49 protein-coding genes, 2 tRNA genes, 1 pseudogene and 1 other annotated feature (2 of these 53 only partly in view) are annotated in these 56,977 nt (G+C 67.5%); of the genes and pseudogenes, 26 read left to right on the top strand and 26 right to left on the bottom strand.

Annotation, left to right across the window (positions count from 1 at the left end; genetic code table 11):
- A pseudogene (locus PGN16_RS06265) lies at positions 1-333 on the bottom strand (winged helix-turn-helix domain-containing protein); it reaches 355 nt to the left of the window's first position.
- On the bottom strand, positions 302-754 hold the full coding sequence (locus PGN16_RS06260; protein WP_335308554.1) for a PDZ domain-containing protein: 453 nt from the start codon (positions 752-754) through the stop codon (positions 302-304). The pseudogene PGN16_RS06265 and the gene PGN16_RS06260 overlap by 32 nt, the downstream one beginning before the upstream one ends.
- A gap of 225 nt (positions 755-979) precedes the next feature.
- On the opposite strand from PGN16_RS06260, the gene PGN16_RS06255 reads away from it, so the two are divergent.
- The 5 genes from PGN16_RS06255 (at position 980) to PGN16_RS06235 (ending at position 7,033) form a co-directional block, all read left to right on the top strand.
- On the top strand, positions 980-4,285 hold the full coding sequence (locus tag PGN16_RS06255; RefSeq protein WP_335308553.1) for a glycosyltransferase: 3,306 nt from the start codon (positions 980-982) through the stop codon (positions 4,283-4,285).
- Between the two features lie 88 nt (positions 4,286-4,373).
- Positions 4,374-5,738, top strand: coding sequence for a serine hydrolase domain-containing protein (locus PGN16_RS06250; RefSeq protein WP_335308552.1), 1,365 nt, complete (start codon positions 4,374-4,376; stop codon positions 5,736-5,738).
- A complete protein-coding gene (locus tag PGN16_RS06245; RefSeq protein WP_335308551.1) occupies positions 5,735-6,082 on the top strand; it encodes an MmcQ/YjbR family DNA-binding protein in 348 nt (115 codons plus the stop codon). The genes PGN16_RS06250 and PGN16_RS06245 overlap by 4 nt, the downstream gene beginning before the upstream one ends.
- Positions 6,066-6,932 (top strand): hypothetical protein, encoded by an 867-nt coding sequence (locus tag PGN16_RS06240; RefSeq protein WP_335308550.1) that lies wholly within the window; start codon positions 6,066-6,068, stop codon positions 6,930-6,932. Before PGN16_RS06245 ends, PGN16_RS06240 begins: the two co-directional genes overlap by 17 nt.
- A 25-nt stretch (positions 6,933-6,957) precedes the next feature.
- A tRNA-Thr gene (locus PGN16_RS06235) sits at positions 6,958-7,033 on the top strand.
- Positions 7,034-7,036: 3 nt separating this feature from the next.
- Here PGN16_RS06235 and PGN16_RS06230 read toward each other — a convergent pair.
- Positions 7,037-7,531: an acyltransferase gene (locus tag PGN16_RS06230; RefSeq protein WP_335308549.1), complete on the bottom strand. Its 495-nt coding sequence runs from the start codon at positions 7,529-7,531 to the stop codon at positions 7,037-7,039.
- A gap of 183 nt (positions 7,532-7,714) precedes the next feature.
- On the opposite strand from PGN16_RS06230, the gene PGN16_RS06225 reads away from it, so the two are divergent.
- Together PGN16_RS06225 and PGN16_RS06220 are read left to right on the top strand one after the other, a co-directional pair.
- The gene (locus PGN16_RS06225; protein ID WP_335308548.1) at positions 7,715-8,413 is read left to right on the top strand and encodes an endonuclease/exonuclease/phosphatase family protein; all 699 of its coding nucleotides are present in this window, start codon (positions 7,715-7,717) and stop codon (positions 8,411-8,413) included.
- Between the two features lie 175 nt (positions 8,414-8,588).
- The gene (locus tag PGN16_RS06220) at positions 8,589-8,930 is read left to right on the top strand and encodes an SWIB/MDM2 domain-containing protein (RefSeq protein ID WP_028965720.1); all 342 of its coding nucleotides are present in this window, start codon (positions 8,589-8,591) and stop codon (positions 8,928-8,930) included.
- A gap of 29 nt (positions 8,931-8,959) precedes the next feature.
- Here PGN16_RS06220 and mprF read toward each other — a convergent pair whose 3' ends face one another.
- The 8 genes from mprF to PGN16_RS06180 all read right to left on the bottom strand — a co-directional run bounded on the left by mprF (position 8,960) and on the right by PGN16_RS06180 (position 19,308).
- Positions 8,960-11,530, bottom strand: a complete 2,571-nt coding sequence (mprF, locus tag PGN16_RS06215) for a bifunctional lysylphosphatidylglycerol flippase/synthetase MprF (protein WP_335308547.1) — start codon at positions 11,528-11,530, stop codon at positions 8,960-8,962.
- Entirely contained in the window at positions 11,523-11,924 is a 402-nt protein-coding gene (locus PGN16_RS06210) for a DUF2147 domain-containing protein (protein WP_335308546.1), read from the bottom strand. Before PGN16_RS06210 ends, mprF begins: the two co-directional genes overlap by 8 nt.
- A 132-nt stretch (positions 11,925-12,056) precedes the next feature.
- On the bottom strand, positions 12,057-12,779 hold the full coding sequence (locus tag PGN16_RS06205) for an AcvB/VirJ family lysyl-phosphatidylglycerol hydrolase (protein WP_335308545.1): 723 nt from the start codon (positions 12,777-12,779) through the stop codon (positions 12,057-12,059).
- A gap of 2 nt (positions 12,780-12,781) precedes the next feature.
- Positions 12,782-13,165, bottom strand: coding sequence for a hypothetical protein (locus PGN16_RS06200; protein WP_335308544.1), 384 nt, complete (start codon positions 13,163-13,165; stop codon positions 12,782-12,784).
- 629 nt (positions 13,166-13,794) lie between these two features.
- A complete protein-coding gene (locus tag PGN16_RS06195; RefSeq protein WP_335308543.1) occupies positions 13,795-15,282 on the bottom strand; it encodes a Ppx/GppA family phosphatase in 1,488 nt (495 codons plus the stop codon).
- A complete protein-coding gene (locus PGN16_RS06190) occupies positions 15,279-17,465 on the bottom strand; it encodes an RNA degradosome polyphosphate kinase (RefSeq protein WP_335308542.1) in 2,187 nt (728 codons plus the stop codon). The genes PGN16_RS06195 and PGN16_RS06190 overlap by 4 nt, the downstream gene beginning before the upstream one ends.
- Positions 17,462-18,082 (bottom strand): HdaA/DnaA family protein, encoded by a 621-nt coding sequence (locus tag PGN16_RS06185; RefSeq protein ID WP_335308541.1) that lies wholly within the window; start codon positions 18,080-18,082, stop codon positions 17,462-17,464. Before PGN16_RS06185 ends, PGN16_RS06190 begins: the two co-directional genes overlap by 4 nt.
- On the bottom strand, positions 18,079-19,308 hold the full coding sequence (locus PGN16_RS06180) for a heavy-metal-associated domain-containing protein (protein ID WP_335308540.1): 1,230 nt from the start codon (positions 19,306-19,308) through the stop codon (positions 18,079-18,081). The genes PGN16_RS06185 and PGN16_RS06180 overlap by 4 nt, the downstream gene beginning before the upstream one ends.
- A gap of 61 nt (positions 19,309-19,369) precedes the next feature.
- On the opposite strand from PGN16_RS06180, the gene purM reads away from it, so the two are divergent.
- From purM to PGN16_RS06165, 3 genes are read left to right on the top strand one after another with little or no spacing between them, the layout of a single operon-like run.
- On the top strand, positions 19,370-20,461 hold the full coding sequence (gene purM, locus PGN16_RS06175) for a phosphoribosylformylglycinamidine cyclo-ligase (protein ID WP_335308539.1): 1,092 nt from the start codon (positions 19,370-19,372) through the stop codon (positions 20,459-20,461).
- A gap of 50 nt (positions 20,462-20,511) precedes the next feature.
- Positions 20,512-21,024: a phosphoribosylglycinamide formyltransferase gene (purN, locus tag PGN16_RS06170; protein WP_443019590.1), complete on the top strand. Its 513-nt coding sequence runs from the start codon at positions 20,512-20,514 to the stop codon at positions 21,022-21,024.
- A complete protein-coding gene (locus PGN16_RS06165; RefSeq protein WP_335308537.1) occupies positions 21,021-21,293 on the top strand; it encodes an MmcQ/YjbR family DNA-binding protein in 273 nt (90 codons plus the stop codon). The genes purN and PGN16_RS06165 overlap by 4 nt, the downstream gene beginning before the upstream one ends.
- Positions 21,294-21,653: 360 nt before the next feature.
- Here PGN16_RS06165 and PGN16_RS06160 read toward each other — a convergent pair whose 3' ends face one another.
- From PGN16_RS06160 to PGN16_RS06150, 3 genes are all read right to left on the bottom strand, one after another.
- Positions 21,654-21,986, bottom strand: a complete 333-nt coding sequence (locus tag PGN16_RS06160; protein WP_335308536.1) for a PilZ domain-containing protein — start codon at positions 21,984-21,986, stop codon at positions 21,654-21,656.
- Positions 21,987-22,053: 67 nt separating this feature from the next.
- On the bottom strand, positions 22,054-22,521 hold the full coding sequence (dksA, locus tag PGN16_RS06155) for an RNA polymerase-binding protein DksA (RefSeq protein WP_335308535.1): 468 nt from the start codon (positions 22,519-22,521) through the stop codon (positions 22,054-22,056).
- A 178-nt stretch (positions 22,522-22,699) separates the two neighbouring features.
- Positions 22,700-23,209: a host attachment family protein gene (locus PGN16_RS06150; RefSeq protein WP_028965708.1), complete on the bottom strand. Its 510-nt coding sequence runs from the start codon at positions 23,207-23,209 to the stop codon at positions 22,700-22,702.
- Positions 23,210-23,304: 95 nt separating this feature from the next.
- Here PGN16_RS06150 and serS point away from each other — a divergent pair, with 95 nt between their 5' ends.
- The 5 genes from serS (at position 23,305) to PGN16_RS06125 (ending at position 28,102) form a co-directional block, all read left to right on the top strand.
- Positions 23,305-24,582, top strand: a complete 1,278-nt coding sequence (serS, locus tag PGN16_RS06145; RefSeq protein WP_335308534.1) for a serine--tRNA ligase — start codon at positions 23,305-23,307, stop codon at positions 24,580-24,582.
- Entirely contained in the window at positions 24,582-25,352 is a 771-nt protein-coding gene (gene surE / locus PGN16_RS06140) for a 5'/3'-nucleotidase SurE (RefSeq protein ID WP_335308533.1), read from the top strand. Before serS ends, surE begins: the two co-directional genes overlap by 1 nt.
- 6 nt (positions 25,353-25,358) lie before the next feature.
- Entirely contained in the window at positions 25,359-26,474 is a 1,116-nt protein-coding gene (locus PGN16_RS06135) for a M23 family metallopeptidase (protein ID WP_335308532.1), read from the top strand.
- 24 nt (positions 26,475-26,498) lie between these two features.
- Positions 26,499-27,725 (top strand): tyrosine--tRNA ligase, encoded by a 1,227-nt coding sequence (gene tyrS / locus PGN16_RS06130; RefSeq protein WP_335308531.1) that lies wholly within the window; start codon positions 26,499-26,501, stop codon positions 27,723-27,725.
- A gap of 65 nt (positions 27,726-27,790) precedes the next feature.
- A complete protein-coding gene (locus PGN16_RS06125; protein WP_335308530.1) occupies positions 27,791-28,102 on the top strand; it encodes a PilZ domain-containing protein in 312 nt (103 codons plus the stop codon).
- Between the two features lie 49 nt (positions 28,103-28,151).
- On the opposite strand, the gene PGN16_RS06120 is transcribed toward PGN16_RS06125, so the two are convergent.
- Positions 28,152-28,589, bottom strand: coding sequence for a DMT family transporter (locus PGN16_RS06120; RefSeq protein ID WP_335308529.1), 438 nt, complete (start codon positions 28,587-28,589; stop codon positions 28,152-28,154).
- A gap of 229 nt (positions 28,590-28,818) precedes the next feature.
- Entirely contained in the window at positions 28,819-30,873 is a 2,055-nt protein-coding gene (recG, locus tag PGN16_RS06115) for an ATP-dependent DNA helicase RecG (RefSeq protein ID WP_335308528.1), read from the bottom strand.
- A gap of 71 nt (positions 30,874-30,944) precedes the next feature.
- Between recG and PGN16_RS06110 the strand changes: the two genes are divergently transcribed.
- Together PGN16_RS06110 and mfd are read left to right on the top strand one after the other, a co-directional pair.
- Positions 30,945-31,220, top strand: coding sequence for an FAD assembly factor SdhE (locus PGN16_RS06110; protein ID WP_335308527.1), 276 nt, complete (start codon positions 30,945-30,947; stop codon positions 31,218-31,220).
- A 137-nt stretch (positions 31,221-31,357) separates the two neighbouring features.
- Complete coding sequence (mfd, locus tag PGN16_RS06105; protein ID WP_335308526.1) at positions 31,358-34,813, top strand: transcription-repair coupling factor; 3,456 nt, start codon at positions 31,358-31,360, stop codon at positions 34,811-34,813.
- A gap of 78 nt (positions 34,814-34,891) precedes the next feature.
- Here mfd and PGN16_RS06100 read toward each other — a convergent pair whose 3' ends face one another.
- Complete coding sequence (locus PGN16_RS06100) at positions 34,892-35,302, bottom strand: YybH family protein (protein WP_335308525.1); 411 nt, start codon at positions 35,300-35,302, stop codon at positions 34,892-34,894.
- A gap of 1 nt (position 35,303) precedes the next feature.
- Positions 35,304-36,587: a bifunctional diguanylate cyclase/phosphodiesterase gene (locus PGN16_RS06095; RefSeq protein ID WP_335308524.1), complete on the bottom strand. Its 1,284-nt coding sequence runs from the start codon at positions 36,585-36,587 to the stop codon at positions 35,304-35,306.
- A gap of 89 nt (positions 36,588-36,676) precedes the next feature.
- Here PGN16_RS06095 and moaA point away from each other — a divergent pair, with 89 nt between their 5' ends.
- The 3 genes from moaA to PGN16_RS06080 all read left to right on the top strand — a co-directional run bounded on the left by moaA (position 36,677) and on the right by PGN16_RS06080 (position 38,614).
- A complete protein-coding gene (gene moaA, locus PGN16_RS06090; protein ID WP_335308757.1) occupies positions 36,677-37,687 on the top strand; it encodes a GTP 3',8-cyclase MoaA in 1,011 nt (336 codons plus the stop codon).
- A complete protein-coding gene (locus tag PGN16_RS06085) occupies positions 37,684-38,463 on the top strand; it encodes an NAD kinase (protein WP_335308523.1) in 780 nt (259 codons plus the stop codon). The genes moaA and PGN16_RS06085 overlap by 4 nt, the downstream gene beginning before the upstream one ends.
- A 76-nt stretch (positions 38,464-38,539) precedes the next feature.
- Positions 38,540-38,614: transfer RNA gene (locus PGN16_RS06080), tRNA-Asn, on the top strand.
- A 231-nt stretch (positions 38,615-38,845) separates the two neighbouring features.
- Here PGN16_RS06080 and PGN16_RS06075 read toward each other — a convergent pair.
- A complete protein-coding gene (locus tag PGN16_RS06075) occupies positions 38,846-39,226 on the bottom strand; it encodes a hypothetical protein (protein ID WP_335308522.1) in 381 nt (126 codons plus the stop codon).
- A gap of 71 nt (positions 39,227-39,297) precedes the next feature.
- Here PGN16_RS06075 and PGN16_RS06070 point away from each other — a divergent pair, with 71 nt between their 5' ends.
- Positions 39,298-39,903: a CC0125/CC1285 family lipoprotein gene (locus tag PGN16_RS06070; RefSeq protein ID WP_335308521.1), complete on the top strand. Its 606-nt coding sequence runs from the start codon at positions 39,298-39,300 to the stop codon at positions 39,901-39,903.
- A 67-nt stretch (positions 39,904-39,970) separates the two neighbouring features.
- Here PGN16_RS06070 and PGN16_RS06065 read toward each other — a convergent pair whose 3' ends face one another.
- Positions 39,971-41,455, bottom strand: coding sequence for a SulP family inorganic anion transporter (locus PGN16_RS06065; RefSeq protein WP_335308520.1), 1,485 nt, complete (start codon positions 41,453-41,455; stop codon positions 39,971-39,973).
- Positions 41,456-41,524: 69 nt separating this feature from the next.
- Positions 41,525-41,580 (bottom strand) — a sequence feature (sul1 is cis-regulatory element that is thought to sense ions involved in sulfur or methionine metabolism; They are found in Alphaproteobacteria).
- Between the two features lie 191 nt (positions 41,581-41,771).
- Positions 41,772-42,575: a tRNA glutamyl-Q(34) synthetase GluQRS gene (gene gluQRS / locus PGN16_RS06060; protein WP_335308519.1), complete on the bottom strand. Its 804-nt coding sequence runs from the start codon at positions 42,573-42,575 to the stop codon at positions 41,772-41,774.
- A 76-nt stretch (positions 42,576-42,651) separates the two neighbouring features.
- On the opposite strand from gluQRS, the gene PGN16_RS06055 reads away from it, so the two are divergent.
- The 3 genes from PGN16_RS06055 to PGN16_RS06045 are packed head-to-tail and all read left to right on the top strand — an operon-like array spanning position 42,652 to position 45,669.
- Positions 42,652-44,712 (top strand): S9 family peptidase, encoded by a 2,061-nt coding sequence (locus tag PGN16_RS06055; protein WP_335308518.1) that lies wholly within the window; start codon positions 42,652-42,654, stop codon positions 44,710-44,712.
- A gap of 7 nt (positions 44,713-44,719) precedes the next feature.
- Positions 44,720-45,283, top strand: a complete 564-nt coding sequence (locus PGN16_RS06050; protein WP_335308517.1) for a DedA family protein — start codon at positions 44,720-44,722, stop codon at positions 45,281-45,283.
- Positions 45,280-45,669: an acyl-CoA thioesterase gene (locus PGN16_RS06045; RefSeq protein WP_335308516.1), complete on the top strand. Its 390-nt coding sequence runs from the start codon at positions 45,280-45,282 to the stop codon at positions 45,667-45,669. Before PGN16_RS06050 ends, PGN16_RS06045 begins: the two co-directional genes overlap by 4 nt.
- A 217-nt stretch (positions 45,670-45,886) precedes the next feature.
- On the opposite strand, the gene tal is transcribed toward PGN16_RS06045, so the two are convergent.
- From tal to PGN16_RS06025, 4 genes are all read right to left on the bottom strand, one after another.
- Positions 45,887-46,996: a transaldolase gene (gene tal, locus PGN16_RS06040; RefSeq protein ID WP_335308515.1), complete on the bottom strand. Its 1,110-nt coding sequence runs from the start codon at positions 46,994-46,996 to the stop codon at positions 45,887-45,889.
- A gap of 110 nt (positions 46,997-47,106) precedes the next feature.
- Positions 47,107-49,176: a transketolase gene (gene tkt, locus PGN16_RS06035; protein ID WP_335308514.1), complete on the bottom strand. Its 2,070-nt coding sequence runs from the start codon at positions 49,174-49,176 to the stop codon at positions 47,107-47,109.
- A gap of 69 nt (positions 49,177-49,245) precedes the next feature.
- Positions 49,246-49,920: a ribose-5-phosphate isomerase RpiA gene (gene rpiA, locus PGN16_RS06030; protein WP_335308513.1), complete on the bottom strand. Its 675-nt coding sequence runs from the start codon at positions 49,918-49,920 to the stop codon at positions 49,246-49,248.
- A 161-nt stretch (positions 49,921-50,081) separates the two neighbouring features.
- Positions 50,082-50,384: a hypothetical protein gene (locus PGN16_RS06025; RefSeq protein WP_335308512.1), complete on the bottom strand. Its 303-nt coding sequence runs from the start codon at positions 50,382-50,384 to the stop codon at positions 50,082-50,084.
- Between the two features lie 159 nt (positions 50,385-50,543).
- Here PGN16_RS06025 and uvrA point away from each other — a divergent pair, with 159 nt between their 5' ends.
- Complete coding sequence (gene uvrA / locus PGN16_RS06020) at positions 50,544-53,429, top strand: excinuclease ABC subunit UvrA (protein ID WP_335308511.1); 2,886 nt, start codon at positions 50,544-50,546, stop codon at positions 53,427-53,429.
- Positions 53,430-53,510: 81 nt separating this feature from the next.
- Here uvrA and PGN16_RS06015 read toward each other — a convergent pair whose 3' ends face one another.
- The gene (locus PGN16_RS06015) at positions 53,511-55,301 is read right to left on the bottom strand and encodes a DUF262 domain-containing protein (RefSeq protein WP_335308510.1); all 1,791 of its coding nucleotides are present in this window, start codon (positions 55,299-55,301) and stop codon (positions 53,511-53,513) included.
- Between the two features lie 157 nt (positions 55,302-55,458).
- Between PGN16_RS06015 and PGN16_RS20190 the strand changes: the two genes are divergently transcribed.
- A protein-coding gene (locus PGN16_RS20190) for a DUF3597 family protein (protein WP_443019588.1) crosses the window boundary here: on the top strand, positions 55,459-56,977 show its 5' portion. The gene runs 50 nt beyond the window's last position; 1,519 of the gene's 1,569 nt are visible here — the first part of the coding sequence; its start codon is at positions 55,459-55,461; its stop codon lies off the right edge, out of view.

Below are 56,977 nucleotides of genomic sequence, written 5' to 3'. Positions count from 1 at the left end.
CAGCAACTCCACGAACGCGAACGGCTTGGTCAGGTAATCGTCCGCACCGTTGGTCAAGCCATGAATGCGATCGTCCGCCGCGCCCAGTGCCGACAGCACGATTACGGGTGTCTCGATCCCGGCGGCGCGCACCGCACCCAGCACACCCATGCCGTCGATCCCGGGCAACATCCGGTCGAGCACGATGCAATCGTAGCTGCCGTCGGTGGCGTGGAACAATCCGTCGCGGCCATTGGCGGCGCGATCGACGACGAAGCCTTCTTCGGTCAGTCCGCGGGCAACGAAATCGGCGGTGGCATCGTCATCCTCGATCAACAGGACCTTGTTCGCCACGCCCGTCTCCCCCGCCTGCATCCAGATGCACGTCGAGTTCTCTCTTGCCGCGGCGGACACGAATGTCGAGGGTGCGGGCGAGGAAAGCGTGATCCGCTGCCTCGACACTGGGGATCGGCCGGCCGTCGACGGCCTCGATCACGTCGCCGACCAGCAGGCCGCCGCGCCGTGCCGCGCCGCTGGCTCGGATGCTGTCGACCACCACCGCCTGCCCGCCCAGCGGTGCGAGCGTCGCGCCGATCCGCTCGCTGCCGCGCGCGTTCCCGCGCCCCAGGCTCAGCGTGCGCGACCACGCCAGCCCGCCGATCAGCGCCGCCAGAATCACGACCAGCGCGAGCAACCCGATCGCGCGCACGTCGGGATCGGCACCGATCGGGAAAGCGTCGCGCGCGTGTTGTGGCCGTGGCGGCATGGTCGACATGGCATGAACCTCCGAGTTCACTGCCTAACGCGCCGCTACTCGACGCAAGATGAGCCATTTATGACCGATCGGTCATGATCGCGGATGACCGAAACGTAATCTCGTCATCACGCTATCTCCATCGATTGCCGCCTATAGCCGCGATGTTCGGGCGTCCTGCCCGTCGGGAGTTGATTCGTGATCGTGATGACCGTCGTCGCGGCGAGCCGGGTAGGTCGCTGAGCCATGGCACAACCCATCTTCTTCGATCCGACCGGTCGACGCAGCCGCCTGTCGAAGCGCGTGCTCGCGGCATTGCTGGTGGTGATCGTGATCAGCTCCGCGATTTTCGCGCTCACCCTGATCCGCGTGCCGCGTGGTCGCGATCTGGCGCTCCCGCTGCCGCAGCCGCGTGCCGCCGCGCTGCGGATCGAAAAGTCGCTGGGCGGCGGCATCGCAAGCTGGCTGCCGCACCGTCCCGCCGCCGCCGACCCGCATTCGCCGCTGTCGATCGGCTTCTACGTTCCCGGCGACGACGCCAGCATCGCGTCGCTGCGTCGGCATAGCGCCAGCCTCGACTGGGTGGTGCCGGCCACGATCAGCGTGTTCGGGCCTTCGCATAAGGTGCAGCTCGAGCCCGATCCCGCGTTCGATCGCATGATCGCCGCGATGAAGCATGCGCCCAAGGTGCTGCCGATGGTGCAGAATTTCGGCGACAGCGACTGGGACGGCGCCGGCGCCGCCGCATTGCTGCATGACCCGCGCGCCTCTGCCGATTTCGCGCGCAAGCTTGGCCGCTATGTCACGATGACGCACCGCGCCGGGCTGGTCATGGATTTCGAAACGCTGCCCGCGCAGTCGATGGGCGATTATCAGCGCTTCTTGCGCACGGTGCGCGCCGCGATGCCGAAAGGCGCGCAACTGGCGGTCACGGTGCCGGCCGAGGACGATGCCTGGCCGCTCGCCGCGCTGGCGCGCGTATCGGACCGGCTGATCTTCATGGCCTATGACCAGCATTGGGAGGGGGGCACCCCCGGCCCGATCGCCGGCCAGTCGTGGTTCGTGGATCAGGTCGCGCAGGCGATCCGCACCGTCGGCCGCGACAAGCTGGTCGTCGCGCTCGGCAGCTACGGCTATGACTGGCACGGCGACGACACCGATGCGCTGTCGATCGAGGATGCGTGGTTGGCCGCGCACGACAGCCAGGCGCCGGTCACCTTCGATCGCACCTCGGGCAACGCCGGCTTTGCCTACGACGAGGACGGACAACGCCACACGATCTGGATGCTCGACGCCGCCACCAGCTGGAACGAGCTGGTCGCGCTCAAGCATCTCGGCATCGACGACGTCGCGCTGTGGCGGCTGGGCAGCGAGGACCCGGGGTTCTGGGCGGACCTCACCGCATGGCGCACCGGCGGCACCCCGGACCTGTCGGCGCCGCGCGCGCTTCTCAATGCCGATGTCGAGGGCAGCGGCGAGATCCTGCGCATCACCGCCACGCCGACCCCCGGCGTGCGGCAGGTGACCCATGCCCGCAATGGCATCATCACCGACGAACACTATGCGGCGCTGCCGACGCCGTTCGTCGTCCGTCGCACCGGCGCGCAGAACCCCAAGCTGCTCGCGCTCACCTTCGACGACGGCCCCGACCCGACCTGGACACCGAAGATCCTGAAGGAGCTGGAGCAGGCGGGCGTCCCCGGCACCTTCTTCGTCATCGGCCAGAACGCGCTGGAGGAGCCCGGCCTCCTCAACCGCATCATCGCGGACGGTGGCGAGATCGGCAACCATACCTACAGCCACCCCAACCTCGCCGCCGTCTCCGACCGGCAGGCACGGCTGGAGATCAACACCACGCAGCGGCTGGTGGAGGCCTATACCGGCCGGCGCATGACGCTGTTCCGCGCGCCCTATTTCGGCGACGCCGAGCCGACCACGACCGACGAACTCGGCCCGGCGCTGATCGCGCAGAACCTCGGCTATACCGTCACCGGCCTGCACGTCGATCCCGACGATTGGGCGCGCCCCGGCACCGACGCGGTCGTCGAGCAGGTGCTCGATCAGGTCCATAACGCCACCCCCACCAATTCGGGGAACATCGTCCTGCTCCACGATGGCGGCGGCGACCGCTCGGAGACGGTGGCCGCGCTGCCCCGCATCATCGCCACGCTGAAGGGCGAAGGCTATCGCTTCGTCACCGTCTCGCAGCTCGCCGGACTCGATCAGGGGCAGGCGATGCCAAAGGTCGTCGGGCGCGATCTGCTCGCGGTGCGGACCGACGTCGCGATGTTCGTGGTGCTGGCGGCGATCGTCGCCGCGATCGGCTGGCTGTCGTATCTCGCGATCGGGCTCGGTATGGCGCGTGCGGTGCTGATGGCGGTGCTCGCATGGATACAGAGCCGTCGTCGTCGCGCCGAGCCGCCCGTCTATTACCCGACCGTCTCGGTCATCATCCCGGCCTATAACGAGGAGCGGGTGATCGCCAGTTCGGTCGCGCGCGTCCTGTCCAGCGACTATCCCGACCTTCAGGTGATCGTCGCCGACGACGGCTCGCGCGACGGCACCAGCGCGGCGGTGGCGGCCGCCTTCGCGGACGATCCGCGCGTGACGCTGCTCACGCTGCAGAACGGCGGCAAGGCGGCGGCGCTCAACCGCGCGCTGCTCCAGGCGACCGGCGAGGTCGTGATCGCGCTGGACGCCGACACGCAGTTCGAGGCGGAGACGATCACCCGCCTCGTCCGCTGGTTCGCCGATCCCCGGATCGGCGCGGTGGCGGGCGACGCGCGCGTCGGCAACCGCGTGAACCTCGTCACCCGCTGGCAGGCGATCGAATATATCACCGCGCAGAACCTCGAACGCCGCGCGCTCGCCGCGTTCGATGCGATGACGGTCGTCCCCGGCGCGGTCGGGGCATGGCGGCGCGCCGCGCTCGACGCGGTCGGCGGCTACCCGGAGGATACGCTGGCCGAGGATCAGGATCTGACGATCGCGATCCAGCGCGCCGGCTGGCGGGTCACCTACGATCCGCGCGCGGTTGCGTGGACCGAGGCGCCCGAGACGTTCCGCGCGCTCGCCAAGCAGCGCTATCGCTGGGCGTTCGGCACGCTGCAATGCCTGTGGAAGCACCGCTCGATCCTGCGCCGCCGCAAGCCATCGGGGCTGGCGCTGGTCGGACTGCCGCAGGCGTGGCTGTTCCAGATCCTGTTCGCCGCGATCTCGCCGCTGATCGACCTCACGCTGATCCTGTCGATCGTCGGCACCGCCTTGCGCGTCCATCAGCACGGCTGGGCGCAGACCAGCGGCGACATCAGCAAGATGGGGCTGTACTGGCTGGTCTTTACCACCGTTGAGGTGCTGTGCGGCTGGGTCGCCTATCGCCTCGATGGTCGCAAGGAGCGTTATCCGGCGTTCCTGCTGATCGCGCAGCGGCTGGTATATCGTCAGATCATGTACGGCGTCGTGATCCGCGCGATCTCCTCGGCGGTGCGCGGAATGGTGGTCGGCTGGGGCAAGCTGGAGCGGACCGGCCGCGTCGCCGCCCCGGCGCAATGATGCGCCCGTCACCCCGGCGGCGGCGTGGGGTGACGAACCACCAACTCGTGCATTGCCGCGGGTCGACGGGGATGGGATGAACGCCGCCATGCGTCGCGTCCTTCTGCTCCCCGCCCTGATTCTCCTGTCCGCCCCGTCGCTTGCGCAATCGCCGCAGTCGGTGCGCGCCGATGACCGCGCCAATTGGGTCCGTGCGGTCGCGGCCGGCTACAAGGCGGCCTTCCTGTGCGGCGGTATCTTCAACGCCGGGCGCAGCGAGCGGCAGATCGAGGCGGTCGAGCTGAAGGGCATCTATCCCGAATATGAAGAGATCGTGCCGACGCTCGCTGCGCGCGTCGATCGCCGGCGCGGCATCGTCTCTGTGACGTTCGACCGGCAACTTCCGCCCCGCTACGCGAGCTGGCAAGCCGGCCGCGGCTGCACGCTCGCGCCGATCGGCGCGGCGCCGCTGCCCGCCACGCGCACCGCCCCGCCCCCGCCGCTCGGCGCCGATCCTCGCGCATGGCCGCAGGGCGACGCGGGAATCGGCCCCCGCCCCTCCCCCGCGCTCGAACGCGTGGTGGAGCGCGCCTTTGCCGGCACCTACGGCCACGGCACCGACACACTCGGGGTCGTCGTGCTCCGCGACGGCCGCGTCGTGGCGGAGCGATATCGTGACGGCTTCGGCCCGTTCGTCGCCAACCGCACCTGGTCGGTCGCCAAGAGCATCACCGGCACGCTCGTCGGCATGAGCGGCGTCGATCCGCGCCGACCCGCCAACATCCGCGAATGGCAAAGCGCCTACGGCGTCGATCCGCGCGCCCGGATCACGCTCGATCAATTGCTGCGGATGTCGTCCGGGCTGCATAGCGACACCGCCGGCAACCGCACCGACGCGATCTATTTCGGCGGGACGACCGTCGGCGAACAGGCGACCGCCTGGCCGCTCTCGTCGCGCCCCGGCGAACGCTTCCGCTACGCCAACAACGACATCATGCTGGCCGCGCGTTCGCTCCGCGCGTCCTTGGGCGACGCCCGCTATCGCGCGCTGCCGCAACGGCTCTTCACCGCGCTCGGGATGCGCCACACCGTCGCGCAAAGCGAATGGCAGGACAATTACATCGCCTCCAGCGACATGTGGACCACCGCGCGCGATCTCGCCCGGCTCGGTCAGTTCTGGTTGCAGGACGGCGTGTGGCAGGGCCGCCGGCTGCTCCCCGCCGGCTGGATGCGCTACATGACGACGCCGAAGGGGCCGCAACCCGATCGCAGCGAAGGCTATGGCGCATCGATCTGGCTGTTCGGTCCCGGACAGGGGCTTCCCGCCGGCAGTTATTCCGCGCAGGGCAATCGCGGGCAATATGTCATGGTCGTTCCCTCGCACCGCCTCGTGATTGTCCGTCGCGGCGAAGACCCCGGCAGCGCGCGCTTCGACGTCGCACGCTTTGCCGCCGACGTGATCGCCGCCCCATGACCTTCCACGACTGGGACGATGTCGCCGCGTTCGCCATGACGCTGCCCGACGTCGCGCCATCGACGTCCTGGGGGCAGCCCGCCATGAAGGTGCGCGGCAAGCTGATCTGCTCGACCGGGCACGAACCCGGCAGCTTCCACGTCACCGCGACGCACGACGAAAAGGCGGTCCTGATCGACAGCGACCCCGATACCTTCTGGCAAACCCCGCATTATGCGAACTGGCCGGGCTTGCTGGTTCGCTACGGCAGCCGCGATCCCGAGCGCGTCCGGGCGGTGATCGCCCGCGCGTGGTGGGACCGCGCGACGCGCAAGGCGCAGGCGGCCTATGGCCCCCGTCCCTGACCGCTTCACGCACTTTGCGGCGATCGACTGGTCCGGCGCAAAAGGCGTTCGTCACAAGGGAATTGCCGTCGCCTGTTGCGACGCCGGCCGCGACGCCCCCGTCCTCATCGCACCGCCCGACGGGGCCAGCGCATGGTCGCGCGCCGCGGTGCTGCAATGGCTGCTCGCACGCCGCGACGAGCCGTTGCTGGTGGGCTTCGACTTCAGCTTCTCGGCCCCGTTCGTGGCGCGCGGCGCGCATCTGCCCGGCGAAACCGAAACGCCCGATGCCCGGGCATTATGGGCCTATGTCGATGCGCACGCCGCCGATGCGGATCTGGGCGCCGCCTCGTTCCTGGAGGCGCGGCGCGGCCGGCACTTCTATCTCGGTGCTGCCGACGGGACGAAGCGGGACTTCCTGCACTGGCGCGTCTGCGAGCAACGCGGCAACGGCACCACCAAGCCATCGACCGTCTACGACGCGATCGGTGCCGCGCAGGTGGCGAAGGCCAGCTTCGCCGGGATGCGCCTGCTGCATCATCTGGAGGGACGGATAGCCATCTGGCCCTTCGATCCCGTTCCCGCCCGAGGCGCATTGGTCGTCGAAATCTATACCGCGATCGCCGCCCGCGCGACCGGTTTGCGCCGCGGGCTCAGCAAGATCCGCGACGCCGGCGCGCTCGATGCCGCGCTCTCGGCGCTGGGCAGCGCCCCGCACGCGCCCCTTTCCACCTACACCGACCACGCCACCGACGCGATCATGACCGCCGCCTGGCTCCGCGACAATGTCGGCCGCGACGACCTGTGGCGTCCCGCCGCCATGTCCGCCGCCGTTGCGGCGACGGAGGGCTGGACCTTCGGCGTCACCTGACGCATGGAGGGCGCCGTCACGGCTGGCCGGTTTAGCTCAGATGGTAGAGCAGCGGTTTTGTAAACCGAAGGTCGCGGGTTCGATCCCTGCAACCGGCACCACCTTCAATTCGACGTCGCGGCCTCATCCAGGTCGAGGGTCTTCACCCGCGCCGGCACACCCGCGACCATTGCGTTCGGTGGCACATTCTCCCGCACCAGCGCGCCCGCAGCGACGATGCTGCCGCGTCCGATCGTCACGCCGGGCATGATGACGCACTGGCATCCAATCCACGCGCCGTCCTCCACGACGATCGGGGCCGCTTTGACCGCCCCTGCACGCCGCGCCGGCTCCCCGACTTCATGGTCGGCGGTGACGAACAGCGTGTGGTGCCCGACGACCACATTGTCGCCCAGCACCACCGGCGCACTCAGGTCGAAATAGCAGCTACGGTTGATGAACACCCGGCTTCCGATCCGCAGGCGATAGCCGTTGATCCGGCACCCGCCCTTGATGGTCGGTCCATTCCCGCAACGCATGGAGATCAGCCGGTAAAGGTAAGCCCGCAACCGCGAGCTGAACGGGTCGTCCGGCAGAGTCGAAGCGACGGCATTGACCATCGCCACCCACCATGCGCGCACCGTCGCTCCCAGCATTATGTTTCCCTGTCGTTGGCGGACGTTTCGTCCGGCATGGAATCGGCACCAGGCATTTGCTGGATTCCATGGCCGGGGTCCACCGCTATCGTCGGCGCGCTCGACCGCGCTGCAACCCGCGCGCGGCTCGCTCGTTGCGGCAGGGCAATGATCCTGAAAGTCGCCAGCTACAACATCCGCAAGGCGATCGGCACCGACCGCCGCCGCAGCCCGGAGCGCGTCCTGCAAGTGCTGCGCGAGGTCGACGCCGACATCGTCGCGCTTCAGGAGGCGGACCGTCGCTTCGGTCAGCGCGCGGCGGTCCTCACCCCGCATCTGCTGGAGGAGCATAGCGACTGGCAATCGGTCGGGCTCGGGATGCGGGCGACCAGCATGGGTTGGCACGGCAATGCGATCCTGGTGCGCAAGGCCGCCCGCATCCTCGATTGCGAACAATTGCACCTGCCCGCGCTGGAGCCGCGCGGTGCCGTGCTGGCGGAGATCGCGATCGGCGGCGCCACCGTCCGCGTCATCGGGATGCACCTCGATCTGTCGGGGCTGTGGCGGCGGCGGCAGGCCGCGGCGATCCTCGCGCATGTCGGCTCCAGCGCGCACACGATGCCGACGGTGATGATGGGCGACCTGAACGAATGGACGAGGGCGTCCGGCTGCCTGCGCGACTTCGGCACCACCTTCCGCTTCGCCGATACCGGTCCCAGCTTCCACGCCCGCCGTCCGATCGCGCGACTCGACCGGATCATGGTCTCGCCCGAACTGCGGATCGCGGCGTGCGGCGTCCATCAGTCCGCCGCCGCGCGCGTCGCGTCCGATCATCTGCCGATCTGGGCGGAACTCACGCCGCCATGAGCGTCGTCGCCGACGATCCGGGCCGCCCCGCGCCCGCCGGAGCCGGGCCTGCGACCTTCCGCCGCGTCCTTCCTTGTGTACGGGCGCAAAAGCCCTGATAAGACGGCGTCAGGATGAACTTGCGCTGCACCCGGGTGTTGCGCCATCCAACAGCAGTTCAGGAAGGGAGCTTAGCATGGCAAAGTCTGCGGAGAAGCGCGGCAAGGACGAGACCAAGGCTGCGGAAAAGAAGGTCAAGGCGACCGGCAAGCCCGCGGGCGGCGCACGCGGCGGCATCACCGCTCCCGTCACCCCGTCGGCCGATCTCGCCGAAATCGTCGGCAAGAACGACCTGCCGCGCAGCGAGGTCGTCAGCAAGGTGTGGGAATATATCAAGAAGCACGATCTGCAGGACGCCAAGGACCGTCGCCAGATCAACGCCGACGACAAGCTGGAGAAGATCTTCGGCAAGAAGTCGGCCAGCATGTTCGAGATGAACAAGTTCCTCAGCGCGCATCTGACCGCGCCGAAGGGCTGACCCGTCCGACGCGCGCTCGCCGCGGTCGCTTACGACCCGGCGGGCGTGTGTCCGATCAGGCGCGACAGGTCGCGAAGCGTGCGGATCATCGCGATCCCCTTCGGCCCGGCGATGTAGCGCGGCTCCCAGCGCGGAGCGAACTTCTCCTTGTAGCTGCGCAGGCCGCGAAAGCCGTAGAAGCGTTCGCCGTGGTGAAACACCAGCGATGCCGCGCGCGCCCAGGCCGGTGCCAGTCGCCGCCCCGTAATCCCCGAGAGCGGCGCGATCCCCAGCGAAAATCGCTGATAGCCACGATCCTTCGCCCATTGCAGGATGTTGACGAACAGGAAGTCCATCGTGCCGTGCGGCGCATCGTCGCGGTGCCGCATCAGATCGACTGACGCCTCGGCATGGTTCTCGGTCAGCCACAGATTGGCGAAGGCCGCGATCCGCTCACCCTCCATCACCAGCGCGACGTCGAAACGCTGCAGATAGTCGCGGCTGAAATGGCCGAGGCTGAAACTCTTCTCGGCATGGCCCTTGCTCGCCATCCATTCCGTCGAGATCGCCTCCAGTTCATCGAGCACGACCGGCACCGCCGCGGCGGGCACGATCCGAAACGTCAGCCCGCGTCGCGCCGCCGCACGCTCGGCCTTGCGCACCGAGCGCAGCCGCGGCGTATCGAGCGTGAATCCGGGCAGGTCGATGATCGCCTCCTCGCCATATTTGATGACGTGGAGCCCCATGCCGATCGCCAGCTCCAGCACCGGCCCGGTCACCTGGTACAGCATCAGCCGCCCCTGCGCCTGATCGGCCTTGTCGCGGATCCGCCACAGCAATTCGGGCCAGTCGTCGCGTAGCCCCACCGGATCGCCCATCACGATCCAGCTCGCGCCGCGCACCTGATACATCAGCATCGCGTCGCCGGACTCGGAGAACAGCAGCCGTTTGTCGTCGATCATCGCGAGCATCGCGTCGGTGCGGTCGGCAAGCGCGACCACATGGGCGAGCGCTTCCGGCGCAAAGGCGCGCGGCTCGGGCGCTGCCGGCGGCGACATCCATCGCCACACCAGCGCGACCAGCAGCGCGACCGTCGCCGCCAGCGTCGCGCGCAGGAAGCGCGGCGCGTCGCCCTTGAGCGCGAAATGCCACCAGAGATCGTCGTCGTAGGGCACGCGGCGATAGGCGAACAGCCCGATCCACACCGCCGCCGCCAGCACCACCAGCACCGCCGACAGCCACCCCGCCGACCAGCGGATCTGCGTCAGCGCGGTCCGGCGATAGAAGGCGCCACGCGTCCATTGCAGCATCGCCGCCAGCGTCAGGCAGGCGATCGCCTCTTCATAATCGATGCCCTTCGCCAGCGAAAACGCCGCGCCGGCAAGCAACAGCGCGCGCGTCGCGACGAACGCCCCGTCGAGCCGACGATACAGACCCGGCGCCAGCAGCAGCAGCCCGGTGCCGACCAGACTGGCTGCGATATGGCTCGCCTCGATGAACGGCAGCGGCACGATCGACGCCAGCGCGCCCATCCGCGCATGGAGCGACGGCAGCGACCCCGAGAGCAGCAGCATCGCCCCGCCCATGAAGGTCGCGGCGGTCAGCGCGAGTGGCGCGATTCCGTTGGCCACCGCGCGGCCGTCGCGCAGCAGCCGCGACGACAGCGGATGGTCGAGCAGATGCCGCCGCCGCAGCCCCTCGCGCCATGCCAGGATCGCGACCGCCACGGCGAGCGGCAGCAGATAATAGATGACGCGATAGGCGATCAGCGCCGCGAACGCGACCGAGCGGTCGCCCGGCAGCACCGCCAGCACCACTGCCTCGAACACACCGATCCCGCCCGGCACGTGTGCCAGCACCGCCGCGACGATCCCCAAGGCATAAGCGAGGATGAAGGCGGGCAGCAGCGACGGATCGGCGCCGTGCACCAGCACGAACAGCGCCGCCGCCGCGGTGCTGGTGTCGAGCACCGCCAGCCCGATCTGCGCCAGCGCCTGTCCGAAGCTGGGCAGCGGCACGCTCAGTCGCCACAGTCGCAGCGGTCCGCGCGCATTGCCGCACAGCATGATGACGGCTGCGATCAGCACCAGCACCGTCGCGGCGATGCCGTGCGACACCGCGGCGGGAATTGTGAACCCGGCCAGTTCGATGGGGCCGCTCCGCGCGAGCAACGCCATCGACGCGACCGTCACGACGCCGCTCCAGAAAGTCGCGCTGGCGATCCCGATCACGCGCGCGACATCGGGGCCGTCGAGGCCGGCGGCGGTATAGATGCGGTACCGCGCCGAGCCGCCGGTCAGCAACGAAAGCCCGAGATTGTGGCTCAACGTGTAGCTGGTGAACGAAGCCAGCGCCGCGACGCGCCATGGCAGCGGCCGCCCGATGATCCGCAACGCCAGCACGTCGTAGCCGGTCAGCGTCAGATAGCTCAGCGCCGTAAAGATCAGCGATGCCGCGATCTGCCACGGCGACAGCGCATGGAGCGCGGCGCGGACATGCGAGAAATGCAGTTCACGCGTCAGTTGCTGCATCGCGGCGAAGCCGAGCCCGATCAGCACCAGCACCATCACGAGCGACAACGCGGTCCGATGCCGCGCCAGCCACCCTTTCGCCTCAAGCATGGGGGACGTCCGCGATCCGATGCCATAGCTGCGACTTGCACAGCAGGCCGCCGAGGATGCAGCCCTTCACCTTCATCTCGTCCGGCCCGACCTGCTGGATGATCGAATAGAAACGCCGGTTCATGTCGGGAACGAAGACCGTGCCCGACCAGCTTCCCGGCTTTTCGGCGCGGTAATTCTCCAGCAGCGCGGTACCGATCAGCTTCGGCGTCCCCCCCTCGCGCGCGTCATTCTGCGCCTCCTGGTTCGCCCATACGATCCAGCCGCACAGCCGCTCGCCGCACGGCCCCGTGCGCACCGCGACGCTCTTATAGGGGTTCATCCACGTGCCATAGATCGTGGCGCTCGGCACAGGGGCTTGCGGTTGCGCCGCGGCGGGGATGGCCACGGCCATCGTCAAGGCGGCAAGAGCCGCGGCGAAGCGAGAAGCGAACATATCTGATCCCCTGTGATACGCCGACCCTAGGCCGCGGTGGATTGCCGGCACGTCGACGACGGCTGAATTATCCGTAATGAAGATGACGGCTCAGCGACCGTTGGCGATGGCGGCGCGCAGCGTCCGCGCGATCAGCGGCACGTCGTAATTCAGGAAATGCCCACCTGGCAGCGCGACCCGCCGCACGTTGGCGCCGGTGAGCAACGGGCACAGGCTGGCGGTCTCCCCCGCTCCCTGGATGCAGGTGACTGGCGTCCAGTCGAGCCGCTGCGCACTCGGGCCGGCCGGTGCGTCGGGCTTCCCGTCCAGCACCCCGCCGGGACTTGCCTTGAACAACAAGGTGTTGCCGGGCACCAGCAGGATCACCTGCCGGACCTGCGGCCGCAGGGAACGCGGCAACCGCGCCCCGCCGAATTGCAGCATGTCGGCGCCGAACGACTGCCCGACCAGCACGACGCGGGAGGTTCCGGGCATCCGCTCCGCCCGCGCCACCGCCGCTGCGACGATCGCCGCAGCCTCGTCGGGCGTCCGCCGGGTGCCGAACGCGGTCAGCGAATTGAACGCCAGAACGGGTAGCCCGTCCCGGTTCAACGCCGCGATCAGCCGCGGCCCCATGCCGGCGTTGGTCCCCATGTCGCCCGACAGGAACAGGATCCGCGTGCCGCGCATCGTCGCCGGTGCCGTGGCGGGCTGGTCGCGAAGGATCGGCCCGTCGAAATAGCCGAGATAGCCGACGAACCCCGCCACCAGCAGCGCCAAGCCGGTCGCCACACCCGCCATGATCGCCGGCCAGTTGCGTCGGTTCGTCGGCATGGTCAGGCACTCACGGCATAAGTGATCACGAAACACGCCGCGGTGAGCAGCAGCATCGCGATGATGAAGGTCGCATCGGCAACCTGCTCCAGCCGGTGGAGCCACGCGCGCCGCCGCGCCGCCGGCGTCCGCACCGCCAGATAGGAAGCCAGCATCGCGATCAGGAAGATGAGCGCATCGACGGCCAGCAGATCGTCCGCGAAACTCGCCCGCCGCCCCGACGCGATCCCGACGTGCAACAGCCCGATCCCGGTCAGGCAGACCCCGACCATCGCCGCAGCGATCGGGCAGATCAGCCGGCACACCCGTTCGTCCAGCGCCGATCGCGATCGTTCGCGATCGATGGCGGCGCGGTCGAAGCCGTCGGAGAAGGGCTGATCGCTCATATCGCGCTTCTGCCCGGCGCGCGTTCGCGATTGCCTGTCCGAAACATGAGCGATCGGTCATGTTCGCTGCGGATTTAGCACCTTAGCCGCGAAGCCGGAGCGCTATTACGACGCCGTGAAGCGCGATGCCCTCGATCCAGTCCGTCATTGCGAGCGGAGCGAAGCAATCCAGGGGCGGACCAGGGCAGATCGACATTCATGACGGTGTCCTCTTGCCCTCGCCCCTGGACAGGGGAGAGGGATGGCGGAGCTTGCTGGCTAGCGCAGCTTGGGTGAGGGGTTGAGCGAGCCAAAGGCTCGCGCGCTCGCTTGCGCGAGCGCCACCCCTCACCCAGCCCCGACTAAGACTTTGCTGCGCAAAGCCTAAGTCTGCGCAACCCTCTCCCCTCTGCGAGGGGCGAGGGCAGGCAACCATGAATGTCGATCGCCCCTGGGAAACCATGGATTGCTTCGCTCCCCTCGCAATCACGAAGCACACCCGGGCGACGTGGGAGCTCTGGTGGCGAACGCCAGCGCCCAAGTGAGAGACATCAATGATGCAGATGGCACGCAGTCGCGGCGGCCGCCTCACCTGGCTCCGATCACCCGGAGAACGGCAGATCAAATGCCAGCGCCTCTCTCCGCATGCGTCACGCCAATTCGGCCTGCATCCCCATCATCGTCGCCAGCGCGCGGTGCCGCTTCTGCACCGTCTCGCCATATAGCGCCGGGTCGCCCGGTTCGAGGCGCAAGACCCCGCCTGCCGCGCTGACCGCCGCCCGCGTCAGCGGCGCGGCCAGGCCGCCGCTCAGCCGCTGGCCCAGCCGGATCGCCAGTCCCCATTGCACCGCGCGGCGCAGCCCTGCCTCACCCGCGAGCGCCACCAGCGGCTCGGGGTTGTTGGTCGCGCCGCCCAATGCGGTCCACAGCGCCTGCGCCACCATCGCCCGCCCGCGCGCGTCGATCGCGACCCAATTGCCGTGCAGCGCGATGTCCATCCCGCGCTCGGCACGGAAATCCGGGTTGGCGCGCCAACCGACATCGGCAAGGTGACATGCCGCGATCCGAAGCCGCGCATCTGCGGGGGCATCGTCGCCGAACAACGGCGCGATCCAGCGGTCGAGCAGATCGCCGTGTTCGGGGAACCGCCCGCTCCGCCGGCCCTCGTCGCGCGTCGCCACGATCAACGGGTCGGCCGCCCGCTCCGCCTCGGACAGCCGCTCATAGAGCAGGCCCTCGCGCAGCCCGTAGGCGGAGACGATCGTGCCGCTGCTCCGCAGGTGTTTCAGCATCGCCGCCAGCAGCGCCGCGGCGTCCGATAGGGTCGGGATGCGACCCGACGACAATCCGGGAACGTCCTTCAGCCGGGCCTTGCCGACATGCGCCAGCGTCCGGCGAAGCCGCGCCACCGTCTCGCCCGACATCGCATATTGGTGGATCACCGGCAGCGGATAGCGGGTCGCCTCCATGTCGAGCCGGGCCAGCGCCCGCCACGAACCACCGACCAGGTAAAAAGGCAGTCCCTTTCCGCTCCCGAGCCACTCGCTTTCGTCCAGAAGGGCGCGAACCTGACGATCGAGCCGCCCGTTCTCGCGCAAAGCGGCGATCCGCAGTACCCCCAGCGGGAACGATGCGCGCCGCAGCAATTCACCGCGGCGCACCCGCACCAGCTCCAGACTGCCCCCGCCCAGGTCACCGACGATCCCATCGGCGTTGGGAATGCCCGAAAGCACGCCGTAACCCGCCGCCTCGGCTTCCTTTTCCCCGGGCAGGATCTCGACATCGAGCCCCGCGGCCTTCGCCACCGCGATCAGATCGGCCCCGTTTCGCGCATCGCGCACCGCCGCCGTCGCCACCGTGCGCAGCACCGCCACGTCCATTTCGCGCGCCAGCGCGGCGAAACGATGCAACGCGGTGTGCGCCAATGCCATCGCCTGTTCGTCGATCGCCCCGCTCTCGGCAAGGCTACGCCCCAGTCCCGCCAGCACTTTTTCGTTGAACAGGATCGCCGGAAGCCGCGGCGGTCCTTGATAGACGACCAGCCGGATCGAGTTGGAACCGATGTCGATAATCGCGGTCCGCGGCTCTTCGACCGGAACAACATTCGGCGCGTCGACCACGCGCTTCGGCCACCTCAACGCTTGCGCCTCAGCGACAACACCGGCACCTCGTCTCCATCCAGAGCGGCGCCGCGCCCGGACAAGGACGGATTGACCATGAAATAACGATGGAGATTGAACGGCTTCTCGCCCGGCGTGTCGCGGACGTAACTGCCATCGGCCTCCAGCTCCCAGCTCTGCTCATTGTCGATCAGATTGGCGACCATCACCTGATCCAGCACCTGATCGTGCACCGTCTCGTTCTCCAGCGGCAGCAGATACTCGACGCGACGATCGAAGTTGCGGGGCATCCAGTCCGCGGACGAGATGTACACCACCGCGCCATCGTTCGGCAGCGGCGCGCCATTGCCGAACGCTGCGATCCGGCTGTGTTCGAGGAAGCGACCGACCACCGACTTTACCCGGATATTTTCCGACATGCCCGGCACCTTCGGCCGCAGGCAGCAGATCCCACGCACGACCAGATCGATCTCGACCCCCGCGCAACTCGCCTCGTAGAGCTTTTCGATGATGATCGGATCGACCAGCGAGTTCATCTTCGCCCAGATCGACCCCGACCGGCCCGCCCGCACATGCTCGATCTCGGCATCGATGCACGACAGCAGGCGGTCGCGCAGCGAGCGCGGGCTGAGCACCACCGTCTCCAGGTCCGACGGCTCGACATAGCCGGTGATGTAGTTGAACATCCGCGCGGCATCGCGCCCGATCCGAGGATCGGCCGTGAAGAAGCTGAGATCCGTATAGATCTTCGCGGTGATCGGATGGTAATTCCCGGTGCCGAAGTGGCAGTAGGTGCGAAATTTGCCGTTCTCGCGACGCACGACCATCGCGACCTTGGCGTGGGTCTTCCAGTCGATGAAACCATAGACGACCTGAACGCCGGCACGCTCCAGCGCACTGGCCCACTGCAGGTTCTGCTCCTCATCGAAGCGCGCCTTCAATTCCACGACCGCCGTCACCGACTTTCCCGCCTCGGCCGCGGCGATCAGCGCGCTGATGACGGCCGATTGTTTGCCCGCGCGATAGAGCGTCTGCTTGATCGCGACGACGTCCGGATCGTTCGCCGCCTGCTTGAGGAAGGCCAGCACGACGTCGAACGTCTCGTACGGGTGATGGACAATGATGTCCTTGCTTCGGATGGCTGCGAAGCAATCGCCGCCAAACTCGCGAATTCGTTCAGGAAAACGCGGCGTGAACGGCACGAACTTCAGGTCTGGTCGATCCTCGTCCGCCAACAGCGACAGGTCGCCGATCCCCAAGAAGGAGCCCGTTTCGGTCACGATCGTATCGCCCGCGCCCAGTTCCTCGCGCAGCACCTGTGCAAGGCCCTCGGGCATCCCGGTTTCCAGCTCGAGCCGGATCACACGTCCGCGGCGGCGGCGCTTGATCGCGTTGGCGAAGTAGCGGACCAGATCCTCCGCCTCTTCCTCGATCTCGATATCGCTGTCGCGCAGGACGCGAAACTCGGCCGCTCCCAGCACGTCGTAGCCGGGAAAAAGCAGATGTGAGAAACGCTTGAGGATCGACTCTACCGCCACGTAAGAAGCGCGATCGCTCCCCGGCAAGCGGACGAAGCGCGGCATGGCAGCCGGCAACATCACCAGTTCGCGGATCGGCTCCGCATCCGAGCGCCGCACCAGATCGAACATCACCGCCATGCCCTTGTTCGGCATGAACGGAAACGGATGCGCGGGATCGAGCGCCTGCGGCGTGATGACCGGGAACAATTGCTCCTGAAAATAGGTGTCGAGCCAGGTTCGCTGCTCGGCATCGAGCGTATCGAGCGAGCGACTGCCGAGCACCGAGATGCCCGCCGCATCCATGTCACGGCGAATGTCCCGCCACACCGCCTGCTGGCTGGCCATCAGCGCGTCCGCCTGCTCGACGATCGCGGCAAGCTGTTGCCCCGGCGTCAGCCCGTCGGCCGAGCGCGCCTCGACATCCTGAAGCTGTTGCCCCTTGAGGCCCGCCACGCGAACCATGAAGAACTCGTCGAGGTTTCCACCGGAAATCGCGAGAAAGCGAAGCCTTTCCAGCAACGGGTGCGCGGAATTGCACGCTTCTTCCAGCACGCGTCGGTTGAATGCGAGCCACGATTGCTCGCGATTGAAATAGCGATCGCCATCGCGCTCGACGAACGGATCATCCAGATCGAGCGCCGCTTCGGCATCCTTACGCGCGATACTCACGGGCCGTGTCATGATGGGCAGTCGCTCCGGTTCCTTGCCGCTTTGTCCAGGTCGAGGGTTTCGCGCGCCAACGGAATCGTCAGCCGGCGGCGCCCCGCCAGCGCGGCACGATCGAGCCTATCGATCGTGTCCATGACGGCGGTGTGACTACGCTCGGTCCGCGCGGTCAGCCATGTGATCAGATCGGCGCGCGCGTCGAGGTGGCGTCGGGCAAAGCCGCGCTCGAACAGCGCCGCCATCAACGTGTCCTCCGGCGCGCCGATCGCGGCTGCCGGGCTCGCCGCCAGTCGCGAGCGGAGGTCGGGCAAGGCGATCTGCCACTCTGGCGGCAGCCCCGCGGCGATCAGCAGCAGCGGCCGCCGCTCTTCCTGCGCGCGGTTCCACGCATGGAACAGCGCCTCTTCGGAAACGCCGTCGGCATCGTCGATCACTGATCCACCGGAGCGTGCGGCGAAAATCCGCCCCAGCAACGATCGTCCCGATTTCGGTGGTCCCGCGAGCACGGCCGCGCGAACCGGCCACGTCGCCCAATGTTCGAGCATCCGCACCGCGCGCGCGTTCGACTCGACAACCAGAAACTCGCCCTGCTCCTCCGCCGGCCAGCCGAGCGGCAGCGCGATCTGGTTCATGTCGCCGCCCCCGTTCGCGGGCTGGGGCTCGGCGTCGGCGTCGCGCGCCGGATCCGCAAGGTGGTGCCATTGCCAATGACTTGCCAGCCACGAGCCTCCAACGCCGCGCGCAAGGCCTCGGTGGTGCCGGCGTAGCTGACGTTCATCGACGAAACGCCGCCCAGCGCAAGGCTGGTGGTCGCGGCACTGGTCACGCCGGGCACGCTACGCAACGCCGATTCCGCGCCCGTCACCGCCCCGACATCCGGCGTATCGTATTGAATCGTCACCGCCAGAGCCGCTGGAGCCAGCGTCGGATCATCGGCGAGCAGGTCGGCGACTTCCTCGGGCGGTGTTTCGGTGACCGGCATGATCGGGTTGAGCCCGGGATCAAGACCGAGATACCCCTCCCGCAGCGCGCGCTGGTAGACACCGTCCAGACGCTTCACCCCCTCATCGAGCAGCGCTGGCACGCCTGCGGTGGTGCCGACGCGGAGCGAGAAGCGCTGCAAAACACGATGGTCGGGACCATAGCGCGCCTCGAAAACGCCGATTACCGGACCGCCGGGCCACTGTCGGTACAGTCGAACGGTCGGCATCAACACGTCGCTGGCGCCATATTGATCGATCAGCGTGCGCCACCAGCCACGATCCGGGCGCTGCGTCTGCCCGACATCGAGCAACAGCGAGTCGGGCCCGGTGCCGGTCGGACGGACATAATCGATCGCGCTGCTGCCGGTGCGGAAGCGCGCCCACGCCTCCTGCCACAAGGTGCGCTGCTCGAAGACGGTGCCGACGCCGGTCGACCATTGCACCGGCACCACCAGGAAGGGCGAGGACCGCGACACCGCGGCCGATACGCCGAGCAGACCTGCGGTGCGGCCGCGGTCGAACAGCACGCCCAACCGCGCGACATAGCGGTTGGGGCCGATCTGCTCGTTCTCGACGACGATGCTCGATACGATCGAGTCGAGCGTGCCGTCGGGCAGCGTCCCCGCGCCTGCCCCCATCCGCTGCGACAGCAAGGTGTAGGCCTTACGCTGCGCCTCGCGCCAGCCTGCCAGCCGTGCGGCATCGGCATTGGGGCCGGACACGTCGACGCGAATACCGGCGACCTCGAAATCGTTCGAGCTATCGACCGCCGCCACGCCCCGGTCACCGCCCTCGATCTGCGCCAGCACGCCACGCGTGCCGAGCGCGGCGGCAAGGGCGGTCAGGACCAGGGCGATCGGAAGACGATGGCGCATCGGGACGCCTTTTGGCGAAGCAGGCGTGGAAATCCAAGCGCGATATGGCTAGTCGACAGTGATGAGCAACGAAGCCTACACTTACGAGAGCGCCGGCGTGTCGATCGCTGCCGGCAACGCGCTGGTCCGCGCGATTGCGCCGCTGGCCCGCGCCACCCGCCGTCCCGGCGCCGACGCCGATCTGGGCGGGTTCGGCGGGTTCTTCGATCTCAAGGCGGCGGGGTTCAGCGACCCGCTGCTGGTGGCGGCGAACGACGGGGTCGGCACGAAGCTGAAGCTGGCGATCGAATGGGATCGTCACGCCGGCGTCGGGATCGATCTGGTCGCGATGTGTGCGAACGATCTGATCGTGCAGGGCGCCGAGCCGTTGTTCTTCCTCGATTATTACGCGACCGGGCAGCTCGACAATGCAGTCGCCGAGAGCGTCGTCGCCTCGATCGCGGAGGGCTGCCGGATCGCGGGCTGCGCGCTGATCGGCGGCGAGACCGCCGAGATGCCGGGCATGTATGCGCCAGGCGATTACGATCTCGCCGGCTTCTGCGTCGGCGCGGTCGAGCGCGGTGACGTACTGACCGGCGCGACGATCGGCGCGGGCGACGTGATCCTCGGCCTCGCTTCCTCGGGCGTGCATTCCAACGGCTTCTCGCTCGTCCGGAGGCTGGCCGCCGACAAGGGCTGGAAGCTCGACCGCCCGGCCTTGTTCGATTCGGACCGGTTGCTGATCGACACGCTGATGGCGCCGACCCGCATCTATGTCGCCAGCCTGTTGCCGCTACTGCGGGCGCACAAGATCAAGGGGCTGGCACATATCACGGGCGGTGGGCTGCTCGAAAACATCCCGCGCGTGCTGCCGCGCGACGCGCACGCCCATATCGATGCCGATGCCTGGGAGCAGCCGCGCTTGATGGCGTTCCTCCAGGCGCAAGGCGCGATCGAGCCCGAGGAAATGGCGCGGACCTTCAACTGCGGGATCGGCATGGCGGTGGTCGTCGCCGCCGATCAGGCCGACGCCGTGGCCGAGGCGCTGCGCGCCGCGGGCGAGACGGTCCACACGATCGGGCGGGTCGAAGCGGGCGCGCGCGGGTGCACCGTCTCGGGCAGCACCGAGACGTGGAGCGCGCGCGCCGACTGGACGGCGACGCACCACCAATGAGCACGTCGCCAGCCAGGGTCGCGGTGCTGATCTCAGGCCGTGGATCCAACATGCAGGCATTGGCCGGCGAGCAGGGCGACGCCTATCGCATCGTGCTGGTCGCCTCCGACCGGCCCGACGCGGCCGGGCTGGCCTGGGCGCGCGAGCAAGGCCTGACGACCTTCGCGCTTCCCCCCAAGGGGATCGGCAAGGCCGCTTACGAGGAAGCGCTCGACGCCGCCCTGCGCGATGCCGGCGCCGAGTGGATCGCGCTGGCCGGCTATATGCGGCTGTTGTCGGACGCATTCGTCGCGCGGTGGCGCGGGCGGATCATCAACATCCATCCGTCGTTGCTGCCCAAGTACAAGGGGCTCGACACCCACGCGCGCGCGATCGCCGCAGGCGATGCGGCAGGCGGCTGCACCGTCCATGTCGTGACCGAGGAGCTGGACGGCGGCGAAGTGCTCGGCCGCGCGGAAGTGCCGATCCTTGCCGACGAGACGCCCGAGAGCCTGGCGGCGCGCGTACTGGTCGAGGAACATCGGCTGTATCCCGCCGTGTTGAAGGAGTTTGTTCGCTCATGATCGTGCTGGAACAGGTCCGCGCCATCGCGCTGCTGCTGCCCGAAGCGGAGGAGCATGCGACCGAGGGCGGCGCCGGCTTCTATGTCGACGGAAAGCCGTTCGCGACCGTTTCGGGCGAGATGCCGCCGGTGGTGCGGGTGCGCGACGCTTCGGGCGAGACTCCCATCACGCTGGACGCCGATGTCGACTGGACCTTGGTCGAGGATCGGATCGCGCGAAGCTGGGAGCTGACCGCGCCACGTCGCCTCTTGGAGGCCGGCGGGCGCTGATCTTGACGGCTGAAGCGGCGGAGAAGACCCGCGCCGCCGCCTTCGTCGTCATCGCGGCAACAGGGACTTCTGCCTAAGAGCGAACCTAGGGCCGATCGACATTCATGATGGTGTCCTCTTGCCCTCGCCCCTGGACAGGGGAGAGGGATAGCGGAGCTTGCCAGCTTGCCAGCTTGCCAGCTTGCTGGCTAGCGCAGCTTGGGTGAGGGGTTGAGCGAGCCAAAGGCTCGCGCGCTCGCTTGCGCGAGCGCCACCCCTCACCCAGCTCCGACTAAGACTTTGCTGCGCAAAGCCTAAGCCTGCGCAACCCTCTCCCCTTTGCAAGGGGCGAGGGCAGGCAACCATGAACGTCGATCGCCCCTAGTGCGCCGCGCCGCTGGCATCGTGAACGATCGCGACGTCGATCGGATGATCGAAGGCGATCCCGGTGCGGCCCTCGGTCTGCCAGACGACCCGTCCCGCAACCCAGCCAAGCCCGTCCAGCTTGATCTCGACCGCGCTGTCGGGTGGCAGCGGATGCGGCAGTTCGGCCATCAGCCCGCCGGTCGACACGTTGCGGATACGCACGAGAAATCCCGCATCCTCGGCAAGGACACGCATCCGAGCCGATAAATGGATCTCGCCACGCCCGCGCTCATCGGGCTGGCCCGCGGCCTTCTGGTCGTCAACCAAGCTGTGTCTCGACTGCCCCATGTAACCCGCCCGCTCGTTTGAGCCGGACGGTTGCGTCAAAATGATTGATGAAAGATTAAGATCCACATCAATCGTCGCGCGACACCTTCTCGGCCCGCTCGTGCCGCTCCTGCGCCTCGACCGTCATCGTCGCGATCGGGCGCGCCTCCAGCCGGCCCAGGCTGATCGGTTCGCCGGTGACTTCGCAATAGCCATATTCGCCGTCGTCGATCCGGCGCAGCGCGGCATCGATTTTGGAGATCAGCTTGCGCTGCCGGTCGCGGGTACGCAGTTCGAGCGACCAGTCCGCCTCGCTCGACGCGCGATCGTTCAGATCGGCTTCACGCAACGAGTCGACCTGTAGCTGCGACAGCGTACCCTGCGCCTCACGCCGGATCGCCTCTTTCCAGGCCAGCAGCTTGTGGCGGAAATACGCCTGTTGGCGCGGATTCATGAATGGTTCGTCCGCGCTGGGGCGGTAACCATCCGGCATTGGGCTGGAGAGCGCCTCCGGCTCGTCAAACGCGTCTTCGACCTGACTCATCACCGTCGCCATGACCTTCTCCCGCCCACGTGAAGGATGTCGTCAGCATCTCTGCACGCCCCTTTGGGCGCGCCTATAATCGTCTGACCGATCCTCCACAAGCGAACAGGATGGTCGTAATCGATACGATATGTCGCAACGCTGAACACTTGAGGTCGGCGGGCGGGGCGCGCCCGCCGACACACGGCGATCAGGCGGAGAGCAGCGCCTTCTCGATGTCGGGAATCGGATGCCCGGTCAGGTCCTTGTCCAGCTCGCCGGTCAGTCGCGCGCTCACCTCCTTGTGATAATGTTTGCGCAGCTCGCCCAGCGTGCGCGGGGGCGCGATCACGATCAGCGATTCGAAATCGTTCGACAGCGCGCGACGCTTCAGCAAGTCGGCGGCGTCGGCGGCGAAGCGATCTTCCTCCAGCTGATGAAAGTCGGTCTGTTCGAAGCTGCCGCGCGAGGGCGCGAATTGCGCGCCGCCGCCCTGCGCATGGCCCGAACCGCCCTGCGCGGCATTGGGCGCCCCGGCCCCGCTCTGCGTCGAAGAGGCACCGCCCGCGGCGTCGGTCGCCTGATCGCGCGTGGCGGGATTGGCGCGCTCCTCGGCGTGTTCGACCTGCAAGTTTGGGTAATCGGCATCGCCCTCGTTGCGCAGGAACAGCAGCTTGCGGCCATCGGCGACCAGGACGACCGAATTGTGGGGGACCTGCATGGACGTTTCTCCTTCTGCTCGTTGCGTCACGGGCGAAGAACGCCGCGCGCGCGGCGCGGGTTGCCTCGGGCCATGTGCGGGGTCATAGCGCGGCCATGCACGACATCCGCCTGATCCGCGACGATCCCGCCGCTTTCGATGCCGCCATGGCCAAGCGTGGCCTGCCCGCCAGCGCCGAAACGCTCGTGTCGCTCGACCGCCGCCGCCGCGAGGCCGCGACCGAGGCGCAGACCGCGCAGGCGCGCCGCAACGAGGCGTCGAAGGCGATCGGCGCGGCCAAGGCGAAGAAGGACGAGGACACCGCCGCCGCGCTGATGGCGGAGGTGGCGACGCTCAAGGAACGGCTGCCGCAGCTCGAAGCCGAGGAGGCGGAGACAGGCAACGCGCTCGACGAGGCGCTGGCCGCTTTGCCCAACGTCCCGGCCGCCGATGTGCCGGAAGGCGCGGACGAGGACGACAACCAGCTCGTCCACGAACGCGGGCAGCGGCCGGCGTTCGCCTTCACCCCGCGCGAGCATGACGCGATCGGCCCGGCGCTGGGGCTGGACTTCGAAACCGGCGCGGCGATCGCGGGCGCGCGCTTCACGCTGGTGCGCGGCGATGCGGCGCGGCTGCAACGCGCGCTCGGGCAGTTCATGCTCGACCGGCTGACCCGCGAGCACGGCTATGAGGAGGTCGCGCCGCCGCTGCTGGTCCGCGACGAGGCGGTGTTCGGGACCGGGCAATTGCCCAAGTTCGCCGAGGATCTGTTCCGCACCACCGACGGGCGCTGGCTGATCCCCACCGCCGAGGTGTCGCTCACCAATATCGTGCGCGAGAAGATTCTCAGCCACGACGTCCTGCCGCTGCGTTTCGCGGCGCTGACGCCGTGCTTCCGTTCCGAGGCGGGCGCGGCCGGGCGCGACACGCGCGGCTATATCCGCCAGCACCAGTTCGACAAGGTCGAGATGGTGTCGATCGTCGCCCCCGAAGCGAGCGAGGACGAGCATGAGCGGATGACCGCCTGTGCCGAGGGCGTGCTCGATGCCTTGGGGCTCGCCTATCGCCGCATGAAATTGTGCACCGGCGACATGGGGTTCACCGCGGCGCGCACCTACGATCTGGAGGTGTGGCTGCCCGGCCAGCAGCGCTATCGCGAGATTTCGAGCTGCTCGACCTGCACGGATTTCCAGGCGCGGCGGATGAACGCGCGCTATCGGCCCGAAGGCGAGAAGACGACGCGGTTCGTCCACACCCTCAACGGCTCGGGACTGGCGGTCGGGCGGACGCTGGTCGCAGTGCTGGAGAATTACCAGCGCGAGGACGGGACGGTGGCGGTGCCCGAGGTGCTGCGGCCGTATCTCGGCGGACTCGAATTGCTGGGCGCACGCTGATGCGAATTCTGCTCTCGAACGACGACGGCTATCACGCGCCGGGGCTTGCGGTGCTGGAGAAGATCGCCGCGCAGCTCTCCGACGACGTCTGGGTCTGCGCGCCGGCCTCCGAGCAATCCGGCACCGGCCGCTCGCTGACGCTGACGCGGCCGCTGCGGGTCAAGCAGTTCGGGGAAAAGCGCTTCGCCGTCGGGGGCACGCCCACCGATGCGGTGATGTACGCACTGGCGGAGGTGCTGCGCGACGGCCCGCCCGACCTGATCCTGTCCGGCGTCAACCGCGGCGGCAACATCGCCGAGGACGTGATGTATTCGGGCACCGTCTCGGCGGCGATGGAGGGCGCGCTGGCCGGCGTCCGCTTGGTCGCGCTCAGCCAGCGCTACGGCCGCCGCGAGCCGGGCGAGGACGTGTCGTTCGCCGCCGCGGAGGCATGGGGCGCGCGCGTGCTGCGGCCGTTGCTCGATCATGACTGGACGCCGCGCTCGGTAATCAACATCAACTTCCCCGAACCCGAGGCAGGCGCGGTAAAGGGCGTGCGCGTCGTGCCGCAGGGCCTGCGCGATTACGGCCGTGTGCGGTTCGACCGGCGCACCGATCCGCGCGGCTTCGACTATCACTGGCTGTCGATGGGGCGGGCCACGCCGGCCGCCGACGATGGCAGCGATCTAACGACGATCACGCAGGGCTGGATCACGGTAACGCCGCTCCAGCTCGACCTGACGTTGCACGACTCGCTCGCGGCGCTCGGCGACGCCTTCGCCGGGGTGTAGCGCGGCTTGACGCGGCGAGCGGCGAGGTCGGCGGCGCTGCTGCTGGTGCTGGCGGGATGTATCCCCGCCGCCGACCCGCGCCTCGCTCCGCCTGCGGCCGCCCCGGTGCCCGCCGCCGACCTGCCTTCCGAGCCGCCGCCCGAGTCCGAGCCCCAGTCGACGGTCGAGGCACCGCACCCGGTCCGTCCGTCCCGCCCGACCCGCCGTCCGCCGGTCGAGCAACTCGCCGCACCGCGACCGGCGTGGGAAGCAGCGCCGGTCACGCCCGATGCGCGGCTGGTCCGCACGCAGGACGTGGTCGTCCGCCCGGGCGACACGCTGAGCGCGATCGCCGAGCGAACCGGCGCGTCGATCGCCGCTATCGCACGCCGCAACACACTGTCGCCGCCCTATTCCCTTCGCGCCGGGCAACGACTGGTAATCCCCGGCGGCCGCTATCACCGCGTCGATCCCGGCCAGACCGGCATCGGCATCGCCCGCGCCTATGGTGTCCCGTGGAGCGAGGTGGTCGCCGCCAACGATCTGCGCGAGCCGTTCGTGCTGGTGACCGGCCAGCGCGTACTGATCCCCTCGCCACCCGCCTCCGCTGCTGCGCGCGCCGCCGCGTTCACGCTCGACGTCGACACGATCCTTACCGGCGGCGAGCCGGCGGTGGCGAGCGGACGCGCGCCGGTGCGCCCGGTGAAGGGCGCGACCAAGGTTCCGGCCGCCACGGTCCCCGTCGCCCCGCCGAGCACCGCACCGGGGCGCTTCAGCTGGCCGCTGACCGGACAGATCGTCCGCCGCTTCGGCGTCGGGCGCAGCGGCGAGCGCTTCGACGGGATCGAGATCGCGGTGCCGTCGGGCACGGAAGTGAAGGCAGCGGCGGCGGGCACCGTCGCTTATGCCGGCGACGGCATCGCCGCATTGGGCGGGCTCGTCATCATCAAGCACGGCGAAAACTGGACGTCGATCTACGGCCACGCCGGCAAGCTGCTGGTGCGGCGCGGACAGGCGGTGACGCGCGGGCAGGTGATCGCACTGAGCGGCGCGACCGGCTTCGCCGACCAGCCCGAGCTGCATTTCGAGCTGCGCCGCGGCCGATCCCCCGTCGATCCGGTGACGCAATTGCCGCGCCGCTGACGCGCGTGTAACGACGCCAGCGCTATGACCGAATATCAGTCCGACCTGCTCCGCACGCTGACCGCGCGCGGCTACATCCACCAGATGACCGACGCCGCCGCGCTCGACGCGCTGGCTGCCAAGCAGGTCGTGCCCGGCTATATCGGCTTCGACCCGACCGCGCCGTCGCTACACGTCGGCAGCCTGGTGCAGATCATGCTGCTGCGTCGGCTGCAACAGGCCGGGCACAAGCCGGTCGTGCTGATGGGCGGCGGCACCGGCAAGATCGGCGACCCGAGCTTCAAGGACGAGGCGCGCAAGCTCAACAGCGATGAGGTGATCGCCGCCAATGTCGCGGGCATCAAGCGCATCTTCGACCGCTTCCTGACCTTCGGCGACGGCCCGAGCGACGCGGTGATGCTCGACAATGCCGAATGGCTCGACAAACTGGAGTACATCCCGTTCCTGCGCGAGGTCGGGCAGCATTTCAGCGTCAACCGGATGCTCAGCTTCGACTCGGTCAAGCTGCGGCTGGATCGCGAGCAGTCGCTGTCGTTCCTCGAATTCAACTACATGATCCTGCAAGGCTACGACTTCCGCGAGCTGGCGCGGCGCGCGGGCGTGCGGCTCCAGATGGGCGGCAGCGACCAATGGGGCAATATCGTCAACGGCGTCGAGCTGGCGCGGCGGATGGACGGCACCGAAGTGTTCGGCGTGACCACCCCGCTGCTCACCACCGCCTCGGGCGAGAAGATGGGCAAGACCGTCGCAGGCGCGGTGTGGCTCCACGAGGACCAGCTGCCGCATTTCGATTACTGGCAGTTCTGGCGCAACACCGACGACCGCGATGTCGGGCGCTTCCTGCGGCTGTTCACCGACCTTTCGCTCGACGAGATCGCGCGGCTGGAGGCGCTGGACGGCGCGGAGATCAACGAGGCCAAGAAGGTGCTCGCCAATGAGGCGACCGCGATGTGCCGCGGGCGTGCCGCCGCCGAGGACGCGGCGGAGACAGCGCGCAAGACCTTCGAGGAAGGCGCGAGCGGTGCGGGGCTGCCGTCGATGGTCGCACCGGGTGCGACGCCGCTGGTCGACGTGCTCGTGACGCTCGGCTTCGCCGCCTCGAAGGGGGAGGCACGCCGGCTCATCAAGGGCGGCGGCGCGCGGATCGACGGCGAGAAGGTCGCCGACGAAGCAGCGGTAGTGACCGTGGCCGGAGCACCGGTGCGCATCTCCGCGGGCAAGAAGCACCACGGGATGGTGAACCCCGCTTAACGTCTTTGCTCACTCCACGTTAACTCCGGTCAAGCAACAAGGCGGAGTTAGCGTAGGAGGACGACATGGCCGTACGACCGGCGACGATAGCGTATGAGGACCGCGTCGAGCCGCGCGACGAGACGCTGCATCGTACGCGGCTAATCGTCGCGGGCGGCGAATCGCGGCTGGTGACGATCGTCAACGTTTCGCCCAACGGCTTCATGGCGCGCAGCGACGAGGCGTTCGCGGTCGGCGATGCCGTGACGGTCACGCTCCCGGTCGCCGGCAGCTTCACCGCCGAGGTGCGCTGGGCGCTCGGCGGGCGGATCGGGTGCAAGCTGGCGCAGGAAGTGCCGCCGGCCCTATATCAATTCGTGCTCGCGGCGATGCGGTAACCACCCGTCATTGCGAGCGCAGCGAAGCAATGACGAGGGGTGCGCGACGTCACCCCCGCCGGAACACCACCACACCGATCAGCACCAGCACGATGCCGGCCAGCTTGGTCACCGTCACCGGCTGTTGCGGCAGTTGCAACAACCCGAAATGGTCGAGCGTCAGCGCCGCGACCAACTGGCTCGCGATCGCGATGCTGAGCGCCGCCGCGATCCCAAGCCGCGGCGCGGCGAAGGCAAGCGCCGCGACGAACGCCGCGCCATAAAGTCCGCCCAGCCACGCCCACCACGGCGCGCCCTTCAGCGCCGATAGCGGGGTGCGGTCAAACGCCCAGACGATCAGCAACGTCGCCGTCCCCACGGTGAACGACACCAGCGCCGCCAGCCAGACCGAGCCGGACACGCGTGCCAAGGCGGCATTGGTCGGCGGCTGGATTGCAAGCCCCAGCCCTGCGAGCACGACGATGACGATCGGTATCAGACCGGGCAAAGTGACAATCTCCTTGGGCACCTTCGCTAAGCTCGCTTAACCCCCACACCGTTCGTGCTGAGCTTGTCGAAGCACGTGCCCGGTCGCACGCCCTTCGACAAGCTCAGGGCGAACGGCGCTTAGTGCACCGGACCGGAATTCATTATCGTCATTGCGAGCGTAGCGAAGCAATCCAGTGCCGGACCAGTAACGCCCTGCATTGCTTCGCTACGCTCGCAATGACGTCCACTCACCCGGACCGCAGCAGCGCCACGCCCGCGTCGCGCTCGAACAGATAGAGCGCGATCCGCGCCGCCTGCCCGCGCGGACCGTTCAAACCGCCGTCACGATCGATCAGCAACCGCGCATCGTCGGTCGCAGCGGGCAGCAGTTCCGACAGTAACTCCGGGGTGGCAAGCCGGAACATCGCCTCCCCCGATTGCCGGGTGCCGAGCAACTCGCCTGCGCCGCGCAGCCGCAAATCCTCTTCGGCGATGCGAAACCCGTCATTGGTCTCGCGCATCAGCGCCAGCCGCGCGCGCGCGGTCTCGCTCAGCGATCCGCCGCGCAGCAACAGGCACACCGATCGCCTGCCGCCGCGCCCGACCCGACCGCGCAGCTGGTGGAGCTGCGCGAGCCCGAAGCGATCGGCATGTTCGATGACGATCAGCGTCGCGTTCGGCACGTCGACCCCGACCTCGATCACCGTCGTCGCGACCAGCACGCCGATCTCGCCGGCCGAGAAGCGCGCCATCACCGCGTCCTTCTCCGCACCTTTCATCCGCCCGTGCACCAAGCCGACGCGGTCACCAAAGCGGCTCGCCAGCGCGGCGGCGCGCGCCTCGGCGGCTTGCAGGTCGCTCGTCTCGCTTTCCTCGACCAGCGGGCAGACCCAATACGCCTGCTTGCCCTCCGACAGATGTCGGCCGAGCGCATTGACGACCTCGTCGACGCGTTCCTCGGACAGCACGCGCGTCTCGATCGGTTCGCGACCCGGCGGCATCTCGTCGAGCCGGCTCTGGTCCATCTCGCCGTGCAGCGCGAGCGTCAGCGTGCGCGGGATCGGGGTGGCGGTCATCGCCAGCAGATGCGGCGGGGTGCGGCCCTTGGCCTGCAACAACATCCGCTCCGCCACGCCGAAGCGATGCTGTTCGTCGACCACCACCAGCCCGAGGTCGCGATAGCTGACCGCCTCCTGAAAGATCGCGTGCGTGCCGACGAGGATGTGGATCGACCCGTCTGCCAGCCCCATCAACGTCGCCTCGCGCGCGCGGCCCTTGTCGCGCCCGGTCAGCACCGCAATCTCGACCGGCAGGCCGGCCAGCGTTCGCCGCAGCGTCTCATAATGCTGGCGCGCGAGGATTTCGGTCGGGGCAAGCATCGCCGCCTGCGCACCGGCCTCAACCGCGATCAGCAGCGCCATCGCCGCGACCAAGGTCTTGCCCGAGCCGACATCGCCTTGCAGCAGCCGCAGCATCGGCGCGCTCTGCGCGAGGTCGCCCTCGATCTCACGGACGCTGCGCGCCTGCGCGCCGGTGAGCTGATACGGCAGCCGCAACAGGTCGCGCAGCCGCCCGTCGCCCTGCAACGCCCGCCCCCGCCGCTTGCGCGTATCGGCGCGGACGATCGACAGCGCGAGCTGGTTGGCGAACACCTCGTCATAGGCGAGCCGCGCGCGCGCCACCGCATCGGCGGGATCGGTGTGGAGCCGCGTCATCGCCTCGCGCCACGCCGGCCAGTCGCGCTGCGCCTTGAGGCTCGGCTCGATCCACTCGGGCAGATCGGGCGCGCGCGCCAGCGCCTGCTCGACCAGCGCGCCGAGCCGGCGGGAGGTCATCCCTTCGGTCAGCGGATAGATCGCCTCGCGCTCGCGGAAGTCGCCGTCCTCGCCGCCGACTTCCGGGTGGATGATCTGGAGATCCTGCCCGTATTGATCGAGCCGTCCCGACACACGGCGCGGCTCGTTCAGCGGCAGCAACTTGCGCACCCGCCCCGAACCGCCGCCGAAGAACACCAGCGCCACCATATTGCCGTGCGCGTCGCGCGCGACGACCCGCGTCGGGGCACGCGGGCTGCTGCTGGTGCGATAATCGGTCGGGGTCAGCGTGATCGCGATCGTCCGCCCGACATCGCTCTGCATCAGCTCGTCGCGCGGCCAGCGGTCGACCCAGCCCGAGGGGACATGGAACAACAGGTCGAGCACGCGCGCGATTCCCAGCCGGTCGAGCGGCTTGGCGAGCGCGGGACCGACGCCCTTCAGCGCCTCGACCTCGGCGAACAACGGATTGAGGATATCGGGTCGCATGACTATCTGGTGCCGTACCCTGCCCCGACGGTCGCCGCCAGCGCCCGCCGGTCGTTTTGCATTGGAACGTCATGGACCACGACATCCGCCTGAAACGCCTGCGCTTCCGCGCCTGGCATCGTGGCACCCGCGAGGCCGATCTGATGATCGGCGGTTTCTTCGACGCGCATGGCGCGACATGGAACGCCGAGCAGCTCGACTGGTTCGAGCGGCTGCTGGAAGAACAGGACGTCGACATTATGGGCTGGGCGATCGGCTCGCTGCCCTGCCCGGCGGAATGGGAGGGCGAGATGATGCAGACGATGCGGCGCGTCGACTTCGTGACGGTGCTCGACACGGGGATGTAGCCACGACCTGCCCCCTCTCCCCTCCGGGGAGAGGGCTGGGGTGAGGGGCCGGGGTCTCACCGAGACCGACACTCTCTGCGAGGCCCCTCCCCCTCACCCAACCCTCTCCCCAAGGGGAGAGGGCTAGAAGAAGAACCATGCCCGACCTCTCCACGATCCTCAAAGCCACCGTCCCGCTCACGCTCTCGGGCGTTCCCGGCGGCTTCCTCCCCGCGCTGCTCGCCGACCTCGCGCGCGCCGCGCCGCGTCGCGCGGTGTTCGTCGCCGCCGACGAGGCGCAGATGCGCAGCATCGCCGCGACCGCGCCCTTCTTCGCGCCCGAGCTGGAAGTCGTGCAGCTCCCGGCCTGGGACTGCCTTCCCTACGACCGCGCCTCGCCGACGCTGCGCGTCATGGCGGAACGGATCGGCGCGCTGCACCGCCTGCAGCAGAAGCCGGCCGGGCCACAGCTCGTGCTCACCACCGTCAACGCGCTGACCCAGCGGACACTGACCCCGTTCCGCATCCGCCAGCTGGTTGCCGAGCTGAAGCCCGGCGCACGCATCGACCGAGACGCGCTCGGCGCATTGTTGCAGGCAAACGGCTATGTCCGCACCGACACCGTCCACGACGCGGGTGAATATGCCGTCCGCGGCGGGATCGTCGATCTGTTCCCGAGCGGCGAGGAACAGGCGCTCCGCCTCGACTTCTTCGGCGACGAGATCGAGAGCGTCCGCACCTTCGACCCCGGCGACCAGCGCACCACCGGACGGCTCGACGGCTTCGTGCTGCTCCCCGCGTCCGAGGCGCTGCTCGACGACGACAGCGTCAAGCGCTTCCGCACCCGCTATCGCGAGAAGTTCGGCGCCACCGCGACCGGCGACCCGCTCTATCAGGCGGTCAGCGAAGGCCGGCGGCTGGCCGGGATGGAGCATTGGCTCCCGCTGTTCGAGGAGAAGCTGGCGACGCTCTGGGACCATCTCGGCGACGACGCCGTGGTGGTGCGCGACGCGGGCACCCCGGCGGCGGTCGAGGGGCGGCTCGACGCGATCGCCGATTATTACGAGAACCGGAAGCGCGCCGAGGCGGCCGAGCCCGGCAGCTATCGCGCGCTGCCCGCCAAGACGCTCTACCTCGACGAAGAGGAATGGCGCGCCGAGGTCGCCGGGATGCCCGCGCATCTGGTCACGCCGTTCCACGAACCCGAATCCTCGACCGTCCTAGACTTCCAGGTCGACGGCCCGCGCGATTTCGCGCCGGAGCGCGCCAATCAGGCCAATGTCTATGAGGCGGTGGTCGCGCATGTCGCGCGGCTGAAGAAGGACGGGCGCAAGCCGATCCTCGCCAGCTATTCGGTCGGCGCACGCGACCGGCTCAAGAACCTGCTCGACGATCACGGACTGATCGGGGCGCGGCTGGCCGAGACGTGGCAGGATGCGCTGGGCGCCGCCGATCGCGGCGTCGCGCTCACGGTGGTGGGGCTCGATCATGGCTTCACCGCCCCCGATGTCGCGGTCTTGACCGAGCAGGACATGCTCGGCGACCGGCTGATCCGCCGCGCCAAGCGCCGCAAGTCCGCCGACGCCTTCCTCGCCGAACTAGCGACGCTGTCGCCGGGCGATCTGGTCGTCCACACCGACCACGGCATCGGCCGCTATGTCGGGCTGACGCAGGTGCCGGTCGCCAAGGCCCCGCACGATTGCGTCGCGCTCGAATATGCCGGGGGCGACAAGCTCTACATTCCGGTCGAAAATCTCGAAGTCCTCTCGCGCTACGGCTCGTCGGAGGAAGGCGCGAGCCTCGACCGGCTCGGTGGCGAGGCGTGGCAGCGCCGCAAGTCGAAGATGAAGGAGCGCATCCGCGAGATCGCGGGCACGCTGATCGCGGTCGCCGCCGAGCGCGCGCTGCGCCCCGGCGAGGTCGCCGAGCCTGATGCGAGCGGCTATCCGGCCTTCGTCGATCGCTTCCCCTATGAGGAAACCGACGATCAGGAGCGCGCGATCTCGGACGTGCTCGGCGATCTGGCGGCGGGCAAACCGATGGACCGGCTGATCGTCGGCGACGTCGGCTTCGGCAAGACCGAGGTCGCACTACGCGCCGCCTTCGTCGCGGCGATGGCCGGGATGCAGGTCGCGGTGGTCTGCCCGACCACCCTGCTCGCGCGTCAGCATTACCAGAATTTCTGCGCGCGCTTCGACGGCTTCCCGGTCGAGATCGGTCGCCTGTCGCGGCTCGTGACCGCCAGCGAGGCGAAGAAGGTCAAGGACGGGATTGCGAACGGCACGATCGACATCGTCATCGGCACCCACGCGCTGCTCGCCAAGAACGTCGACTTCAAGCGGCTCGGCCTCGTGATCGTCGACGAGGAACAAAGGTTCGGCGTCACCCACAAGGAGCGGCTCAAGACGCTGCGCGCCGACGTGCACATGCTGACGCTGACCGCCACGCCGATCCCGCGCACGCTGCAGATGGCGATGGGCGGCCTGCGGGAATTGTCGGTGATTCAGACCCCGCCGGTCGATCGGCTTGCGGTGCGCACTTATGTGATGCCGTGGGACCCGGTCGTGCTGCGCGAGGCGTTGCTGCGCGAACATTATCGCGGCGGGCAGAGCTTCCTCGTCACCCCGCGCATCGCCGACCTGCCCGACATCGAGGATTACCTCCGCCGCGAGGTGCCCGAGATCCGCTATGTCGTCGCGCACGGCCAGATGGCACCGACCGAGGTCGAGGAACGCATGTCGGCGTTCTACGACAAGAAGTTCGAGGTGCTGGTCTCGACCACGATCATCGAGAGCGGGATCGACATTCCCTCCGCCAATACGATGATCGTCAACCGCGCCGATCGCTTCGGGCTTGCGCAGCTCTACCAGCTCCGCGGTCGCGTCGGCCGGTCGAAGACTCGCGCCTATGCCTATATGGTCGCCCCGCCCGAGCGGCAGATGACCGAGGCGGCGGAAAAGCGGCTGAAGGTGCTGAGCGATCTCGATACGCTGGGCGCCGGCTTCCAGCTCGCCAGCCACGATCTCGACATTCGTGGCGCGGGCAATCTGCTCGGCGACGAGCAATCGGGGCATATCAAGGAGGTCGGCTACGAACTCTACCAGTCGATGCTGGAAGAGGCGATCCTCGAGGCCAAGGCCGGCGGGCTGCGCGAGCGTCAGCGCGACTTCTCGCCGCAGATCAGCGTCGACGCGCCGATCCTGATCCCCGAGGATTACGTCCCCGATCTCGACCTGCGGATGGGCCTGTATCGCCGCCTCAACGAAGTCGACGAGGTGCAGGGGCTCAACGCCTTCGCCGCCGAGATGATCGACCGCTTCGGCCCGTTGCCCGAAGCGACCGACAATCTGGTAAAGATCATGGAGATCAAGCTCAACGCCAAGAAGGCGTGCGTCGCCAAGCTCGACGTCGGGCCGAAGGGTGCGCTGGTCGCGTTCCACGACGATCGCCCGCCGAACATCGCCGGGCTGCTCGCCTATGTCGACAAGCTGGGCGGCATCGCCAAGCTGCGTCCGGACAGCAAACTGGCGCTGACCCGCGTCTGGGCCGATCCGAAAGCGCGACTGCACGGCGCGCTGCAATTGTCGAAGGGGCTGGCGAAGGCGGCGGGCTAATCTACTTCTCGTCACCCCGGACTTGATCCGGGGTCCCGCTTACCCACGGCGCGGATCAAGCCCGGGACGACGACGGCCTCAGCTGCTGTGGTCGGAAATGATCTTCCAGCCGTCCTTGCGCCGCTCGAACAGCAGCGTCGTCAACCCGGTCTGCGGCGCACCGCTCGCCGGCGTCAGCGTCCAGCGCGCGACATGCAGGACGTGGACGGCGCTCAGCGGGCGCCACGCCATCGGCTGGAAGCTGAGCCGCCCGCGCGTGTTGCCGCCCGCCGTAAAGCTTTTGGCATACCGCCCGGCGATCGCCGGCTTGCCGCGCACCACCTTGTCGCCGGCCACATAGACCGCGTCGGTCGCATAGATCGCCGTGAAGCGCGCCAGATCGCCGGCGTTCCAGCCCGCGGCGCTGTCGGCCATCGCGGCCTCGATCGCCGCCTGCGGGGTGGCCGGCTGTGCAGCGGCCGCGATCAGGGCCGGCACGATCAGCAGCATGTCATTTCCCCTTCACCGATCCGCTGCGCACCAGCTCGATCAACCCGGCATCGTCGAGCGGCCCGGCACACAGATATCCCTGATAGAAGGTGCAGCCGCGCGCGGCGAGCAGCAGCCGTTGCGCCTCCGTCTCCACCCCCTCCGCGATCGTTTCGAGGCCCAGCCCCTCGGCGATCCCGAGTACGCCCTGCAACACCACGCGATTGCGCGCGTCGCTGACCGCCGCCTGCGTCAGGCTGCGGTCGATCTTGATATAGTCGAGCGGCAGCGTCGCGACATAGGAGAGGCTGGAATAGCCGGTCCCGAAATCGTCGAGCGCCACGCGACACCCCGCCGCCCGCAGTGCCGCCAGCGCGACCCCGGCGGCGCGCAGATTGTCGATCATCGCCCCCTCGGTCACCTCGGCGGTGACGCGGCCGGGCGCGATGCCGGCCTCGTGGACGCGCGCGAGGAAGCGGCTGACGAACGGCGTTCGCGACAGGTCGGTGGCGGTGACGTTGACCGCGATCCGCAAGCCCGACAGCGCATCCGGCCAGTCGGCGGCGCGACGCAGCGCCAGCGCCTGGACGTGATCGGACAGGGCCACCCCCAGTCCGGCACGCTCCGCCGCCGCCAGCAACGTCTCCGCCCCCAGTTCGCCGAGTCGTGGGTGATGCCAGCGCGCCAGCGCCTCGACGCCGACGATCCGTCCGTCGATCAGGTGGACCTGCGGCTGGAAGCGGACGTCGATCTCCTGCCGCTCCATCGCGCGGTGCAGGTCGGCGGCGAGCGCGGCGATCGGCACACCGCTGCCCTCGGTCGCGACGCGCGTGGTCACGCCCTCGCTCGCCCGCGCATGGGCCAGCGCCTCGGCGGCGCGGCGCAGCAGATGGTCGAGCGGCTCATGATCGATCCGCCGCGCCACGCCGATCCGCGCGCCGAGGTGGATCGTCTCGTTGCCGATCGTGAACGGCTGTTCGAGCGCGCGTTCGACGGAATCGACCGCCGCGTCGCCGGTCTGCGCATCGCCGGCCACCACGATCGTGAAGGTCGCGCCGCTGCGCACCGCGGCGCTGCGATAATCCGCCAGCGCATTGCTCAGCCGCTCGTCGATCGCCGCGACGAGCTGATCGCCGGTCGCGCGACCATAGGCCGCGTTGACGATCTCGAAACTGGTCGGCGCGGCGGTGATCGCGGTGACGTCACGGTCGGCCGAGGACACCAGTTGAAGCTGTTCCTCGCTGGCCGATCGTTCGCCACGCCGACGACCGGCGGCGCGCTGCATGGTTCGTGTCTGACGCTCCATGATGCCGGTCGTAGGCGGTGGCGCGCGGCGCGGCAATCCGATCTTGCCGGGGCGTGAACGACTCAATAGCTTCGCGCGTTGTGACCGCGATGACTCAGAACAGCAGCACGGCCGCGCCGCTTGTCGACGGCTTCGGCCGCACGATCCGATACTTGCGCGTGTCGGTAACGGATCGCTGCGACCTGCGGTGTCGCTATTGCATGGCGGAACATATGACGTTCCTGCCACGCGAAAAAATCGCGTCGCTCGAGGAATTGGCGATCATCGCCGAACGGTTCGTGGCGCGCGGGGTGCGCAAGGTGCGCCTGTCGGGCGGCGAACCGCTGGTGCGGCGCGACGTGCTGCAACTGGTCCAGCGGCTCGGCCGGCACGTCGGCGGTGCGCTCGACGAACTGACGATGACCACCAACGGCACCCGGCTGCGCGATCATGCCGCGGCGTTGCGCGACGCGGGGGTGCGGCGGCTGAACGTCAGCCTCGACAGCCGCGATCCCGATCGCTTCCGCCACATCACCCGCCACGGCGATGTCGCGCAGGTCCTGGACGGGATCGCCGCCGCGCGCGACGCCGGACTGGCGATCAAGATCAACATGGTGGCGCTGAGGGGCATCAACGAGGATGAGATCGCCGCGATGCTCGACTGGTGCGTTGCGGAGGGTCACGACCTGACGCTGATCGAAACCATGCCGCTCGGCGCGATCGACGAGGATCGCACCGATCGCTTCCTGCCGTTGACCACGGTGAAGGAGCGGCTCGACGCACGTTTCGGGCTGGAACGCGACGCGGCGCAGACCGGCGGCCCGGCGCGCTACTGGCGCGTCGACGGCAGCGCCACGCGGCTCGGGCTGATCTCGCCGCTGACGCAGAATTTCTGCGACGGGTGCAATCGCGTCCGCCTGACCACCGAAGGCCGGCTCTATACCTGCCTGGGCCACGACGATCATCGCGACCTGCGCGCCGCCTTGCGTGAAGGTGGCGTCGCGGCGCTCGACGCCGCGATCGAGGATGCGCTGACCACCAAGCCGCGCCGCCACGATTTCCGCATCGGGCACGGTGAGGGTCCGGCGGTCGCACGGCATATGAGCGTCACCGGCGGATGACGCTTTATTCCCGGCGGGCGCTGGTCGCCTCGCCCACCGCCCCCGCGCAGGCCGCGCGTGCCGAACTCGCCGACGCGTGGGACTGGTGCCCGCTGGAGGACGCCGATCTGGTCGTCGCGCTGGGTGGCGACGGCTTCATGCTCCAGACGCTGCATCTGCTGCTGGAGCGGCGGCGCGCGATCGTCCCGGTGTTCGGGATGAACCTCGGCACCGTCGGCTTCCTGATGAACGAATGGCGCCGCCACGATCTGGACGGCCGGATCGAACGAGCGCGGGCGTTCAAGGTGACGCCGCTGACCGCCACCGCAACCGGCTTCGACGGCAGCATCCACACGCTGCCCGCGATCAACGAGGTGTCGCTGCTGCGCGAGACGCGCCAGACCGCCAAGCTGGAGGTGCGGATCAACGACCGCATCGTGCTCGATGAACTGTCGTGCGACGGCATCCTGGTCGCCACGCCGGCGGGGTCGACGGCCTACAACCTCTCGGCACACGGCCCGATCCTGCCGCTCGGCTCGCAGATGCTGGCGCTGACCCCGATCAGCGCCTTCCGCCCGCGGCGCTGGCGCGGCGCGATCCTGCCCGACAAGACGCGCGTGTCGCTGCGCGTGCTCGACGCGGGCAAGCGCCCCGTCTCGGCGGTCGCGGACCAGCGCGAGGTGCGCAACGTGGCGCAGGTCGACATCGCGATGGACCGCGCGCGCGAGCTGACCTTGCTGTTCGATCCCGAGCACGCGCTCGACGATCGCATCACGATGGAGCAGTTCGTCGCATAAGTCAGAAAGATGAAATAAGGGTCTTGCGCGCCGAAAATCCGGCTTTATAGACCCCCTCCACGACGTTGAACGACGTTCCCTGATAGCTCAGCGGTAGAGCTCTCGACTGTTAATCGAGCGGCCGTAGGTTCGAATCCTACTCAGGGAGCCACCTCTTTTCGCCGGAGCCAATCGCTTCGGAAGTTGCGAAAATCGAGAGGTTCACGGTCGATCCTCCACCACGATGACGGCGTCGCTTGCCGAACCTTATCGGCGTCCGCGATCTGGAAACCTCCTGCGTCATTGCGAGCGCAGCGAAGCAATCCAGGGCGTCCCGATCAGGACCCGGATTGCATCGTTATCCCCGCCATGACCGCACCCGTTCACACCAGCGGTGGCCCGCTCACCCACCCTGCTGCGGCAAGCCCGAATCCGACCGGCGAGTCCGCATCGCCTCATTGGCCTCGTTCGCATTCGCCTTGTCGATCTGCGTCCATTCGGCGCGCGTGTGGCATGTCTTCTTGGTGAAGCGGCTGCCGGTCACGCCCATTTCCTTGCAGACGCGCTGATTGGGATCGACGGGCTTGGGCTCCCTGGCCGAAGCCAGCGCGGGGATCGAAAGCAACATCACCGCCACAGGCACCATCAGCTTCATCGAACCGTCCCCCGCCATCCGCATCGAATCGATGCCGGCATCGATCTTACGGCACCACCGCGTCGCAGAACAATCGCCGCGAAATCCGCCCGCTACACCGCCGCGCCGCCGCGGAGCGATTTCGTTCATCGCACGTTCCACTCATCTCGGCTATGCGACGGCTCGTCGCACCGCCCGGGTGCGTTGGAGAGTACGCCATGATGAAGAAGTTCGGCCGCTCAGCGATGGTGATGGCGCTGGCGGCCAGCACGACGCTGGTCGCGGCCTGCGCCACCGAGACTGCGTATCGGCCCGCGACGGGCAGCGGCTTCTACCGCACCGGTTACAGCGACCTGCGGATCGAACCCAACCGTTACCGCGTCACCTTTGCCGGCAACACCGTCACCGATCGCGATGTCGTTGAACGTTATCTGCTGTTCCGCTCTGCCGAGCTGACGCTCCAGAACGGTTACGATTATTTCGTGATGGCCGATCGCGATACCGATCGTCAGGCGCGCACCTATTCGACGCCCGGCTTCGGCGGCGGCTGGGGCCCTGGCTTCGGCGCGTTCGGCGGCGGTCTGTGGGGTCCGCGTTGGGGCTTCTACGGCCGCGGCTTCGGCTATCGCGCCTGGGACCCGTTCTGGGGCGGCCCGTGGGGCGGCTGGGGCGGTGGCCAGGACATCCGCACCGTCGACCGGTACGAGGCATCGGCCGAGATCGTGATGTTCAAGGGCACGCCCGATCGTGGCAACGTCCGCGCCTTCAATGCGCGTGCGGTGGTGGATTCGATCGGCCCGACGATCCGTCTGCCCAAGGCATCATAATCAGCCCATCCCGCCGGATGGCGAGAGGGGCATCGGTCCGGGTGACCGATGCCCCTTTTCTTTTCGTTCAATGCGGTACGGCGCCAAGCTCGAACCCGGTCTTGTCATGCAGTGCGAAGCGATCGACCAGATCCGCGCTCGCCTCATTATAGCCGACGATCTCGACCGCCGCCCCTTCGCGCCGTAGCCGCGCGACGATCTTGTCGAGCGCCGCGACCGCGGAGATGTCCCAGAAATGCGCCGCCGAGACGTCGATCACCACCGACGACGCCCGTTCCGCGGCGAAGGCGCGCGTGAACAGGTCGACCGAGGCGAAGAAAATCTCGCCACGCACCCGGTAGCGGACCGGATCGCTCGCGACGCGCTCGACCGCGAACATCCGCCGCACCTTGCCCGCGAAGAAGATCCCCGACAGCAGCACGCCCGCCGCGACGCCCTGCGCCAGATCGCGGGTCGCGACGACGACCGCCACCGTGACGAGGATCACGATCGACGAGGTCGGCGGGTGGCGGCGCAGATTGGGGATCGAGTTCCAGCTGAAGGTGCCGATCGACACCATCACCATCACCGCGACCAGCGCCGGCATCGGCACGCGCCCGACCACCGGCCCCAGCACCGCCAGCAGGAACAGCAGGAACGCGCCCGCGACGAAGGTCGACAGCCGCTTGCGCCCGCCCGAGGTGACGTTGATGACCGACTGCCCGATCATCGCGCAGCCGCCCATCCCGCCGACCAGCGCAGCCGCGAGGTTCGCGCCGCCCTGCCCCATGCATTCGCGGCGCTTGTCGCTCTCGGTATCGGTCATGTCGTCGACGATCTGCGCGGTCAGCATTGATTCGAGCAGCCCGACCGCCGCCATCGTCAGCGAATAGGGCAGGATGATGCGCAGCGTCTCCAGCGTCAGCGGCACCTGCGGCAGCGCGAGCGACGGCAGCCCCTCGGGAAGCCGTCCCATATCGCCGACGGTGCGCACCGGTAGGCCGAGCAGGATCGCCAGCACCGTCAACACGACGATCGCGACCAGCGGCGACGGCACCGCCCTGGTGACGCGCGGCAGCAGGTAGATGATCGCCAGCCCGCCCGCGACCAGCGCATAGCTGTGCCAGCTCACGCCGATAAGCTGCGGCAGTTGCGCCATGAAGATCAATATCGCCAGAGCGTTGACGAAGCCGGTGATGACGGAGCGCGAGACGAACTGCATCAGCAGGTCGAGCCGCAGCAGCCCCGCGACGATCTGGATGACGCCCATCAGGATCGTCGCGGCGAACAGATAGTCGACACCATGTTCGCGAACCAGCGGGGTCACGACGACGGCGACAGCAGCGGTCGCCGCGGAGATCATCGCCGGCCGCCCGCCGAGCAGCGAGATGACGATCGCGATCGCGATCGAGGCATAAAGCCCGACGCGCGGATCGACTCCGGCGATGATGGAAAAACCGATCGCCTCGGGGATCAGCGCCAGCGCGACGACGACCCCGGCGAGGATCTCGCGGCGCGCCTCGCCCACATCCGCGCACCATGCGGATCGGAAATGCGAAAAGATATTGGTCATGAGCCTGTTGAAACCACAACACGCATCGGCGCCCACGCAGGGGACGCTGGGTTCGGAACGATACGTGGAGGTTGCCCGGCGGATCGGCGGCCGGGATAGCCACCCGGATTTGCACCGGGTCCATGCGGATGCGGGGCTCATAGGCGAACCCAGCCCGTCGCGGCAAGACCCGAAGCCCGTCGCCCCTGCGAAGGCAGGGGCCCATGTCTGTAGAGTGGAAGAGAAAGGCCGACACACAACCGGCCAAGCCCTGTGTCAAACCGCTCACCAAGCCGACGCAGCCATAGGCCCCTGCCTACGCAGGGGCGACGACGACCTACACCACCCCCGCCCGCAGCCGCGCCGCCACCTCGCCTCCATCCACCCCCGCCTCGCGCATCGCCGCGAGCGTCGGCGCGCCATGCCGCTTCGCCAGCCGCGCGCCATCCTCACCCGTCAGCAGGTCATGATGCCACCATCGCGGCACCGGCAGTTCCAGCAACGCCTGCAGCACCCGGTGGACATGCGACGCCTCGAACAGATCGCGCCCGCGTACCACATCGGTCACGCCCTGCGCCGCATCGTCGACCGTCACCGCCAGATGATAGCTCGCCGGCGCATCCTTGCGCGCCAGCACCACATCGCCTTGCGCCAGCGCCGCGTTCGCCACCGTCTGCCCATGATCGCTCCACGACAGGTCACCGCAGCGCGCCACCGCCGCCGCCATGTCGAGCCGCCAGCAATGCGGCGCATCCCGCACCGGCGCATGGCGACAGGTTCCCGGATAGACGGCGACCGCGTCATGTGGCGCGCTCAATGCCTCCGCTATCTCTGCGCGTGTGCAATAACAACGATATAGCAGGCCCATCTCGCGCAGATGCTCAAGAGCGGCAGCATAGCGATCCAGCCGCGCCGACTGGCACACTACCTCTCCGTCCCATTTCAGGCCCAGCCAGCGCAGGTCATCGATGATCGTCGCGACATGCTCGGGCCGGCTGCGCGTGCCGTCGATATCCTCGATCCGCAGCAGGAACCGCCCGCCGCGCTCACGCGCAAAATCGTGTGCGCGCAGTGCGGAAAAGGCATGTCCCATGTGCAGCCGCCCGGTCGGCGAGGGCGCAAAACGGGTGACGACGCTCATGCCCGGCGATGTGCGCCGTGCCGCGCGCGCCGACAAGAGGGTGACGTTTGGCAATATCGCGCGTTAGGAAGCGCCTATGACCGAACCCACGCCCCCCGTCTCCGCCACCCGCCCGCACAGCTACACGATGCACGGCATCACGATCGACGATCCCTGGGCGTGGCTGAAGGACCCGAACTACCCCGACGTCACGGACAAGGACATTCTCGCCTATCTGGAGGAAGAGAACGCGTATTTCGAGGCGCAGATGGCGCCGCACCGCCCGTTGGTCGACCGCCTCTACGAAGAGATGAAAGGCCGCATCAAGGAGGACGAGAGCAGCGTTCCGCAAAAGGATGGCGACCATCTCTACTGGACCGCCTTCGAGACCGGCGGTCAGTATCGCAAATGGTGGCGCAAGCCGGTCGCGGGCGGCCCCGACGAACTGCTGCTCGACGAACCGGCGCTGGCCGAGGGCAAGGAATATTTCCGGCTCGGCGCCTTCTCGATCTCGAACGATGCGAGCAAGCTGGCCTATGCCATTGACGACAATGGCTCGGAGCGGTTCACGATCCACGTCAAGGACCTGACCACCGGCGCCCTGCTTCCGGACACGATCCCCGGCATGCTGTCCGAGATCGTCTGGACCGCCGACGACAGCGGCTTCCTCTACGGGCTCGCTAACAAGGAATGGCGCACCGACAATGCGCGCTTCCACCGGCTCGGCACCGACCCGGCCGAGGATGTCGAGCTTTATCATGAGGATGACGAGGGCTATCGCGTCGCGGTCGGCGAAACCAGCGACCGCAAGTGGATGGTGATCGGCACCGGCGATCACGTCACCAGCGAGATCCGGCTCCTGCCGGCAAGCGACCCGTTCGTCGAACCGATCCTGATCGCGCCACGCCAGCCCGGACGCGAATATGACGTCGACACGCACGACGACACGCTCTTCATCCACACCAACGACACCGACCCGATGTGGCGGCTGGTCACCGCGCCGATCTCCGCGCCCGGCGAATGGACCGAGCGGATCGCGCCGAGCCCGCATTTCTACACGACCGGTGTCGAATGTTTCCGCGACTTCTTCATCGTCGAGGGCCGCGAGGACGGGCTCGATCAAATTGAGATCCACGCCTACGATCCCGCCTCGCCGCCGCGGCGCATCGCTTTCCCGGAAGCGAGCTACGCCGCGGGGCTCGGCGACAATCCCGAGTACGAACAGACAGTTCTGCGCCTCGGCTATGAGTCGATGGTAACACCGAGCACCGTCTACGACTATGACACGGCGACCGGCGAACTCACCACATTGAAGGTGCAGGAAATCCCGAGCGGCTATGACGCGACGAAGTACGACACCCAGCGACTGAAGATCGCCGCCCGCGACGGCACCGAAGTGCCCGTGTCGATCGTCTATCCGCGCGACTTTCCACGTGATGGCTCGCGGCCGTTGTTCCTCTACGCTTACGGCGCCTACGGCCACGCGATCCCGCCGGGGTTCTCGACCGGCATCCTCAGCCTGCTCGACCGCGGCTTCGCATATGCAATCGCGCACATCCGCGGCGGCGACGACCTTGGCCAGCAATGGTATCACGACGGCAAGCTCGAGAAGCGCACCAATACTTTCAATGACTTCGTCGACGTTGCGAAGGGGTTGATCGAACAACGCTGGACGAGCGCGGGTCGCATCGCGATCGCCGGACGTTCGGCGGGCGGCGAGCTGATGGGCGCGGTCGTCAATTCCGATCCGCAGCTATGGGGCGCGGTGATCGCCGACGTGCCGTTCGTCGACGTGCTCAACACGATGCTCGACGAGACGTTGCCACTCACGCCCGGCGAATGGCCCGAATGGGGCAATCCGATCGAGGACAAGGCAGCCTTCGAACTTATTCGCAGCTACTCTCCCTATGACAATGTGAAGGCTCAGAATTACCCGTCGCTCTTCATCTCGGGCGGGCTCAACGATCCGCGCGTGACCTATTGGGAGCCCGCCAAATGGGCCGCGAAGCTGCGCGCCACCAAGACCGACGATAACGTCCTGCTGCTCAAGACCAACATGGGCGCAGGCCATGGCGGCAAGTCCGGTCGCTTCGAGAGCCTGCGCGAGGCCGCCGAGGAACATGCCTTCGTGCTGTGGCAATTGGGCGTCGAGGCATGACCGCGGCATGACGATCGAGGCGATCGTCGCGCGTTACGGGCTCGCCGCGCTATTCGCTGGCGCGGCGCTGGAGGGCGAGGCGGCGGTGATGGCGGGCGGCATCCTAGCACACAAGGGGCTGTTGTCGCTGCCGCTCGCGATGCTCGCCGCCGGGCTCGGCTCTTATGCGGCCGATCAGGCGTGGTTCTACGCCGGCCGCCATTTCCGCGACCACCGCTGGATCGCCGCCGCGCGCGCCAAGCCCGCGTTCGCGCGCGCGGTCGCCGCGTTCGAGCGCCATCCGACCGCGTTCATCTTCGCCTTCCGCTTCCTCTATGGCCTGCGCACCGTCAGCCCGATCGCGATCGGCTCGACCAACGTCTCGGCACGGCGTTTCGCGATCGTCAACGGCGTGTCGGCGACCTGCTGGGCGATCCTGTTCACCGGGATCGGCTATCTGTTCGGGCATGGCTTCGAGCAATTGCTCGGTCGGATCGTCGCCGACCGGCATCTGTGGTGGGCGGTCGGCGCGCTGCTCGCGGCGGGCATCGCCTTCGCGGGCTGGCGCTGGTACAAGGCGCGTCACGCATGACCTTCACGCAGACCTTCACCGCGCAACCCGCCGACATCGACGAGCTGGGCCATGTCAACAACGCCGTCTGGGTGCGCTGGATACAGGAGCTGTCGGTCGCGCACTGGGCGGCGATCGCCCCGCCGGCCCACCAGGCGGCCTATGTCTGGATGATCACCCGCCACGTCATCGACTATCGCGGCAATGTCGTGGAAGGCGAGACGGTGACCGGCGAGACCTGGGTGCCCGACCCCCCGCGCGGCGCGCGTTTCGACCGCCACTTCCGCTTCCTCGGCACCGACGGCAAGCTGCGCGTCGAGGGCGTGACGACATGGGCGTTGCTCGACCGCGCAACCGGGCGGCTGCTGCGGATCACGCCGGAGATCGCGGCGCCGTTCCAGTCGTGAGCGTGTGTGCCTCCCCCGCCCCGTTCGTCCTGAGGAGGGGCTGAGCCTGTCGAAGCCCCGTCTCGAAGGACACGCGCAACAACCGTGCTTCGAGACGCCATCTCGACTTCGCTCGACGGCTCCTCAGCACGAACGGTGTGGGTGAGGCGAGCAGCGAGCCTTGGCAGAAAAGGGCGGAGGCGGTCGCCAGCCCCCGCCCCCTTCTCACCTCGCAAAATCAAGCGTTCGCCGGCTGCTTCTCGCCGATCACCTTCAACAGATCGTCGAACGACTTGGAGAAGCTCGCCACGCCCTCGTCGACAAGCGTCTTGGTCACGCCGTCCAGATCGAGCCCCAGCCGCGCCTGCTCCGCGATCACATGCCGCGCCTCATCGACGCCCTGCGTCAGCGTCTGCGCGACCGTGCCATGGTCGCGGAACGCGTCCATCGTCTTGGGCGGCATGGTGTTGACCGTCTCCGGCCCGATCAGCTGGTCGACGTACAGCGTATCGGGATAATCGGGGTTCTTGGTGCCCGTCGACGCCCAGAGCAGCCGCTGCGGCTGCGCGCCCTTCGCCGCCAGCTTCTGCCAGCGCTCCGAGGCGATGAACTCCTGATACCAGGCATAGGCCAGCTTGGCATTGGCGATCGCCACCTTGCCCTTCAGCGCCTTGGCCTCTTCGCCGCCGGTGCCGGCGTCGATCGCATCGTCGATCTTGCTGTCGATCCGGCTGACGAAGAAGCTCGCCACGCTCGCGATCCGCTCTACGGACAAGTCCTTGGAGATGCGCTCCTCCAGCCCCTCGACATAGGCATAGGCGACCTTCTTGTACGCCTCGACCCCGAACAGCAATGTCACATTGACGTTGATCCCCTTGGCGATCGTGTCGCGGATCGCGCGCACGCCGTCGTCGGTGCCGGGGATCTTGATCATCAGGTTCGGGCGGTCGACCGCCTGCCACAGCCGCTCGGCTTCCTCGGCGGTTTCCGGGCCCTTCAGCGCGAGATACGGCGACACCTCAAGGCTGACATAACCGTCCTTGGAATCCAGCCGGTCGTAGACCGGGCGCAGCGTGTCGCACGCCGCCTGGATGTCCTTGATCGCCTGCGCCTCGTAGCGCGCCATCGGCTCGGCGCCCGGATTGGCCTTGTCGAATTCGGCGAACCCCGCGTCATAGGCATCGCCCGCGCCCATCGCCTTCTCGAAGATCGTCGGGTTGGAGGTGACCCCGGTCAGCCCGTCCTCGTCGACCAGCTTCTGCAAACCGCCCTGTTCGAGGAACTTGCGATCGACGAAGTCCAGCCACACCGCGGTGCCGGCGTTGCTGAGGTCCTGTAGCTTGCTCATCTGCTCTCTCCGGTCTGTCATCCCCGCGCCGGCGGGGATCCATGTCTCTCACCGCGCACGGTGTCGCCTGCCGATATAGTCATGGGCCCCTGCCTTCGCAGGGGCGACATTCACGCCATCGCTTCCTTGGCCACCTTCACGACATTCTCGACCGTAAAGCCGAACTTGTCCTGCAGCTTGGCGAGCGGCGCCGACGCCCCGAAGGTCGACATCGTGATCTGCCGCCCCTCGTACCCGACGTAGCGATCCCAGCCGAGCGACCCGGCCATCTCGATCGCGACGCGCGCCTTCACCGCCCGCGGCAGCACGCTCTCCTTGTAGGCGGCATCCTGCAATTCGTAGCGATACCAGCTCGGCATCGACACGACGCGCGCCTTGACGCCTTCGGCGACCAGTCTCTCATAGGCCTGAACCGCCAGCGACACTTCCGATCCGGTCGCGATCAGGATCACGTCCGGCGTCTCCTCGCCACCCGCCAACACATAGGCGCCCTTTTCGACGCCATCCGCGCTCGCGTACTTGGAGCGATCGAGCGTCGGCAGCGCCTGCCGCGACAGGATCAGCGCCGCCGGGGTGCTTGCATCCTTCATCACCGCCCGCCATGCCGCTGCGACCTCGTTGGCGTCGCCCGGCCGGAACGTGTCGATCCCCGGGATCGCGCGCAGCGTCGCGAGATGCTCGATCGGCTGGTGGGTCGGCCCGTCCTCGCCGACGCCGATCGAGTCATGCGTGAACACCCACACCGCGCCGATCTCCATGATCGCCGACAGCCGCACCGGCGCGCGCATGTAATCGAGGAACACGAGGAAGGTGGAGCCATAGGCGCGCAGGTGCGACAGCGCCATGCCGTTGACCACCGCCCCCATGCCATGCTCGCGCACGCCGAAGTGGAAGTTCGAGCCGCCGTAATTGTCGGCCTCGAACGACGCCGCGCCCTTGATGTCGGTCTTGGTCGACGGCGACAGGTCGGCCGAGCCGCCGAGCAGCCACGGCACCTTCTTGACGATCGCGTTGAGCACCTTGCCGCCCGCGTCGCGGCTGGCGACGCCCTTTTCGTCGGCCTCGAAGGTCGGGATTTCGCTGTCCCAGCCCTCCGGCAGCTCGTCCTTGAGCAGCAGGTCGAGTTCCGCCGCAAGATCAGCATGTTCGCTGCGATACTTGTCGAACAGCGCTACCCATTCGTCACGCGCCTTGCCGCCGCGGTCCTTCACCGCCTTGCTGAACGCTTCCTTCACGCCCTCGGGCACGAAGAAGTCCTCGGCCGGCCAGCCGTACGCTTCCTTTGTCTTGGCGATATTCTCGGCGCCCAGCGGTTCGCCATGCGCCTTCTCGCTGCCGGCGCGCGGGGAGCCCCAGCCGATCACCGACTTGACGACGATCAGCGTCGGCGCCTCGGTTTCCTCGCGGAACGCGTCAAGCGCCTCGGTCAGCGCCTTGACATCGTTGGCGTCATCGACATGGATGACGTTCCAGCCATATGCATGGAAGCGCGCGCCGACGTCCTCGTCGAACGCCAGATCGGTATCGCCCTCGATCGAGATCTGGTTGCTGTCGTAGATCCAGCACAGATTGCTGAGTTTGAGATGCCCGGCCAGCGACGCCGCCTCGGCCGAGACGCCCTCCATCATGTCGCCGTCGCCGCACAGCACATAGACGTCGTGATCGAACAGCGCGAAACCCGGGCGGTTGTAGCGCGCCGCCAGCCAGCGCTCGGCGATCGCCATCCCGACCGAATTGCCGCAGCCCGCGCCCAGCGGCCCGGTGGTCGTCTCGACGCCGGTGGTGTGGCGATATTCGGGGTGGCCCGGCGTCTTGGACGACAGCTGGCGGAACTGCTTGATGTCATCGAGCGACATCGCCGGCTTGCCGGTCTTGTTGCCCTCGGCGTCGATCTCCTCGACCCCGGCGAGATACAGCAGCGAGTAGAGCAGCATCGAGGCATGGCCGACCGACAGCACGAAGCGGTCGCGGTTCGGCCAATCGGCGTGTGCCGGGTCGTAGCGCAGGAATTGCGTCCACACCGTCCAGCCGACCGGCGCGAGCGCCATCGGCGTGCCGGGGTGGCCCGAATTGGCCTTCTGCACGGCGTCCATCGACAGCGTGCGGATCGTATCGATCTGCAGCCGCTCCGGGCTGCCGTCCTCGTGGAAACCGGCGGGCGAGCTGGCGGTGTCGGTCATGCAATCCTCATGTCGGGAGTCACGGGGTCGAACGCACCGGCGCGACGCCGGTTGCCGAGTCCCGCCCCCTTACCCGCTCACCTCGACGCGTTCCAGCCGCGTAACGACGCCGTCATCCGCGACATAGGTCGCATCCACTTCGTCGAGGAACAGCCCGTGCCCGAGCACGCCGGGAGTCGCATCCAGCGCCGCCGCCAGCGTCACCGGGTCGGGAAAGACCGCAAACCGCGCGTCGAGCACGAGATTGCCGTTGTCGGTCACCCCGTCGCGCACCGTCACGGCCGCATCGAGCATTGCCAGCCGATCGGCGACATAGCCCTTCGCGAACGGCAGCACCTCGACCGGCAGCTTGGCCGCGCCGATCGCCGCCACCCGCTTCGAGGCGTCGGCGATCACCACCATCCGCGTCGAGGCCGCGGCGACGATCTTCTCGCGCAGCATCGCCCCGCCCGCACCCTTGATCGCCCACAGCCGGTCGTCCACCTCGTCCGCGCCGTCGATCGTGAGGTCGACCCGCGCCACCTCGGCGAAGTCGCGCACCACGATCCCGAGCGCCGCCGCGCGTTCGGCGCTGTCGATGCTGGTCGCGACCGCGGTGATCCGCAGGCCCTCCGCGACGCGTCGCCCCAGCGCCTCGATCGCGAAGCGCACCGTCGACCCCGTGCCGAGCCCGACCAGCATGTCGGGCTGCACCTCGGCCACCGCTGCCTCGGCGGCAGCGCGCTTGTCATCGTCCTGCGTCATCACCGCCACAGTGCATCAACCCCGCCCCGGTTGCACCCCCTCCGTCATCCCGGACTTGATCCGGGATCCCGCTTCTTTTCCACGCCTTCCGACAAAAAGCGGGGCCCCGGATCAAGTCCGGGCCGACGACGGAGGCAGGGAGTCGCTCCAGCCGAGCCCCTTCAAGAACGCGGCGCGAAAATCTTCCCCACCAGCAACTCGGCCGCGCGCGCGAACGCCTCGCCGGGTTCGGCCCGCGCCGCCTCCGGCTTCGCGCCATCAGCCTCCCCGGCCCGCTCCGCCGCCTTCGCCGCCTCGCGGGTCAGCGCCGCGGTCGCCACAGCGCCGACCACCGCCGCCAGCGCCTGCTTGCCCGCCGGCCCCTGCACCTGCTCGATCAGCTTTTCGCCGGCCTTGCGCAGTTCCTTGGGCACCTTCACCCCCAGCACTTCCTTGGGCAGCTTACCCTTCTTCTTCTTGGCCATCGCCTCGCGTCTCCTGACTGTCGCATTCATATAAGACACCACCACCGCCCCGCAACCGTCGCGTCGCTGATGCGTCTTGCCGCAGTGCGGCACCCGCCCCACATCGCGCGCTCGCCGCGGGGCTGGACGCGGCCGAACAGATATGGAACAAACTCCCTTATGGCATTGACGACGATCTCCGTCCGCGGCGCGCGCGAGCACAACCTCAAGGACGTGAGCGTCGACATCCCGCGCGATACGCTGACGGTGATCACCGGCCTCTCGGGGTCGGGCAAGTCGAGCCTCGCCTTCGACACCATCTATGCCGAGGGGCAGCGCCGCTACGTCGAATCGCTGTCGGCCTATGCGCGCCAGTTCCTCGAGCTGATGCAGAAGCCCGACGTCGACCATATCGAGGGCCTGTCCCCCGCGATCTCGATCGAGCAGAAAACCACCAGCCGCAACCCGCGCTCGACGGTCGCGACCGTCACCGAGATCTACGATTACATGCGCCTGCTGTGGGCGCGTGTCGGCGTGCCCTATTCGCCGGTCACCGGGCTGCCGATCGCCGCGCAGACCGTCAGCCAGATGGTCGACCGCGTGATGGCGCTGCCCGAGGGCACGCGGCTCTACCTGCTCGCGCCCGTCGTGCGCGGCCGCAAGGGCGAGTATCGCAAGGAGCTGGCCGAGTGGCAGAAGGCGGGCTTCACCCGCGTCCGCATCGACGGCCAGATCCACGAGATCGACGAGGCCCCGGCGCTCGACAAGAAGTACAAGCACGACATCGAGGTGGTCGTCGACCGGCTCGCGGTCAACGAGAACGCCGCCACCCGCCTCGCCGACAGTTTCGAGACCGCGCTCAAGCTCGCCGACGGTCTGGCGTACATCGACCCGGCCGACCCGGTCGAGCCGCGCACCCCCGAAAGCGTCGTGCTCGGCGACCACGCCCCGCCCGGCCGCATCGTCTTCTCCGAGAAGTTCGCCTGCCCGGTCAGCGGCTTCACGATCACCGAGATCGAGCCGCGCCTGTTCTCGTTCAACGCCCCGCAGGGCGCGTGCCCGGCATGCGATGGGCTCGGCGAGAAACTGGTGTTCGACGAGGACCTGATCGTCCCCAACCACGAATTGTCGATCAAGAAGGGCGCGGTCGTCCCCTGGGCCAAGTCCAACCCGCCCTCGCCTTATTACATGCAGGTGATGGCCAGCCTCGCGCGCGAGTTCGGCTTCTCGCTCGACACCGCCTGGGGCGAGCTGCACCCCGAGATCGCCGACAAGATCCTCTACGGCACCGAGGGCAAGGCGGTGACGCTGACCTTCATCGACGGCAAGAAGAGCTACGACGTCAAGAAGCCGTTCGAGGGCGTGATCGGCAACCTCAACCGCCGCCTGCTCCAGACCGAGAGCGCGTGGATGAAGGAGGAGCTGTCCAAATACCAGTCGAGCCAGCCGTGCGAGGTCTGCAAGGGCGCGCGGCTCAAGCCCGAGGCGCTGGCGGTCAAGATCGCCGGCGAGGACATCAGCCACGCCACCCGCATGAGCGTGGTCGACGCGCTCGCCTTCTTCACCGACCTCCCCAACCACCTGGGCGACCAGCAGCGCGCGATCGCCGAACGCATCCTGAAGGAGATCATCGAGCGGCTCGGCTTCCTCAACAACGTCGGGCTCGACTATCTCAACCTCGACCGCACCAGCGGCACGCTGTCGGGCGGCGAGAGCCAGCGCATCCGCCTCGCCAGCCAGATCGGCAGCGGGCTGTCGGGCGTGCTCTACGTCCTCGACGAGCCGTCGATTGGGCTGCACCAGCGCGACAACGACATGCTGCTCGCCACGCTGCGCCGCCTGCGCGACCTCGGCAACACCGTGATCGTCGTCGAGCATGACGAGGATGCGATCCGCATGGCCGATTATGTGATCGACATGGGGCCGGGCGCGGGCGTCCACGGCGGGCAGATCGTGGCGCAGGGCACCGTCAAGCAATTGCTCAAGAGCAAGACCTCGGTCACCGCCGATTACCTCAACGGCACCCGCGAAGTCGCGGTCCCGGCCAAGCGCCGCAAGGGCAGCGGCAAGAAGCTCACCGTCCACAACGCCACCGCCAACAACCTGACCGGCGTCACCGCGTCGATCCCGCTCGGCACCTTCACCTGCATCACCGGCGTGTCGGGGTCGGGCAAGTCGAGCTTCACGATCGACACGCTCTATGCCGCCGCGGCGCGCACGCTCAACGGCGCGCGCATCCTCGCGGGCAAGCACGACAAGATCACCGGGCTCCAGCATCTCGACAAGGTCATCGACATCGACCAGTCGCCGATCGGCCGCACCCCGCGCTCCAACCCCGCCACCTACACCGGCGCGTTCACGCAGATCCGCGACTGGTTCGCGGGCCTCCCCGAGTCACAGGCGCGCGGTTACAAGCCCGGGCGCTTCTCGTTCAACGTCAAGGGCGGGCGCTGCGAGGCGTGCCAGGGCGACGGCGTGCTCAAGATCGAGATGCACTTCCTCCCCGATGTCTATGTCACCTGCGACGTCTGCCACGGCGCGCGCTACAATCGCGAGACGCTGGAGGTGAAGCACAAGGGGCACAGCATCGCCGACGTGCTAGACATGACCGTCGAGGACGCCGCCAGCTTCTTCGCCAACGTGCCCCCGATCCGCGACAAGATGGCGATGTTGGTCGAGGTCGGGCTCGGCTACGTCAAGGTCGGGCAACAGGCGACGACCCTGTCGGGCGGCGAGGCGCAGCGCGTCAAGCTCGCCAAGGAACTCAGCCGCCGCGCCACCGGCAACACGCTGTATATCCTCGACGAACCGACCACCGGCCTGCATTTCGAGGACGTCCGCAAGCTGCTGGAGGTGCTCCACGCGCTTGTCGAGCAGGGCAACACGGTGGTGGTGATCGAACACAATCTCGACGTCATCAAGACCGCCGACTGGATAGTCGACTTGGGGCCCGAAGGCGGCGTAAAGGGCGGCGAGATCGTGGCCGCCGGCACGCCCGAGGAGGTGGTGAAGGAACCGCGGAGCTTTACGGGGCGGTATCTGGTGCCGTTGTTGAGGGAGGGGTGAACGGCGGAGCGAATTGTTCGGCCGTTCTAAAAGTCTTGGTGATTGATAAGATCAGGCCGCCCCTCGGAGGAAATGGCTAAATCAAATCAACAGATATCTTTTAAAAAATTGCGGCAGTTGTGAAGGCTGAAGCTTCTCCAATTGAGCCCCTGATCTCACGTAATAGTCTTCTTTATAAAGGCTCGGATCGGGCATACCTACGGCCTCAAAAACATAAACCGTCTTATCGTAGTATCGAACCGGCTTGATGTTACTGGCAATGTAGCCCTTTAAAGGCTCAGAGACGGCGGATGACCTCACTTTATCGACAATCATCTGAAACATCTGATCTGCATTCTTGCCGATTTTCTCAGCCTCATGCCCAACGCCAGTCACAAAGAAGGACTCATACGTTCTAGGAGAGCTGCCAGACACCGACTCGACTCTTGCGGCCGTTGCTGCGTTCTCCGCTACACCAACCAAAACATAACCCTTCCTTCCCTTTCCGAGATTAGCAATGCCAACTAATGTTTGCATTATTTTATCGAAAGAGTCCTCATCGAAAGATGACGTTCCCGAGAGATTAAGAAAGCCTTGCTTAAAGTCATATGCGCTTTGCTCGGTATACGACTGGCTAAGTAGATTTTGAAGCTGAGTTATCCAAACAATTTTAGCGGGATCAACCTCGGTCGCAGGAGAAAAATGCTTCTGATAAATTCCAACCGCAGCTTCAACAGCCTTTTCCCTATTTTCCGAACCCCAGCGACCACCACCACCCTGCACCTTGATATGATCGGCACTCGCTCGAATGCCTTTTATGAATGCATCACGGTCAGTCACTTGTAGATTTTTACTCACAAGAAGATCATGCAACGCAAGAAATATTGCTTGGAAGTATCTTGGAACCGGATTCTCTTGGCGCTCACTAAAGAAAAGTTGGGTGAAGGTTTCACCGGCCTTTTCAAGCGTTAACTTTATCTGATCAAGGACACGAAGAAAATCCAGCTGAACGAGCTCAGCCGTTCGGCGCTGCACAAGGTTCTCTATCTCTTCGAACCTTACCGCTGAAAATCCTTCACCACCTTGATAGTAGTCATCCAAGAACTCCGTTCTTGACGAAACAGCCGCATCATTAACCATGTAAGAGATTATATCAGCAATTAACTCTTCATCTTGGCTTTTTCGTACATTGTCGCGGGATAGAATGCCATTTGATACCCAAAACATATCATCAACCGGGATCCCATAACTTAGATCCTTATTGGTAATACTGATTTTCTGCATCTCGTTTAAACGTAAGACATCTGAGAACGAATCGTCGCCCCTAACTTTTGCGGCTAGCTTTCGAACCAGCGTGGCAAAATGACCAGTAGCCCCCGCAGAGCGCAGTTCTTGCCGAGACAGTTGACGACCGCCGGAATTAATTCGACGGAAGATGGTATCGATTGCTTGCTCGTCTGCAAATTCGTAGATTGACAAGGGCACAAGGTATGAAGCTATCGCGACACACGCGGATCTCTCCATCTTAGGCTGCTTTTGCGCAAGAGCGCGGCGGTCAACAAGCTCCTTCGTTACCGCCATTGTTTCCAAGTCAAAAAATTGCCCCGCAACAGAATACCTATTTTCAATGAACGAAACGATCGCGTCGAGCCGCTGCATTCCATCAATGATTTCAAGATCATTACCAGACCTGCTAGCACTTTCTGCCAGCAGGATTAGCGGAACCGGAAAGCCGCGCAGTATTGAGTCAATGAACGCCTGCTTTTCTTCAATCGTCCATATCAGCTTCCTTTGATATCGACGATTTACTACAAAACGACGCTCATTGTAGTTGCCATAGACGCGCTCAACGGCCTCGCCGCGTACAGTGAGATCTGGTGACGCAGTTGCCATGAAGCCCTCAAATATGTGCGGCTCGTATAGTACCTTGGCTTGCGTCGACGGTCCAGAAGAACGGCAGACAACCACAGACGCAAATGTGACGTCCCTGTCCTACACGCTCCAACATAAGCCACCCTCCCGCACCCTTTCCGCAGGAGGCGCACCCAACATGACCGTCATGACCCCGATGGAAGGCATCACCGCCCCCGCCCGCCGGGCCACGACGCCGCCCCCCGCCGTCACCCTCCTCACCGATACCACCCAGTCCCGCCGCCACGACGGCTGGTCCGCCACCAACCAGCGCACCTTCCTCGAAGCGATCGCCGAGGGCCACGGCGTCGACGCCGCCTGCGCGCGGGTCGGGCTGTCCGCCACCTCCGCCTATGCCTTCCGCCGCACCGCCAAGGGCGCGGCGTTCGCGCTCGGCTGGCGCGCCGCGTCGCTCGTCGCGCGCGAGGTCGTCGCCGAGACGCTGATGGCCCGCGCGCTCCACGGCCAGACCGACACCTACACCCGCGCCGACGGCTCGATCGTCACCCGCCACCGCCACGACAACCGCCTCGCAATGAGCCTGCTCGCGCGCCTCGACCGGCAGGTGGAGGCCGCCCCCGACACCGACGTCAAGGCCGCGCGGCTCGTCGCGCAGGAGTTCGACGCCTATCTCGATCTCGTCGCGGGAGGCGGCGGCGCCGCACGCGCCGGGCTGTTCCTCGCACAGCGCAGCGGCGCGCTCGACGCAGACGACGCCACCGCCCCCGATCTCGCCCCGCTCTACGCGCTCGCCGCCGCGGACCGCTTCGCGCGCACCGGCCACGCCAGCGCCGCCGACGTGCCGGTCGCCGATCTCGACCCCGCGCAGCGCCAGCACTGGTCCGCCGAACAATGGACACGCGCCGAGGCCGCCGGGCTGATCGCCTTCGCCGCCCCGCCCGCGCCCGCTCCGACCCCGCCAGCGTCTCAACATTCGCAACATTCGCCGCCCGAGGAGCCGGTCTGGTGGGACGACGAGGCGGAGGACTGGCGCACCTTCTTCCCGCCGCCCGCCGGCTTTCTCGGGATCGAGGAGGGCGATCCCGCCAACGCCGATTACGAACGCTCGCTCACCGAGGCCGAGGAGGCGCTGATGGGCGACCCGCCCGAGGATGCGGATTGGGCGATGCTCGCGCAACTCGCCTACGAACGCGACGCATGGTTCGGCGCCCGCGCCGCGCCGCCGTCGCGGGACGATGCGCCTGAACCTTCGCCGACCGCCGACGTTGCCTGCGCGACACCCACCACACAGGAGCCATCCGACATGAGCATCTTCGGCGCGATCAAGAAGGCGATCTTCGGCGACCACGGCCCGCTCGGCGGCCAGTTCTCGGGAAAGAAGGATGCCCCCGCCGCCGCGCCGGCCCCCAGCGCACCGGCCGCGCCCGCCTCGCCCAGCCCGGCTCCCGCCCCGGCGGCTCCTGCGCCTGCACCCGCCGCGCAGGCCCCGGTCGATGTCGAGGCGGTGTTGACCGGCATCGCGCAGCGCAAGGGCAACCCCGATCTCAACTGGCGGACGTCGATTGTCGATCTGATGAAGCTGCTCGATCTCGATTCCAGCCTCGCCAACCGCAAGGAACTGGCCACCGAACTCGGCTATCAGGGCGAAAAGGATGGTTCGGCCGAGATGAACATCTGGCTCCACAAGGCGGTGATGC

It is taken from the genome of Sphingomonas phyllosphaerae (assembly GCF_036946485.1).
Lineage (GTDB): Bacteria > Pseudomonadota > Alphaproteobacteria > Sphingomonadales > Sphingomonadaceae > Sphingomonas > Sphingomonas phyllosphaerae_E.
Note: the sequence above shows the minus strand (reverse complement) of the source record. Positions and strands in the feature narration are given on the sequence as shown.

Coding starts and splice junctions, on each gene's coding strand:
- PGN16_RS06260 (WP_335308554.1), bottom strand. CDS start 754: ATGTCGACCATGCCGCCACGGCCACAACACGCGCGCGACGCTTTCCCG.
- PGN16_RS06255 (WP_335308553.1), top strand. CDS start 980: ATGGCACAACCCATCTTCTTCGATCCGACCGGTCGACGCAGCCGCCTG.
- PGN16_RS06250 (WP_335308552.1), top strand. CDS start 4,374: ATGCGTCGCGTCCTTCTGCTCCCCGCCCTGATTCTCCTGTCCGCCCCG.
- PGN16_RS06245 (WP_335308551.1), top strand. CDS start 5,735: ATGACCTTCCACGACTGGGACGATGTCGCCGCGTTCGCCATGACGCTG.
- PGN16_RS06240 (WP_335308550.1), top strand. CDS start 6,066: ATGGCCCCCGTCCCTGACCGCTTCACGCACTTTGCGGCGATCGACTGG.
- PGN16_RS06230 (WP_335308549.1), bottom strand. CDS start 7,531: ATGGTCAATGCCGTCGCTTCGACTCTGCCGGACGACCCGTTCAGCTCG.
- PGN16_RS06225 (WP_335308548.1), top strand. CDS start 7,715: ATGATCCTGAAAGTCGCCAGCTACAACATCCGCAAGGCGATCGGCACC.
- PGN16_RS06220 (WP_028965720.1), top strand. CDS start 8,589: ATGGCAAAGTCTGCGGAGAAGCGCGGCAAGGACGAGACCAAGGCTGCG.
- mprF (WP_335308547.1), bottom strand. CDS start 11,530: ATGCTTGAGGCGAAAGGGTGGCTGGCGCGGCATCGGACCGCGTTGTCG.
- PGN16_RS06210 (WP_335308546.1), bottom strand. CDS start 11,924: ATGGCCGTGGCCATCCCCGCCGCGGCGCAACCGCAAGCCCCTGTGCCG.
- PGN16_RS06205 (WP_335308545.1), bottom strand. CDS start 12,779: ATGCCGACGAACCGACGCAACTGGCCGGCGATCATGGCGGGTGTGGCG.
- PGN16_RS06200 (WP_335308544.1), bottom strand. CDS start 13,165: ATGAGCGATCAGCCCTTCTCCGACGGCTTCGACCGCGCCGCCATCGAT.
- PGN16_RS06190 (WP_335308542.1), bottom strand. CDS start 17,465: ATGACACGGCCCGTGAGTATCGCGCGTAAGGATGCCGAAGCGGCGCTC.
- PGN16_RS06185 (WP_335308541.1), bottom strand. CDS start 18,082: ATGAACCAGATCGCGCTGCCGCTCGGCTGGCCGGCGGAGGAGCAGGGC.
- PGN16_RS06180 (WP_335308540.1), bottom strand. CDS start 19,308: ATGCGCCATCGTCTTCCGATCGCCCTGGTCCTGACCGCCCTTGCCGCC.
- purM (WP_335308539.1), top strand. CDS start 19,370: ATGAGCAACGAAGCCTACACTTACGAGAGCGCCGGCGTGTCGATCGCT.
- purN (WP_443019590.1), top strand. CDS start 20,512: ATGCAGGCATTGGCCGGCGAGCAGGGCGACGCCTATCGCATCGTGCTG.
- PGN16_RS06165 (WP_335308537.1), top strand. CDS start 21,021: ATGATCGTGCTGGAACAGGTCCGCGCCATCGCGCTGCTGCTGCCCGAA.
- PGN16_RS06160 (WP_335308536.1), bottom strand. CDS start 21,986: ATGGGGCAGTCGAGACACAGCTTGGTTGACGACCAGAAGGCCGCGGGC.
- dksA (WP_335308535.1), bottom strand. CDS start 22,521: ATGGCGACGGTGATGAGTCAGGTCGAAGACGCGTTTGACGAGCCGGAG.
- PGN16_RS06150 (WP_028965708.1), bottom strand. CDS start 23,209: ATGCAGGTCCCCCACAATTCGGTCGTCCTGGTCGCCGATGGCCGCAAG.
- serS (WP_335308534.1), top strand. CDS start 23,305: ATGCACGACATCCGCCTGATCCGCGACGATCCCGCCGCTTTCGATGCC.
- surE (WP_335308533.1), top strand. CDS start 24,582: ATGCGAATTCTGCTCTCGAACGACGACGGCTATCACGCGCCGGGGCTT.
- tyrS (WP_335308531.1), top strand. CDS start 26,499: ATGACCGAATATCAGTCCGACCTGCTCCGCACGCTGACCGCGCGCGGC.
- PGN16_RS06125 (WP_335308530.1), top strand. CDS start 27,791: ATGGCCGTACGACCGGCGACGATAGCGTATGAGGACCGCGTCGAGCCG.
- recG (WP_335308528.1), bottom strand. CDS start 30,873: ATGCGACCCGATATCCTCAATCCGTTGTTCGCCGAGGTCGAGGCGCTG.
- PGN16_RS06110 (WP_335308527.1), top strand. CDS start 30,945: ATGGACCACGACATCCGCCTGAAACGCCTGCGCTTCCGCGCCTGGCAT.
- mfd (WP_335308526.1), top strand. CDS start 31,358: ATGCCCGACCTCTCCACGATCCTCAAAGCCACCGTCCCGCTCACGCTC.
- PGN16_RS06100 (WP_335308525.1), bottom strand. CDS start 35,302: ATGCTGCTGATCGTGCCGGCCCTGATCGCGGCCGCTGCACAGCCGGCC.
- PGN16_RS06095 (WP_335308524.1), bottom strand. CDS start 36,587: ATGGAGCGTCAGACACGAACCATGCAGCGCGCCGCCGGTCGTCGGCGT.
- moaA (WP_335308757.1), top strand. CDS start 36,677: ATGACTCAGAACAGCAGCACGGCCGCGCCGCTTGTCGACGGCTTCGGC.
- PGN16_RS06085 (WP_335308523.1), top strand. CDS start 37,684: ATGACGCTTTATTCCCGGCGGGCGCTGGTCGCCTCGCCCACCGCCCCC.
- PGN16_RS06075 (WP_335308522.1), bottom strand. CDS start 39,226: ATGAACGAAATCGCTCCGCGGCGGCGCGGCGGTGTAGCGGGCGGATTT.
- PGN16_RS06070 (WP_335308521.1), top strand. CDS start 39,298: ATGAAGAAGTTCGGCCGCTCAGCGATGGTGATGGCGCTGGCGGCCAGC.
- PGN16_RS06065 (WP_335308520.1), bottom strand. CDS start 41,455: ATGACCAATATCTTTTCGCATTTCCGATCCGCATGGTGCGCGGATGTG.
- gluQRS (WP_335308519.1), bottom strand. CDS start 42,575: ATGAGCGTCGTCACCCGTTTTGCGCCCTCGCCGACCGGGCGGCTGCAC.
- PGN16_RS06055 (WP_335308518.1), top strand. CDS start 42,652: ATGACCGAACCCACGCCCCCCGTCTCCGCCACCCGCCCGCACAGCTAC.
- PGN16_RS06050 (WP_335308517.1), top strand. CDS start 44,720: ATGACGATCGAGGCGATCGTCGCGCGTTACGGGCTCGCCGCGCTATTC.
- PGN16_RS06045 (WP_335308516.1), top strand. CDS start 45,280: ATGACCTTCACGCAGACCTTCACCGCGCAACCCGCCGACATCGACGAG.
- tal (WP_335308515.1), bottom strand. CDS start 46,996: ATGAGCAAGCTACAGGACCTCAGCAACGCCGGCACCGCGGTGTGGCTG.
- tkt (WP_335308514.1), bottom strand. CDS start 49,176: ATGACCGACACCGCCAGCTCGCCCGCCGGTTTCCACGAGGACGGCAGC.
- rpiA (WP_335308513.1), bottom strand. CDS start 49,920: ATGACGCAGGACGATGACAAGCGCGCTGCCGCCGAGGCAGCGGTGGCC.
- PGN16_RS06025 (WP_335308512.1), bottom strand. CDS start 50,384: ATGGCCAAGAAGAAGAAGGGTAAGCTGCCCAAGGAAGTGCTGGGGGTG.
- uvrA (WP_335308511.1), top strand. CDS start 50,544: ATGGCATTGACGACGATCTCCGTCCGCGGCGCGCGCGAGCACAACCTC.
- PGN16_RS06015 (WP_335308510.1), bottom strand. CDS start 55,301: ATGGCAACTGCGTCACCAGATCTCACTGTACGCGGCGAGGCCGTTGAG.